Origin of the sequence: Enterocloster sp. 210928-DFI.2.20, from assembly GCF_020554465.1 — a bacterium.
Lineage (GTDB): Bacteria > Bacillota > Clostridia > Lachnospirales > Lachnospiraceae > Enterocloster > Enterocloster bolteae.
Genome location: NZ_JAJCHK010000028.1, coordinates 1 through 57,671, shown reverse-complemented (window position 1 = coordinate 57,671; position 57,671 = coordinate 1). Strand labels below are relative to the sequence as shown.

Genomic DNA, 57,671 nt, shown 5'->3' with positions numbered 1-57,671 from the left:
CGCGGCCATGATGACGGAGACAGAGCTGGAAATAGAATTCCTTGGAGGCTGCTATAACACCCAGAACAATCATGTGCTGGCCGGTGTGGTGGCAGAAGCCATGAACGAGATTCCGCAGGAACCATGGACACAGGAGGAACTGGACTTTGCGGCAGCCCTGGATGAACAGACTGCGGACGCTGCCAGGGCAACCACGAAAAAATACAGCCTGTCTGCGGATACACATTTGTACACCGGACCGGGCCAGGTGACCTGCTTTAACAGCTACGGCTCCACCGATGTGGGGGATGTGATGCATCTGGTTCCAACCGCCTATTTCTTTACGGCCTGCACCAACATGGGGGCGCCTGCCCACAGCTGGCAGTTTGCATCCTGCGCGGGAAGCTCCATCGGTGAAAAGGGAATGATTTACGCAGCTAAGGTAATGGCGTTATACGGCCTTAAGCTCATTGAAAAGCCGGAACTGATTGCACAGGCTAAAGAGGAATTTGACAGACAGATGGAGGGCCGCAGCTACAAGTGCCCGATACCGGATGGAATGACGATGCCCTGGTAAGGAGGATTGACATGGTGGATTTTTTAAAGGAAGCAGAAGGAATTGAGCAGGAAGTGATTGGGTGGAGACGTCATGTCCACCAATATCCGGAGCTTCTCATGGACCTGCCGGAAACAGCTGCATTTGTGGAGCGGGAACTTAAAAATATGGGGTATGAGCCGGAGTACATATGCCAGTCTGGAATCGTTGCTGTGCTGGACAGCCAAAAGCCGGGTAAGACGCTGCTTCTCAGAGCGGATATGGATGCCCTGCCCATCGGGGAAGAAAGCGGTCTTGAATATGCCAGCAAACATCCCGGAATCAGCCATGCCTGCGGCCATGATACCCATATAGCCATGCTTCTGGGAGCGGCAAAGCTCCTGATGAAGCACAAGGACCTTCTGAGGGGCAAAGTCAAGTTTATGTTTCAGCCCGGGGAGGAGGGCGGAGGAGGCGCACGCACCATGGTGGAAGCAGGGGTGCTGCGTTCGCCGGATGTGGATGCATGCATGGCCTTCCACCAGGTGGTGGCAAGGGATCATGTGCCTACGGGAATTATCGGATATACCCGCGGACCCATGATGGCCTCCGCCGATATGTTCCGGATTACGGTCCGGGGCAAAAGCGCCCATGGGGCCAGTCCTGAATCCGGGGTCAACCCGGTGCAGATTCTGTGCCAGATATACAATGGCCTTCAGTCCATCGAATGCTCGGAAAAGCCCAGGGGAAGCGCGCTGGCCCTGACCATTGGACAGATTAGCGCGGGCAGGGCAGGGAATGTGATACCGGAGCAGGGATTTATGTGCGGAAGCATCCGGGCTTATGAGGAGAATGTGAGAAGCCTGGCCAAGAGGCGCCTGAAGGAGATTTCAGAACAGACAGCAGCCATGTACGGGGGCCGGGCAGAGGTGGAATTTCCAAGTGAACTGCCGGCTACGGTCAATGACCTCCAGGTGGGCGATGAGATGTTCGGCTATGTAAAGGAGCTGGTTGGAGAGGAAGGAACCATGATGCTTCCCCAGATAATGGGAGGGGAAGATTTTGCGGAGGTTCTGAAGGAGGCGCCCGGCGTTCTGTTCAGGGTCAGCCTGGGGGACAAGCAGGAGGGGTATCCCTATATCAGCCACAACTCCAAGGTCATATTCAATGAAAGCGGCATGAAGCATGCAGTGGCTGCGTTTGCCCACTGTGCGGTCAGATGGCTGAATGCCCATTAAAAGTGAACGGGACGGAAATAAGGGTTAAGACGGATTGACAAAAAAGTGAGACGGACGGGGTGTTCCCCGGGACGTCTCACTTTTTGCTGTTTTGTGTTCTCTCTGTTATCAGCGTTATCAGATACGGCTTCCTGCTGTATTCTGCTGTTTTCCTGTATGTAGTCCATTATGGAATATGTCCCGTTGCTCCTGAACCATTTCCGGCGGTTCAAAACCATATCCTGCCGTTCATGAAATAAGTTCGGGATGAAACTGGTAAATCTTTTCCGGCCTTCCCCTTGTAAAGGACGGCTGCCGTTCCAGCTCCAGGAAAATACCGGTGGCGGAAAGCCTGCCAAGGAGGCGGTTGGCGCTACGGGGGGTAATGTGCAGGGCTGCTGCCAGGGCCTGGGAAGTGATGCAGTCCCGGTCCATGGCGGACAGCGCTGTGAGAAGGCGGTCCGCATAGGATACGGAGATGCCGGCTTTTTGGGACAGCTGACGGCTCCGGGAGGTAAGCGGTGCGGAGGCGTCAGGGTCTTTGGAAAGCTGGGGAGCCATGACAGAGGCGCCGTCGGAAAACTGCTGGTTTAAGGCCGTGATGGCGTTCTGGTTCTGTACAATGGTTTTCAGATGTATCTCCTGTAGCAGCAGGGTGACGGATTCCTGCAGTATCTCATATTTGGGGTAGACGAAATAGGTGTTTACCCCGGCGTCCAGCAAATCCTGTATAATATTGCTGAAGCGGGTCACGGAGTATTGGATTTTCTTCTCATTCCAAAGGCGTATGTGTTTGAGTTTGATTTTCTTTTCCATCTCGCACAGCTGCTCCAGGGAATAGGTGGAGGTGTTCTGGTACACCTTGTATATGAGCTGGTTAAACTGGCCCCGCTCCAGGTACTGGTGCAGGGGAACTGTTTCCGGCAGCCATTCCAGCAGGTCGAAATACCCCCTCTCCAGATAAAAGTCCTGTTCTTTAAACTGCACCTGGAAAAATGTCTCGTAGTAGCAGAGGGCGTTGCTGCCGAAGGAAACAATGGGCTTGGTGAGTACCGGCACCCTGCGGCAGATGGCGGCCCTGGGGACAGGTCCGCTGACCAGGAAACCGTCGTAGGATTTCTCCAATTCCAGATATAATTCCCCTGCATGGGCAAAATCATTGTAGATATAATAAGATAATTCACAGTCAAGGGAAAGGGAATTAAAATAGGACTCCACATAGTCCTTCAAAAAACGGGTTAGTATTACTGCTATCTTCATCGCGGATATCTCCTGTCAATATACTGTCTCCAAAGGGGCAGGGTATTAATTTTCACTCCATTTCCAGAGTATGTCCCGGTTCACGGTCTCGTAGAACATCCTTCGTATCCGGGCAGGGTCCTTAGTCTGTCCAAGTATCCACATGATTTTGGTGACCACGGCCTCCAGGGTCATGTCATAGGCTTCCAGCAGGCCGAATTCCTGTTTGATGCTCCGGCCCACCTCATAGACGGACATGTCGCTGCCCTCATTGGTGACCTGGGTGGTCATGATGACAGTCTTTCCAAGGCCTGTCCACCGGGCGATGGCGCCGTGGTAATCCCCGTCCTGGTAGGAAGGCAGGCCGCCTACCCCAAAGGATTCTATGATGACGGCGTCGTAATGCTCCGCCATGTAATCAAGCAGAGAAGCGTCCATGGAGGGAATCAGCTTCATGAGCCCCACATCCCCGTCCATTTGACGGTAAAAGCAGACCGGCTCTTTGTCCCTGTCCTTGTCGTCCAGGTAAAATATAATCTGACCGTCCTGGATGATGGCAACATACGGAAAGTTGATGCTGGAAAAGGCGTGATAGCTTTTTGTCCACTCCTTCTTTCCTCTGGTGCCCGCAATGACCTTGCCGTCAAAGACAATGTTTACGCCGTGGGCGCCGGGACAGGAGGCAAAGAGAAGGCTGTCGGCCAGGTTGGTTCTGGCGTCCGTATTCTCCATGTCGATGGGCTTCTGGGCCCCGGTGATGATGATGGGCTTTGGCGAATGCTGAATCAGGTAGGACAGGGCCGCGGCCGTATAAGCCATGGTGTCCGTGCCGTGGGTGATGACAAAGCCGTCGTATTGGCTGTAGTTTTCCTCAATCGCCTTTTCTACTGCCAGCCAGTGGCAGGGCTGTATGTTGGTGCTGTCTATGTTCATCAGCTGGATGGAGTGGATTTCACAGTAGCTTTGGCTGTCAGGCACATAGGACAGGATTTCATCCGATGTAATGACGGGCTTAAGCCCCTTATCCGTGCGCTTGCAGGCAATGGTGCCGCCTGTTCCCAGTAAGAGTATGCGTTTCATATTGTGCCCCCTTAATCATGTGTGTTTAAGTTACTGTTAAGTATAACCTGTTTGCAAAAACATATAATAACAGCAGCAGCGTCTTTACTGCCCCATAACCTTTCGTACTGCTTACAATTATATTAAGAATATGATAAATTTACAATCCCTTGATTGATTTTAAATCTGACTATGATACAATAAGAATAAGTAACCAATTTTCTCCATATTCTGTGCAGATGAAAGGAGATTTACATGTCCCTTATTTGGCTTATCGCGTTTGTGGTTTTTCTGGTAGTGGAAGGAGTTACCACATCTCTGACCAGCATCTGGTTTGCAGGGGGTTCCCTGGCCGCGCTGGTGGTGCAGGTGTGCGGAGGCGGTCTGTATCCCCAGCTGGCAGTGTTTGTGGCAGTGTCCTTCATGTTGTTTCTTATGGTCCGTCCCTTTGCTTACAAGTACCTGTACGGCAAGCGGACAAAAACCAATGTTGACAGTCTTACAGGCCGCAAGGCTGTGGTCAAGGACCGTATTGATAATGTGGCAGGTACAGGGACCGCCATTCTGGCCGGTGAGACCTGGCTTGCCAGGGCGGCAGAGGAGGGGGATACCTTTGAAGCAGGTGATGTGGTGGTTATATCCGCTGTCAGCGGGGCAAAGCTGCTGGTAGCTGCGGCGAAGCAGGAACATGAAGTTGAAAAAGCATAAAGAAACATAAGGAGGATTCATATGTTTGGAGCAATCGGAGGATTTATCACGTTCATCATCATTGCAGTCATTATTTTATTTGTTCTGTCCACCTGTATCAGAGTTGTGCCTCAGGCTCAGGCTCTGGTGGTGGAGAGGCTGGGTGCCTACCTGGGCACATACAGCGTGGGCATTCATTTCCTGGTTCCCTTCATCGACCGTGTGGCCAAGAAGGTAAACCTGAAGGAGCAGGTGGAGGACTTTCCGCCCCAGCCGGTTATCACCAAGGATAACGTAACCATGCAGATTGATACGGTGGTATTTTTCTACATTACGGATCCGAAGCTGTATGCCTATGGCGTGGAGCGCCCGTTACTTGCCATTGAGAACCTGACAGCCACCACCCTGCGTAATATCATCGGTGACCTGGAGCTGGACGAAACGCTGACCTCCAGGGAGACCATCAATGCCAAGATGCAGGAGTCCCTGGATATTGCCACGGACCCATGGGGCATCAAAGTGACCAGGGTAGAGCTTAAGAACATCATTCCTCCGGCAGCCATCCAGGAGGCCATGGAAAAACAGATGAAGGCAGAGCGCGAGCGCCGTGAATCCATCCTGAGGGCAGAGGGCGAGAAGAAGTCCATGGTTCTGGTGGCGGAAGGCCACAAAGAGTCAGCTGTGCTGAATGCGGAGGGTGAGAAAGAAGCAGCTATTCTTGCCGCCGAGGCAGAGAAGGAGAAGAAGATTAGAGAGGCGGAAGGCCAGGCAGAGGCCATCCGTTCCGTACAGAAGGCTACGGCGGACGGTATCCGCTTTATCAAGGAGGCCGGGGCTGACAATGCAGTTCTCCAGCTTAAGAGTCTGGAAGCATTCCAGGCAGCTGCCAACGGAAAGGCCAATAAGATTATCATTCCTTCGGATATCCAGGGAATTGCAGGCCTGGTAAAGTCCATAGCAGAGGTAGCCTCAAAAGATGAGGCTGCGGAATAAAAGGCCGCAGAATAAAATCCAGTGGACAAAAGCCGGTCCATGATATAAGATAGGAATTGAAGGTAGTACCCATCAGCTGACCTAACTGGTGGGTGCTGTTTTATTCTTTATGATTTTTTACGAAAATGTACAGACATGAGGTGCAGGTATGGAGGGAAAGGTTGTAAAGGGAAACCGTATTACGGAAGGAAGCATTTTCGGACAGCTGCTGCTGTTTTTCTTTCCCATATTGTTCGGGACATTTTTCCAGCAGCTTTATAATACGGCGGATGCCATGGTGGTGGGCCGCTTTGTGGGAAAGCAGGCCCTGGCCGCAGTAGGAGGAAGCACCAGCACCCTGATTAACCTGCTGGTGGGTTTCTTTGTGGGATTGTCCAGCGGTGCCACGGTGGTCATATCTCAGTTTTACGGTGCCAGGAAGGCGGATAAGGTCCACTGGGCCGTACATACATCCATTGCTTTTTCCGTTATTGGGGGCATTATCTTTATGATTGTGGGACTGGTGGGATCGCCCTGGGCCCTGGAGGCCATGAAGACGCCGGAGGATGTCATGGGCCATGCTGTTGTGTATATCCGGATCTATTTCCTGGGAATCATAGTCAACCTGGTCTACAACATGGGCGCCGGAATCCTGCGTGCCGTCGGAGATTCCAGGCGGCCCCTGTATTTCCTCATTGCCAGCTGTTTTACCAACATCATTCTGGATGTGCTGCTGGTGGCAGTGCTGGGGATGGGAGTGGCGGGCGCTGCCCTGGCTACCATCACCTCCCAGCTTTTAAGCGCAGTCCTGGTGGTCCTGGCCCTTATGAAAACCGATGATATGTATAAGCTGGAATGGAAGAAGGTGCGCATTGACCAGAGGATGCTCCAGAGGATTGTGCGTATCGGTATCCCCGCGGGAATGCAGTCCGTCATGTATAATATATCCAATGTCATCATCCAGGCCGGCGTCAATACCCTGGGAACCGACAATGTGACTGCATGGGCCACCTACGGCAAGGTGGACGGCCTGTACTGGATGATGATCAATGCCCTTGGCATATCTGCCACTACCTTTGTGGGGCAGAATTTTGGGGCCGGCCGCCTGGACCGCGTGCGCAAGGGAGCCGGTGCCTGCATGGTGATCGGTGTGGTGCTGACAGCGTCCGTGGGAGTGGTCCTTTATAACGGCGGCCATCTGCTGGTGGAGCTGTTTACCACGGACCAGCAGGTCCAGGCCATCAGTATGGATTTGCTGCATTTCATGGTTCCTACCTTTATTACCTATATTGCCATTGAGATACTATCCGGTACCCTGAGAGGGGTGGGGGACGCATGGATGCCCCTTATCATTACGGGCATCGGCGTGTGCGCGGTCCGGGTGCTGTGGATTATGTTTGTTCTGCCTCATTACCACACCATCATCGGCGCTGCCTTCTGCTATCCTTTGACCTGGAGCCTGACCACGGTTGCCTTTGTGATTTATTATTACTTTTTCAGCAGTCTCAGACGCTGGAAGCTTAAGCCGCTTAAAAAACGCTTCGGCGTGTATAAGCCATTCTGAGATGGGAAGACTTTCTGTATAAAATGACAGGAGGTGCCCATATGACCACTAAGGAAGTTATGTTTGATTCGGTGGAGGATGTAAAGCGGTTTGTCCAGCAGAGCGAGAAGCAGCCGGAAGATATCGACGTGTGCTGCGGCAGCTGCATGGTGGACGGAAAGTCCATACTGGGAATTCTCAGCCTGGGGATTCATAAAAAATTGAATGTTGTGATTCATGACTGAGAGGTGAAAAGGACGTTCCGGATTTAAGGGCGTCCTTTTTCAATGGGCTTGCCTGCCGGCTTGTACTGCATTGCTGCTGTATTGCCGATTTGAAAGGAAGGTTTTACAATGAACCGTTCCTGTGATACAATAGACACTAAATATATTTTTACAGACTGGACGTTTAGGATTAACAGACCGTAAAGGACGGAGGCTAAATGCATGATTCAGGATATTGCGCCGCATACATATGACCCTGTATTCAGGAGGAAGAAGCCGGAAGACAGGGATTACCTGCTCCACTACGAATATAATAAGGTAATGCTTATCAAAAGCGGAAGGGGGAGTGTGATTCCCACCTTCGGGGAACTGGGGGCGGAAGGAGATTTTTCGGCACAGGCCGAGTACCTGTTTTCCATTGATGACAGGGCCTATTACTGTGTGACGGATATGAAAGTGCCGGAATTCGGAGGATTCTATATGGAGCCTCTGACTGTGTTCCGGAATTTTGAACCTCTGCACCAGGCATTTGCGGGGATAACGGGCAGCCAGCTCTACCGGTGGATGCAGAGCAGACGGTTCTGCGGCGGCTGCGGAGCGAAGACAGAACCCAGCCTGAAGGAGCGCGCCCTGGTCTGTCCTTCCTGCGGACAGACGGAGTACCCTAAAATCAGTCCGGCTGTCATCGTGGCCATTACCAATGGGGACAAGCTGCTCATGTCCCGCTATGCCAGAGGCGCTTACCGAAACTATGCGCTGATTGCCGGATTTGTGGAAATCGGAGAGACCTTTGAGGACTGCGTGCGCAGGGAGGTCATGGAGGAAGTGGGCCTCAGGGTGAAGAATATCCGCTACTATAAAAGCCAGCCCTGGGCATTTTCCGATACGGAGATGGTGGGATTTACGGCAGAGCTGGACGGGGATGACACCATATGTCTGGAGGAAGAGGAGCTGTGCGAGGCCGGCTGGTTTACACGGGATGAAATCGTGGAATACGGACCTTATATCAGCGTGGGACATGAGATGATGAAGGCGTTTAAGGATGGAAAGATATAGCAGACAGCTGCATATAAAAGGAGAAGTGACTATGAACCGTAAGGATTATATTTTATTTGACCTGGATGGAACTCTGACAGACCCTAAGGAGGGAATCACCAAATCGGTGCAGCATGCACTGGAGCATTTCGGCGTACAGACAGATGATCTGGATAGCCTGACACCTTTCATCGGGCCGCCTCTGAGGGACAGCTTCAAGAGGTATTACGGCTTTTCCGATGAGCAGGCATGGGAGGGGGTGCAGGCATACCGGGAGTATTTCAGCGTTCGGGGCTGGGTCCAGAACAAGGAGTATCCCGGCATAAAGGAAATGCTGGAAGCACTGAAGGAAGCAGGAAGAGTGCTGTTAGTGGCAACCTCCAAACCGGAGGAGTTTGCCAAGAAGATACTGGATCACTTTGACATGGCAGAGTATTTTGATTTCATCGGCGGTGCCGATATGGGGGAAACCCGGGTGCGCAAGGCGGATGTAATCCGGTATGTGCTGGAACAGTGCGGCCTGGAGTCGGACGATGAGACAATCGGACGCTGTGTAATGGTGGGAGACAGGGAGCACGATGTCCTGGGGGCCAGGGAGTGCGGCATGGAATGCGTGGGCGTACTCTACGGATATGGGGACCGCCAGGAGATGGATGCGTGCAGGCCTGCCTGGATTGCAGAGACGGTGAAGGATTTAAGGGATTTGCTTCTGTCACTATAACTTGAGCTCATAATAACCATTCCTATTATGCAATTGACAAATAGAACAATGGTTGCTATGATTGAAATTACTATTAAGAAGGCAGCTGCTTTGGCGCTTGCCATCAAATGAGAGGGTGGGATTAGATGGACGACAGAATCGTGTTATCGCTGCTTGTGGACAATACTGCAGGTGTGCTGGCCCGTGTAGCAGGGCTGTTCAGCCGCCGCGGATACAATATTGAGAGTCTGACTGTAGGTGTCACCGCTGACCCGCGGTACTCCAGGATGACCGTGGTTTCCCTGGGAGACCAGACCGTCCTGGAACAGATAAAGAACCAGCTCAATAAACTGGAGGATGTAAGGGATATCAAGGAGCTGCAGCCGGACCGTTCCGTATACAGGGAACTGATGATGGTGAAGGTGCGTGCCAATGCCAGCGACCGCCAGTCTGTCAGCGCCATATCCAGTATCTTCCGCGCCACCATCGTGGATGTGGGAAAGGATTCACTGACCGTTATGCTGACAGGAGACCAGTCCAAGCTGGATGCGCTTATTAACCTGTTGGAGGATTATGAAATCCTGGAGCTGGCCAGAACCGGCCTTACTGGCCTGGAGCGGGGCGCAGAGGATATCAGGATGCTTCCGTAAAACAGAGGCTTAAGGGGGCGGCCAAAGGCGGACAGAGAGTCGTCGGTTTTGTTGCCTTAAACATATATTATTTAAGATTTAAGTTCAAAGGAATTGAAGGAGGAAAAAAGCAATGCCAAAGATTTATTATCAGGAAGATTGTAATTTGTCATTACTGGAGGGCAAGACCATTGCTGTGATCGGTTACGGCAGCCAGGGACATGCACATGCTTTAAACTTAAAGGAGTCAGGATGCAATGTAATCGTAGGATTGTATGAGGGCAGCCGTTCCTGGAAGAAAGCACAGGAGCAGGGATTCGAGGTATATACAGCAGCTGAGGCATCCAAGAAAGCAGATGTCATCATGATTCTGATCAACGATGAGAAGCAGGCAGCCATGTATAAGGAGTCCATCGCGCCAAACCTGCGCCCTGGAATGATGCTGATGTTTGCCCATGGCTTCGCCATCCACTTCGGACAGATTGTTCCGCCTAAGGATGTGGACGTTACCATGATCGCTCCCAAGGCACCGGGACATACCGTGAGAAGCGAATATCAGAGGGGCAGAGGAACCCCATGTCTGGTTGCTGTTTACCAGGATGCCACAGGCAAGGCCATGGATATGGCGCTGGCTTATGGACAGGGAATCGGCGGCGCAAGGGCAGGTATCCTGGAGACTACCTTCAGAGTAGAGACCGAGACCGACCTGTTTGGTGAGCAGGCAGTGCTCTGCGGCGGCGTGTGCGCCCTGATGAAGGCCGGATTTGAGACCCTGGTGGAAGCAGGCTATGCTCCTGAGAATGCATACTTTGAGTGTGTGCATGAGATGAAGCTGATTGTGGATCTGATTTACGAGAGCGGTTTTGCAGGCATGCGTTATTCCATTTCCAATACAGCTGAGTACGGCGATTATATCACCGGACCAAAGATTGTAACCGACGAGACAAAGAAGGCCATGAAGAAGATTCTGTCCGATATCCAGGACGGCTCCTTTGCAAAAGAGTGGCTTCTTGAGAACCAGGTTGGCTGCCCGCATTTCAATGCCATGAGGAAGAACGAGGCAGAGCAGCCCCTTGAGAAGGTGGGAGCTGAGCTGAGAAAGCTTTACAGCTGGAATGATACGGACAAACTGATCAACAACTAATCAATAACTAATGCTACATAGACTGTGTCCGCGGATCTTGGCGGATACAGGTAAGAATAAAGAACAGGCGGATGCCCCCGGAAAAATCCGGGGAATCCGCCTGTTTTATATATGCAGAATAATGGGCAGGATACGTACGGGAATATGTACGTCCTGAATATCAGTACAAAAACTCCAGAAATGTTTTTAGGGCCATGGCCTGGTTGGCCGGGTGATAGGCGAAGCCGATGGTCCTGCGGTGGATGGGGATATCCAGAGGAATCTCCACCAGCATGCCGCTGTCCAGCTCCTTCTGCACCAACTCCTTGATGACGCAGGCAATACCCAGGCCAATCTTGGCAAACTCAATCAGCAGGTCCATGGTGGTCACTTCCAGAATCTGATGGGGAAAGATGTTGTTTTCCGCCATGTATTCGTCCACATGGTGGCGGGTCATGTTGCTGGTGTCAAGAAGCATGATATTTCCGGTCTCAAACAGGCTGGTGTCCTGCCCTTCCCTCAGGTACAGGTTCTCCAGATAATTGGGGGTGGTGACAAAGGTGTCCTGGATATCCATGACCGGAATAAAGGCCAGGTCACGGCGCACCGAAGGCTCGGCAACCAGGCCCAGGTCGATTTTCTGCTGTTCCAGCCGGGCCAGGGTCTGTGCCGTGGCCTGGCTCTCTATGGTGACCTTCATGTGGGGATACTGGTCAATGAAGGTCTTAAGATAGGGAAGCAGAATATATTTGCACAGTGTGTTGCTCACACCGATCCGCAAGTGGCCGATGTCGAATTCCTGAATCCGCTTCAGTTCCTGCTCGCCCCGGTCCAGGGCGTCAAATGCCTCCCTGGTATGTTCAAATAATATTTCACCTTCAGAGGTGAGCTGCACTCCGCGGGAGCTTCGGGTAAACAGGGACAGGCCAAGGCTGTCCTCCAGCTTGCTGATGGCCTTGCTGATGGCTGGCTGGCTGATGTAAAGTTCCTTTGCTGCCTTGGAAATGTTGCCGGCTTTGGCCACTTCATAAAATATCTTGTATTGGGACAGGTTCTGTTCCATGGAATCCCCTCCTGCTATATAACATTTTTTCATATATTCCATTCATATTATGTATTTTTATTATAACAATACATATGCTAAAATGTAAAGCATGGATGAAATAATTTCAAAGAATTAATAGAGAAGGATATTGAAGGAGGAAATAAGTTATGGGAATGACCATGAGCCAGAAAATCCTGGCTGCCCACGCAGGACTTGAGGAAGTGAAGGCGGGACAGCTTATAGAGGCGGATTTGGATTTAGTGCTGGGAAACGACATCACTTCTCCGGTTGCCATTAACGAGATGAAGAAGATGGACAGAAAGACCGTATTTGATAAGGATAAGATTGCCCTGGTTATGGACCATTTTATCCCGAACAAGGATATAAAGTCGGCTGAGAACTGCAAGTGCTGCAGGGAGTTTGCCTGCCGCCATGAGATAACCAATTATTTCGATGTGGGAGACATGGGAATTGAGCATGCTCTTCTTCCTGAAAAGGGACTGGTGGTGGCCGGAGACGCGGTCATTGGCGCGGATTCCCACACATGTACATACGGAGCCCTGGGAGCGTTTTCCACAGGCGTGGGGAGCACGGATATGGCAGCCGGCATGGTGACCGGCAAGGCCTGGTTCAAGGTGCCCTCCGCCATTAAATTCCAGCTGGTGGGCAAGCCCGCGAAGTGGGTCAGCGGCAAGGATGTAATCTTACATATTATAGGTATGATTGGTGTGGACGGAGCCCTGTATAAATCCATGGAGTTTGTGGGAGAGGGAATCAGGAATCTTTCCATGGACGACCGCTTTACCATCTGCAACATGGCAATCGAGGCCGGCGGAAAGAACGGAATCTTCCCTGTGGATGAGCTGGCCGTGGAGTATATGAAGGAGCATTCCAAACGTGAATTTACCGTGTACGAGGCGGATGAGGACGCGGAGTATGATGAGACATATGTGATTGATTTGTCCGAATTAAAGCCCACGGTATCCTTCCCCCATCTTCCCTCCAATACCAGGACCATTGACCAGGTAGGAGAGGTAAAGGTGGACCAGGCGGTTATCGGTTCCTGTACCAACGGCCGTATTGAGGATATGAGAATCGCGGCGGAGGTATTAAAGGGCAGAAAGATTGCAAAGGGTGTGCGCTGCATCGTGATTCCGGCCACCCAGTCCATCTACCTTCAGGCCATGAAGGAAGGGCTTCTGGAGATTTTCATTGAGGCCGGAGCCGTGGTGAGCACACCTACCTGCGGTCCGTGTCTGGGCGGCTACATGGGTATCCTTGCGGCCGGGGAGAGATGTATCTCCACAACAAACCGTAACTTTGTGGGACGTATGGGACACGTGGATTCAGAGGTATATCTGGCCAGCCCGGCCGTGGCTGCCGCAAGTGCCGTGGCGGGTAAAATCATCTGCCCCTGCCAGCTGGATTAACGGAACAAAGGCAATATCATTGTGAAAGGAAAAGGAGACTGAACATGAAAGCATGCGGACACGTTTTTAAATACGGCGACAATGTGGATACGGATGTCATCATCCCGGCCAGATATTTAAACGCCACCCAGGGCGACGAGCTGGCTAAACATTGTATGGAGGATATTGACAAGGAATTTGTAAATCAGGTCCAGAAGGGGGACATCATTGTGGCCAACAAGAATTTTGGCTGCGGTTCTTCCAGGGAACATGCGCCTCTGGCCATCAAGTGCGCGGGAGTGAGCTGCGTTATCGCGGAGACATTTGCCCGTATCTTCTACCGGAATTCCATTAACATCGGCCTTCCCATCATTGAGTGTGGGTCGGCGGCCAGATCCATAGAGGCAGGGGATGAGGTGGAGGTCGATTTTGACAGCGGAATCATCACCAACAAGACAAAGGGAGAGACGTATAAGGGCCAGTCCTTCCCGCCCTTCATGCAGAAAATCATATCGGCAGGCGGCCTGGTGAATTACATTAACGGACAATAGAAAAAAAGAAAGCAGCCCATGTGCGGCAGGGAGGATATGCTCCCTTCAGAATAAAAATTCTGACGCGCCGGGCTGCTTTTTTGCTGCTTTTTGAGCATGATTTGCTGCTCTTTGAGCATGAATTTTTCATGGCGGTTTGGTTATGGGGCTGGTCATGAGGGACCGCGGCCGGGACATGAGGGATCGCGGCGAGGGACCGCGGCCGCTACGTTGCCAGACGCAGAAAAGCGTCCATCTCCCTGGTGACCCATTTATCCTTGTGGTAAACAATCTGACGCCAGGTTCTCATGTAAAAATCCCTGACATCCAGGACGGCCAGCTCCCCGTTGATAATATCCTGGTGTATGGTGAATTCCGGAAGAAAGGAAACCCCCAGGTTCTTTCTCAGCAGGCTGATGATGAATTCCGTGTTGCCAATCTCCAGAAAGGGGTGTATCTCCTTGCCCTGGGCCGCCAGATACTGGTCCAGGATAAAACGGTAGCTGGCGTTTCGCTCGGTGAGGATAAAGGGCTGGTCTATGACCAGGTCCAGGTCCAGGCTGTCCCTGCCCACAAAGGGATGGCCGGAGGCGGTGACGAACACGATGTCCTCCGGCTCTTCCAGGACTTTTATCCATTTGCTGTCATACATACGCTTATCCAGGAAATACACTATATCAATGGCATTGCTGTTCATCATCTCCAGCAGCGTCTCGGGGGAGTCGGTGATGAGCCTTACGTTGACCTTGGGGTAGAGCCGGTGGTATTCCCTTAAAAGCTCCGGGAATATGGTGGCGCAAATGGATTCAATGGTCCCCAGGCACAGGCTTCCGGTTAGCTCCGATACATGGGTGACCGCATCCCTGGCATGTTCCAGCTCCTTCATGACGGAGACAGCGTGTTCATAGAACAGGGCTCCCTGGTGGGTCAGGGTGGTCTGTTTGCCGATGCGGTCGAAGAGATGGACGTTCAGCTCCTGCTCCAGCTGCTTGATTTGGATGGTGACGGCTGCCTGGGAATAACCCAGCTGCTTGGCTGCCTTGGAAAAGCTCTTTAACTGCGCCACCTGGATAAAGGCGGCAATCTCCCGTAGCTCCATATTATGTGCTTCCTTTGCTCATTTTGTATAAAAATTTTTAAACGATATCATAAAAACATTAAATTTTACAACCATATGGTTTTATGGTACATTAATACTAATCAGAAATCAATACAAAATGTATAGTAATTTTCCGGATAATCAATTAAAATGAGAAAGGAATCACAATCATCATGGAGAAAACAAATGTTAAGTACGGAGCTTATGTTCAAATTCTGAAGGAGGAGCTGCTTCCGGCCATGGGATGTACGGAGCCCATTGCCCTTGCCTATGCGGCGGCCACGGCCAGGAAAGTGCTGGGAGAGCTGCCGGACCGTGTTGTGGTGGGAGCCAGCGGAAGCATCATCAAGAATGTGAAGTCAGTCATCGTGCCTAACACGAATCATCTGAAGGGGATTCCGGCAGCAGCAGCAGCAGGAATCGTTGCGGGAGATTCGGACAAAGAACTGGAGGTGATTGCAGAAGTTACGCCAGATGAAACCAGACAGATGAAGGAATTCCTGGATAACACGGAAATCAGGGTGGAGCATGTGGATAACGGCATTACCTTTGATATCATCGTAACTCTGTATAAGGGGGATTCCTACGCCAAGGTCCGCATCGCCAATTATCATACCAATATCGTGCTGATCGAAAAGAATGGGGAGATTCTTAAGCAGGTAGAGGTGGCCGGCGAGGAGGAGGAAGGTCTGACCGACAGAAGCCTGCTCAACATGGAGGATATCTGGGATTTTATCAATACAGTGGACATTGAGGATATCCGGGAAGTGCTGGACCGTCAGATTAAGTACAACTGGGCCATTGCCCAGGAGGGATTAAAAGGGGATTACGGCGCCAATATCGGCTCTGTTCTTCTGGAAATGTCTGGAAATGACGTCCGCACCAGGGCCAAGGCCATGGCAGCAGCAGGTTCTGACGCCAGGATGAATGGCTGTGAACTGCCGGTCATCATCAATTCGGGAAGCGGCAACCAGGGTATCACTGCCTCTGTTCCCGTGCTGGTATATGCGGAGGAATTTAAGGTGGATGAGGATAAGAAGTACAGGGCCCTGGCTCTGTCCAACCTGACAGCCATCCATCAGAAAACGCCCATCGGCAGGCTTTCCGCTTACTGCGGAGCTGTCAGCGCCGGGGCAGGCGCCGGAGCCGGGATTGCTTACCTGTGCGGCGGCGGTTTTAAAGAAGTCGTACATACGGTTGTAAACGCCCTTGCCATTGTGTCGGGCATTGTCTGCGACGGGGCAAAGGCTTCCTGTGCAGCCAAGATTGCCTCGGCAGTGGACGCGGGAATTCTGGGCTACAACATGTATATACGCGGTCAGCAGTTTTACGGGGGAGACGGCATCGTCACCAAGGGTGTCGAGGCCACACTTAAGAACGTTGGTCGCCTTGGAAAAGAAGGGATGAAGGAGACCAATGAGGAAATCATAAAAATCATGATTGGAGAATAAGTATGAAAAAAATAACAGGCAGTTTACCGTTTCGGTTGCTTCTGGGCGTTATCCTGGGCATCATAGTCGGCCAGCTGGCCGGAAGCGGCCTTATGCATGTTGTTGTGACAATCAAATACATCCTGAATCAGGTCATTGTTTTCTGTGTGCCTCTTATCATTATCGGATTCATTGCCCCCTCCATCACAAGGCTGGGCAACAATGCATCCAAAATGCTGGGAGTTGCAATTATCATTGCCTATGTTTCATCGATCGGAGCAGCCCTTTTTTCTATGACGGCAGGTTTCCTTATGATTCCCCACCTGTCCATTGCCACTGAGGTGGAAGGCTTAAAGGATTTGCCGGCAATCGTGTTCCAGTTAGATATACCTCAAATTATGCCTGTGATGAGCGCCCTGGTTTTCTCGCTGCTTCTGGGCCTGGCCGCCACATGGACCAGGGCCGCGGTGGTTACTCAGGTGCTGGAGGAGTTCCAGCAGATTGTGCTGTCCATTGTTACCAAGGTGGTAATTCCCATCCTTCCTGTGTTTATCGCATTTACATTCTGCGCCCTTTCCTATGAGGGGACTATTACAAAACAGCTTCCTGTGTTCCTTCAGGTAGTCATCATTGTCATGATTGGCCATTACATCTGGCTGGCCCTGCTGTATGCCATCGGCGGCGTCTATTCAGGCAAGAATCCGTTTGATGTCGTAAAGAATTACGGACCTGCCTATATTACCGCGGTAGGCACCATGTCGTCCGCGGCCACACTGGCTGTTGCCCTGCGCTGCGCCAAGAAATCACAGCCGCCACTGAGGGATGATATGGTGGATTTCGGCATTCCGCTGTTTGCCAACATCCATCTGTGCGGTTCTGTTCTGACAGAGGTATTCTTTGTAATGACCATTTCCAAGATTCTCTACGGAACCATACCGTCCCTGGGTACCATGATTTTGTTCTGCGCACTTTTAGGCGTGTTTGCCATCGGAGCGCCCGGTGTTCCCGGAGGCACGGTTATGGCTTCCCTGGGTCTGATTACAGGCGTACTGGGATTTGACGAAACAGGGACAGCGCTGATGCTTACCATCTTTGCTCTTCAGGACAGCTTCGGAACCGCCTGCAACGTGACCGGTGACGGTGCCCTGACCATGATTCTTACAGGCTTTGCCGAGAAACATGGAATCAAGAGGCAGAAGATTGAAAGCGGGCTGTGATAGGTCTGTATATTTATAAGCCTTACTAATATGAATATAGCAATTTATAATAAAGACAAAATTGCTCTTGAACCTATAGTAACTATAGGATATATAATAGGTTCAAGAGCCAAGCGGAAAGGACCGGCTGGCAAAGCCGGTCCTTTTTGCAGCATGATATTTCCGAAAGAGAGGTAAGGAATGGACAAAAAGATTCTTATTAAGAATGCCAGGGCAATCGTGTCCTGCGACGGGGAAGACCGGGTTTACAGGGACGCGGACATGCTCATTGAGGGTCCAAGGATACTGGCAATCGGCAGGGACCTGATGAACCAAAGAGACCCGGTGTCAGGAAGAGAATGGAAGCAGGAGGAGGTCCAGGTAATACAGGCAGAGGGAAAGTTCGTGTATCCCGGCCTGATTAACACCCACCATCATTTTTTCCAGACCTTTGTGCGCAATCTCATAACCATTGACTATCCCAACATGATGGTGATGGACTGGATTGACAAGATTTACCGCATATTCCAGAATATTGATTCCGATGTGATTTACTACTCCACCCTTACATCCTTTGCGGATTTGATTAAACACGGCTGTACCTGCGCCTTTGACCACCAATACTGCTACACCAGGAAGACCGGCAAGTCGCCGGTGGACCGCCAGATGGAGGCAGCAGAGCTTTTGGGCATCCGGTACCATGCCGGAAGGGGGACCAACACCCTTCCAAGAAGTGAGGGAAGCTCCATTCCCGACAATATGCTGGAGACAACGGATGAGTTCTTAAAGGATTGCGACCGGCTGATCGGATTGTATCACGATCCCAGGCCTTTTTCCATGAAGCAGATCGTAATGGCGCCCTGCCAGCCCATTAACTGCCGCAGGGACACCTTTGCCGAGACCGTGGCCATGGCCAGGGAAAAGGGAGTCAGGATGCACACTCATCTGGGCGAGGGAGAGAACGAAGGCATGATCGCCCGCTGGGGCAAGCGCACCATGGATTGGTGTGAGGAGATGGACTTTATCGGTGAGGATGTATGGTATGCCCATGACTGGGAAGTGACAAAGGAAGAATATAAGGTCCTGGCAGCCACAGGAACAGGGGTTTCCCACTGTCCGGCACCGGCTGTGCTGGGCGGCTTCCCGATTCTCAATATAAAGGAAATGCAGGAAGCGGGCATTCTGGTGAGCCTGGGGTGCGACGGTTCCGCCACCAATGACAGCTCCAATCTGCTGGATGCCCTGCGCATGGCTTATCTGATGCAGGCATACCACACCAAGGAGAGAGGGGGATGCACCTCCGCCTATGATATGCTAAAGGTGGCCACGGTAAACGGGGCAAAGACCCTTGGAAGAACTGACCTGGGAACCCTGGAAGCGGGAAAAGCAGCGGACCTGTTTATGATTGACACCGAGACACTGGAGCTGGCCGGGGCCCTTCATGACCCGAAGAACCTGCTGGCAAGAGTGGGACTTACCGGACCGGTGTGGATGACCATGATTAACGGAAACATTGTTTACAAAGACGGCATTCTGAAAGGTGTGGATGAGAGAAAGCTGGCCATGGATGGAGAGGCTGTATGCACAAGGGTCATCCGGGAACCTCACAGTGCCTACAGGGATTTTATTTAGCGGGGAATTTGGCGGAAAAAGGAAAGGAGGCTGGCAGGTGAAGGAATATTTTTCTATCGGGGAATTGGCGGAGCTGTTCGGGCTTAATATACAGACACTGTACTACTATGACAGCGTCGGCATCTTTTCTCCCAGGGAGCGCAATGAGAAAAACGGGCGCAGAAAGTATGAGTTTGACCAGATATACGAGCTGGCCACGGTGTCCTATATGCGCCGTCTGGGCTATTCCCTGGAGGAAATTAAGGAATCCAGAACCAGCTTAAACTCCAACAGGGCTGTGGATATCATGAAGCAGCGCTCCCAGGAGCTTCGCAGGCAGTGGCAGGAGCTGCTCAACATAGATGAGGCCATCCAGAGGAAAATCCGGTTCATGGAACAGGAGATGGATGGAATCTGCCTGGATGAGATTGCGGTGAAGCATTTTGAGGACCGGAAGTTTATTTCCATTGGCGACGAGGAGCTGCTGTACAGGGAGAATTCCTTTTACTTTTATCCCACCATAGCCTTTTATGAGGGGGACCGGAAATACTTTGGCGCCTACCTGTATCCGGATGATGAGGAGCTGCCAAAGACCATACCCCAGTCCAGAATCCAGATTATCCCGGAAGGCGATTTTCTCTGCGGATACCATCTGGGAGGATACGGGGGCGTGCCGGATACCATCCGGCGCCTGCGAGAGGCCAGGCCGGACCTTGAGCTGGGGGCTCAGGCCATCAATTTTAATATTCTGGATCAATTCGTGGAGAGTGATAACGAAAACTTTATCACCGCCATGCAGATCCGGGTGTTATAGATACATATAACTGATGATGCAGTACATATGAGGAAACATGAAAAATCTAAGGAAAAAGGAAGGGTAAGAATCATGAAAAACAGAATGCGTTTAGCGGCAGCAGCCCTGGCATTATCCATGGCAGGCTTTGGCCTGACCGGATGCAGCGGACAGGCAAAGGAGACAGAGGCAAAGACAGAGGCGGCAGATAAGCAGGCAGGGTCCGCCCAGACCGGAGATACCCAGGAAAAAGGGGACCAGGCCGATGACGGCCAGGCAAAAGAGGGACAGACAGCGGACGGCAAGACATACAAGGTGGCCCTGTGCCTGTCCGGCGCAGCCAATGATATGGGCTGGTGCCAGTCAGCCTATGACGGGCTTAAGCTTCTGGAGGCGGATTACGGCTGTGAGGTGACCTATACGGAGAATCTGACACCGGATGATATTGAGGCAGCCTTTGCGGATTACGCGGCCAGCGGATATGACGTGGTCATCGGCCATGGATATGAGTTCGGGGATCCGGCGGTGGACGTTGCGGAGCAATATCCGGATACAAAGTTCATTGTGACCGAAGGCGAGGTTTCTGCCGACAATGTGGCCTCCTATGTGTCTAAGTGCGAGGAAGGCGGATACATCATGGGAATGCTGGCAGCCGGCATGTCTGAGAGCGGAAAGGTAGGCTTTATCGGACCGATTCAGGGCGCATCCCTTGTTAAAATCATGAACGGATTTGAGGACGGGGCAAAGGAAGTAAACCCTGACATCCAGGTACAGACCGCGTGGACCGGTTCTTTTACCGATACGGCCCTTGGCAAGGAGGCAGCCCAGGCCATGATTGATAACGGCGCGGATGTAATCGGACACTGTGCCAACGAGTCCGGAACAGGAGCCATCAACGCGGCAAAGGAAGCAAAGGTCTACGCCACAGGCGATTCCTATGACCAGAACGACCTGGCGCCAGACACCATCCTTTCCTCCTCTGTTTACCATATTCCCCATGTGATTGAGGTGGCCTTTAAGACGGTTGCGGACGGAACCTTTGAGGGCGGCATCTACCAGCTGGGAATGGCAGACGGGGCAGTGAGCGTTGCTCCTTACCACAATCTGGATTCCGCTGTTCCTGATGAGCTGAAGCAGAAAATTTCCGATAAGATTGCGGCAATTGAATCTGGAGAGTTTGAAGTACCATGTGATACCAAGCCCAGAGCATAAGATATTTCCTGAAAAGGGCCTGCATCAAACCAAGCGCAGCTGAGCGTGTCCGGGGGTGCGGGCCCTGTTTGGAAAGAAAGGATGGAACAGATGCCATTACTTGAGATGAAGCATATAACCAAATCCTTTGCAGGCGTGTATGCCAACGAGGATGTGGACCTGTCTGTGGAGCAGGGGGAGATACATGCGCTGTTAGGGGAAAATGGAGCTGGCAAGACCACGCTCATGAACATTTTGTTTGGCATTTACCAGGCGGATAAAGGGGAAATCTGTTTTAAAGGCGAACATGTGGAATTTAAGTCGCCGGGGGAGGCGATTGCCAGGGGAATCGGCATGGTGCACCAGCATTTTTCACTGGTGAAGAAAATGACGGTGCTGGACAATGTGATGCTGGGTCTGAAAGGGCAGGGAATCGTGGCGGACCGGAAGTCGGCAAGGGAAAAACTGACAGGCCTTGCCGCGACCTACGGCCTTTTAGTGAACCCGGAAGCGCCTGTCCACACCCTTTCCGTGGGAGAGCAGCAGAGGGTGGAGATTCTAAAGGCCCTGTACCGGGATGTAAGCCTGTTGATTCTGGACGAGCCTACCGGCGTGCTCACCCCCCAGGAAACGGAGAATTTCTTCGGGGTTTTGAAACGGCTGCGGGATGAGGGGTATGGAATCATTATCATCACCCACCGTCTGGGGGAAATCATGGATATCAGCGACCGGGTGACGGTGCTTCGGGATGGCCGAAAGGTCAGCAGTCTGGTGACAGAGGAGACAACGCCGGAGGAACTGTCCGCCTGCATGATTGGGCGGGAGCTTAAGGCGGGGAGGGAGATAAGGGAATCCGCTGCCGGGGACACCGCCTTAAGCCTTAAGGATGTGTGCCTCCACAAAAAGCACAGTACCAAGATGTCCCTGGACCACGTAAGCCTTACAATCCGCAGGGGAGAAATCCTGGGAATCGCAGGTGTGGAAGGCAACGGACAGAAGGAACTGGCCGAGGTAATAACAGGAATCCGCAGGATAAACAGCGGACAGATGGAATACCAGGGAAAGGATATACGCAGGGACAGCGTGAAAGAGCGGTTTCGGGCCGGCATCTCCTATATTTCCGACGACCGCCACGGCGACAGCCTTGTCATGGACATGACAGTGGAAGACAATCTGATTTTAAGGGATTTTGACCGGCAGCCATTTTCGCGGAACATGGTGCTGGACTACAGACAGGCTGAGAAGAGAGCCAGGGAGGCCCTGGATGAATACAGCATCAAGACCTCGGGCAAAAGCGGCATCAAAACACCAGTAAAGCTGATGAGCGGCGGAAACCAGCAGAAGGTTATTCTTTCCAGGGAGATATCTGAGGAAGCCGGCCTGATTGTGGCCAGCCAGCCCACAAGGGGACTGGATATCGGAGCCACCCGGTTTGTCCATGAAACCCTTCTCAGGCAGAGGGATGCAGGCAGATGCGTCCTGCTGATATCAGCCGACCTGGATGAAATCCTGGGAGTAAGCGACCGGGTTGCGGTTATGTATGAAGGCCGTATCATAGGGATTCTGAACCGGGATGAGGCGGATGTACATAAAATTGGCCTGCTGATGGGCGGTATTGCTAAGGAGGCGGCAGATGAATAGGAAATCAAAGATAGTTGAGATAGCGGGTATCGGACTCATTGCAGCGGCTGTGTGGACGGTTCTTATCATGCTGTCGGACGCAAGCCCGGCAGAGGCCTATGCCATGTTCTTTAAAGGCATATTTGGAAACCTGAACGGGTTTATGGAAGTGTTTGTAAAGGCAACTCCCCTGATTTTTACGGGCCTGGGATGCGCGGTGGCGTTCAGGACCGGTTTTTTCAACATAGGAGCCGAGGGGCAGTTTTACATAGGAGCCCTTGCCTCTGCATGGGCGGCCCTTACCTGGACCGGGGTTCCCGGGGGACTCCGCATCCTGTGCGCCATTTTAATGGGATTTGTCTTTGGCGGTCTCTGGGCGCTCATAGCCGCCATGTTTAAGGCAAAGTTGGGGATATCGGAAATCATTGTAACCATTATGCTGAATTATATTGCCATCAATTTCCTGGGTATTGCAGTCAGGACCTTTCTCATGGACCCGGCGGGAAGCATACCCCAGTCGCCCAAGCTGGACCCTTCCGTCACTCTTTACCGGTTCTTAAAGCCCACCAGGCTTCACGCGGGCTTTATCATTGCCGTGCTCATGGTGTTCCTTGTCTGGTTTATATTGGAAAAGACAACGGTGGGATATGAAATCAAGGTGGTGGGATTCAACAAGCGGGCTGCTGCCTGTAATGGAATCTCGGTTGTCAGGAACATCATCATTTCCGCATTTTTAAGCGGCGGTCTGGCGGGAATCGCAGGAGCCGTGGAGGTTATGGGTGTGCAGAGAAAGCTTCTGGAGGGAATATCCGGGGAGTGCGGATACACAGCGGTGCTTATCGCCCTTCTGGCGTCCAATCATCCGGTGGGCGTGCTCTTTGCCGCCATCGGGTTTGCCGCCCTGGAGGTGGGGGCCAATTCCATGCAGAGACAGATGGGAGTGCCGTCGGCCATTGTCAATATCCTGGTGGGTCTTATTGTGCTGCTGATTCTGGGCAGGGAGCTGTTTAACAGGAAGAGAAAGGGGGAAAAACCATGTTAGAGCAAATCATGACCGTTGGTTTCGTGACAGCCTTTCTGACGGCTTCCGTAAGAATGGCGGTGCCCCTGATTTACGCCGGACTGGGGGAAACCATATCTGAAAAGGCGGGAATCCTTAATATAGGCATGGAGGGCGTCATGCTGGGCGGGGCTTTCTTCTCCTTTGCGGGAACCTTTTACTCCGGCAGCCTGGCCGTGGGCCTTTTGTGCGGCATGGCGGGCGGGGCCATGGTCAGCGCCATTCACGGGCTGCTGTCCATCAGGCTGGCCCAGGATCAGTCTGTCAGCGGAATCGCCATCAATATATTTATGGCCGGAGTCACCAGTTTTCTCTATAAACTGATGTCAAGCGGCCAGTCTTATCAGCAGATAGAACCCTTTGCAAAGCTTAAGATTCCCTTTCTGGGGGACATACCCCTCATAGGAAACGCCCTGTTCAACCAGGATGTGCTGACATACGGGGTCTACGTGCTGGTAATCCTGGTCACCCTGTTTTACAGCAGAACATCAAAGGGAATGGCCTTTGCCGCCATCGGGGAAAATCCCAGGGCCGCGGATTCGGCCGGTATCCCTGTACACCGGTACCAGTGGGCGGCCGTGCTGTTAAACGGTATGCTGGGAGGACTGGGAGGAGCATATCTGGTTCTGGTGCAGGTGGGCAATTTTTCTGAAAATATGACATCAGGCAGAGGGTACATAGCCCTGGCTGCAGTCATACTGGGCCGGTATGTTCCCTTTGGAATGATGGGTGCTGCCTTCATATTCGGCGCTGCCAACGCCCTTCAGATCCGTCTCCAGGCCATCGGTGTGCCCCTGCCCACACAGGCTCTGGCCATGCTGCCCTACATCATAACCCTGGTTGCCCTTTTGGGCGCTATCGGCAAAAACAGCGCGCCGGAGGCATTGGGCAAGCCGTATATCAGGGGAGCCAGGTAGTCTCCTGAAGGTTCAGGCGGATATTCTTCCCGGAATAATGATTGACAGTCCCCCGGGCCTGTAGTAAGATAAGAAAAACGGATGTGCGCCATGGTACACGGTACCGGTATCTGCGCTGACAGGCTTGTCTTGCGGCAAGTGCCTTACAGCAAAGAGACGGCAGCAATGGCAGCATCCCATAGCAGGATATGTGATTGACTGACCCGAAGCAGGGCTGAAGGGGAAGGCGGGGACACAGATGTGACAGTATGTTCAGGATACGCCTTTTTGGCGTATCCTTTTTTTATTATCGGAGGTATCGTATGGAGACAAGAATCGCGGTGATCGGCATAATCGTGGAAAATAAGGATTCTGTGGAAAGCGTCAACGAGCTGCTCCACCAATACAGTCAGTACATCATTGGGAGGATGGGGCTTCCCTACGCAAAGAAAAAGGTGAACATCATAAGTGTTGTGGTGGATGCGCCCCAGGACATCATAAGCGCCCTGTCCGGCAAACTGGGCAGGCTTCAGGGCATTAACTCCAAGGCCCTGTACTCCAATATCGGTAGTTGATAAAACTATATAAATCATCTGACGGGGAAGTGTTGCCGGAGGCCGAAGCGGCCGCGGACCCTGACCCGGCAAGAAAAGGAGAGGAAGAACATGAACTACGACCCAAAATCATCCCATGCGGAGGAATTCATCCATCACGGGGAAATTGAGGAGACCCTTGCCTACGGGGAGGCAAACCGCACCAACAGGGAGCTGATCGACGAGATTCTGGCAAAGGCCAGAGAGCGCAGGGGCCTGACCCACAGGGAGGCCATGGTGCTTCTGGACTGCGGACTGGAGGACAAGAACCAGGAAATTTATGAGCTGGCGGAGCAGATTAAAAAGGATTTCTACGGAAACCGCATCGTGCTGTTTGCGCCTCTGTACCTGTCCAATTACTGCATCAACGGGTGTGTGTACTGTCCCTACCACGCCAAGAACAAGCATATCCCAAGGAAGAAGCTGACACAGGATGAAATCCGCAGGGAGGTTATGGCGCTGCAGGATATGGGACATAAGCGCCTGGCCCTGGAAACAGGGGAGGACCCGGTGCACAATCCCATTGAATACATGCTGGAGTCCATTGACACCATTTACAGTATAAAGCATAAAAACGGAGCCATACGCCGCGTCAACGTGAACATAGCGGCCACCACAGTGGAGAATTACAGGAAGCTTAAGGACGCGGGAATCGGTACCTATATTCTGTTCCAGGAGACATATCACAAGGAAAGCTATGAGAAGCTTCATCCCACAGGGCCGAAGCATGATTACTGTTACCACACAGAGGCAATGGACCGCGCACAGCTGGGCGGTATTGATGATGTGGGCTGCGGCGTGCTGTTTGGCCTGGAGCTTTACCGGTATGAATTTGCGGGACTTCTGATGCACGCGGAGCACCTGGAGGCGGTGTTCGGGGTGGGACCCCATACCATCAGCGTGCCCAGGATACGCAGGGCGGATGACATTGATCCGGATTCCTTTGACAATGGAATTGACGACGACACCTTTGCCAAGCTGGTGGCCTGTATCCGCATCGCAGTTCCCTACACAGGCATGATTGTATCCACCAGAGAAAGCCAGAAAACCAGGGAACGGGTGCTGCACCTGGGTATTTCCCAAATCAGCGGCGGTTCCAAGACAAGCGTGGGCGGCTATTTTGAACCTGAGCCGGAGGAGGAATGTTCAGCCCAGTTCGATGTGAGCGACAACCGCACCCTGGACCAGGTGGTGAACTGGCTCATGGGAATGGGGTATATTCCCAGCTTCTGCACGGCCTGCTACAGGGAAGGACGCACAGGCGACCGTTTTATGTCCCTGTGCAAGAGCGGACAGATTCAAAACTGCTGCCATCCCAATGCCCTTATGACGCTGAAGGAATATCTGATGGATTACAGCTCCGAGGAGACAAGGCGCATCGGTGAGGCGCTCATAGAGAAGGAAATTGGAAGCATACCCAAGGAGAAGGTGCAGCAGATTGTCAGAGATAACCTGGCAAAGATTGAACAGGGTATCAGGGATTTCAGGTTTTAAGCAGGGGATCCGTCCGGCAACTGACCGGCGGTGAACCGGTAATAAACCGGAAGTGAACAGGCAATAAACCGGAAGTGAACAGGCAATGAACCGGAAGTGAACAGGCAATGAACCGGAAGTGAACAGGCAATGAACCGGAAGTAAACAGGTAATGAACCGGTATTGAATTGGTAATGAATCGGAAATGAACCAGCAATAAACCAGCAAGGAACCAGGGAAAGAGGAGCGGATAACCATGGGAATGAACAATACGCCGGCATCGGACCGGATACATATTGGATTTTTTGGGAGGAGAAATGCCGGCAAATCCAGTGTACTGAACGCGGTTACAGGCCAGGACCTGGCTGTGGTGTCGGATGTGAAGGGGACTACCACGGACCCTGTATATAAGGCCATGGAGCTGCTGCCTCTGGGTCCTGTGATGATGATTGATACGCCGGGCATTGACGACGAAGGCCAGCTGGGAAGCCTGAGGGTGAGAAAGAGCTATCAGGTACTCAACAAGACGGATGTGGCTGTGCTGGTGATGGATGCCTGTCACGGGCCGGCTCCGGAGGATTACACCCTCCTGAAGAAGATAGGAGAAAAGCAGATTCCCTGCGTGGCAGTCTGCAACAAGGCGGATGTGGTCGGAGCTGCCGGTGGGAGACCGGAGGGGATTCCCGAATCGGTCCCTGTCCTGTCTGTCAGCGCCCATACCGGTCAGGGTATTACGGCGCTTAAGGAGTGTCTGGCAAATCTGGGCAAGACCCAGGAAACCAGCCGGAAAATCGTGGGAGACCTGCTTTCACCGTCTGACCTGGCTGTTCTGGTGGTGCCCATTGACAAGGCGGCTCCCAAGGGACGCCTGATTCTGCCCCAGCAGCAGACCATACGTGACATCCTGGAAGCGGATGCAGTGTCCGTGGTGGTCAGGGAAAACGGACTGAGGGACACGCTGGCCTCTCTGGGTAAGAAGCCAAGAATGGTCATTACCGACAGCCAGGTATTTGCAAAGGTCAGTGCGGATACGCCGGAGGATATTCTCCTGACCTCCTTTTCCATTCTCTTTGCCCGTTATAAAGGGAGCCTGGAGCCCATGGTGCGGGGCGTCAGGGCTCTGGACCGCATCGGAAAGGGGGACAGAATCCTGATTTGTGAGGGCTGCACCCATCACCGGCAGTGCGAGGATATCGGGACCGTAAAGCTGCCCGGATGGATACGGGAATATACTGGAACAGAACCGGAGTTTGTGTTTACCTCAGGCACAGAGTTTCCGGATGACCTGGCAGGCTTCCGTCTGATTGTGCACTGCGGCGGATGCATGCTGAATGAGCGTGAGATGAAATACAGGATGAAATGCGCCCACGACCAAGGGATACCCATAACCAACTACGGTATAACCATTGCGTATGTACAGGGAATATTGAGGCGGAGCGTGGAACCCTTTCCTGAGATAGCGGCACTGCTTTGCGGCAGCCGGGAAGGGTGAGGGAAAAGGGCAAAGGCGCCTGAACAGGAGGCCGGTTCATAACCAGAGGCTGGGAAATAAGGGTAAATGATGCTAAGCATGAAGTGATATAGGAATTAACTGATATAAGGCAGGGCCTGTGAATCATATTTTATATGATACAGGACCCTGCCTTTCTATGCTTTTTACAGCTCATTTATCCTTTAGAATACCTAAATGCCTGTTACATAGAAATAAAAATATTTTTTATTTTAAAAATTATATTGAAAAATATTTCTAACGTGATATACTTATAACTAAGGGGAATTAATATAGAGAACACATATAATATGGAAGGAGAAGAAATTATGAGGATTCAGGGTAAGAGAGTCTGGATAGCAGGACAGTTCATGGCAGCCCAGATGGAGATTGAGGATGGAGTCATCAGCCGTATCCATGAGTATGGTGCGGGACCGGCTGACGAAGATTACGGGGATAAGAGAATCGTGCCGGGCTTCATTGACATCCATACACACGGAGCATATGATTTTGACACAAACGACGGCCAGCCGGAAGGGCTCCGCAACTGGATGAAGCGGATTCCTGAGGAGGGCGTCACAGCCATTCTGCCCACCACTGTGACCCAGATGCCGGATGTGCTCACCAGGGCCGTGGCCAATGTGGCAGCCGTGGTAAAGGAAGGCTACGAAGGGGCTGAAATCCTGGGCATCCATTTTGAGGGACCGTTCCTGGACATGGAGTACAAGGGGGCGCAGCCGCCGGAAGCCATTGCGTCTGCATCTGTGGAGCAGTTTAAGAAATATCAGGAGGCGGCAGAAGGCCTTATCAAATATATCACTCTGGCGCCGGAGCGGGATCCGGACCATGCGCTTACCAGATACTGTTCCACCCACGGAGTGGTGGTCAGCATGGGGCATTCGGCAGCCACTTACGAGCAGGCTCTTCTGGGCATTGCCAACGGCGCTTTATCCATGACCCATGTATATAACGGCATGACGCCTTACCATCACCGCAAACCGGGGCTGGTAGGCACGGCCTTCAGGGTAAGGGATATCTACGGGGAAATAATCTGTGACGGATGCCATTCCCACCTGGCGGCCCTGAACAACTTCTTTACAGCCAAGGGACGTGATTATTCCATCATGATCAGCGATTCCCTCAGGGCTAAGCACTGCCCTCCGGGAGGACAGTACCAGCTGGGCGGCCATGACATTGAGATAGGCGAGGACGGACTGGCCCGTCTCAAGGGAACAGAAACCATTGCGGGCAGCACCCTCAACATGAACAGGGGACTGAAGATTCTGGTGGAGCAGGCTCTGGTGCCCTTTGACGCTGCCCTTAATTCTTGCACCATCAACCCGGCCAGATGTCTGGGCGTGGATCACAGAAAGGGAAGGATTGCAGCCGGATGCGACGGGGATTTGGTGGTTCTGGATGATGATTACAGCGTGCTCCAGACTTGGTGCAGAGGACGCGCAATGCTTTGATGAAAGCATCCGGACTGTCCTGTTTAAAGGAATTTTTGTTACAGTCCGGCATTCAATGACGTTTCACTAATTTTTTTACATCTATGGTTAGATTCCTTTATGAGGGGTCTGACCATTTTTTAATAATACTTCACATTCCTCTCCGATTCTGGCATTTTTTGGTGTAACAAGTGTTATGATTTGCATTATATTGTCGATATAATAACAAAGAACATCTGCAATGTGTGATTTTTATGCATATATAACCAAAACAGGAGATGTCGGAAACATAAGGAGGGTTAAATATTATGAAAATTGGAATCCGGATTAAAATGTTTTTAGGTATCATGGTACCTGCATTGATGGTATTTCTGCTGTCGGGAGTGCTGATCAGCGTGTCTGTGGGGAAATATGCCAAGGTGCAGGCCAGAGAAAAGCTGACATCTGATTCTGAGTCCGCTGCCCATGAAGTGGATACTTTCTTTACCGGACATTTAAAAGCGGTTGAGCAGTCCGCCCAGGAAGCTCTGGTTATAGATTTCATGCATGAACTGAGAGGCAGCCAACGGGCCAGCGCAGCTCCCCGCTATGATGAGGTGATGGCGGCCATGGCGGTGCGTCAGGCCCTGGATTCATCTACCATACTGGGGGTCTGGCTGGCTGATACCGATTCCAGCCAGCTTTTTCAGCCGGACGGCTTTATCAGTGATCCGGGTTGGGACGTTACGTCAAGGCCATGGTTTGAGTGCACAAAAACAAAGAAGCCTGTTATGACGGAGCCGTACATTGATGTTAATACGGGACTCCCTATTGTGACGGCGGCGGCACCTGTGATTGACCGTCAGAGCGGAGAAGTATATGGGGCTTCCGGCACGGATATTAACCTGGATACCCTTCAGCAGCGGATCAATGAGGTGAAGTTAGGGCAGACAGGATTTCTTGTGCTCATGAGCGGATCAGGAAATATTCTCTGCTACCCGGACACAGAACAGGTGGGGAAATCCATTTCAGAAATCAATATCTCAGATGAAGTAAAGCAGGCTGTACAGAACGGATTGACCGGGGATTATATATATGAAATAGACGGAACCCGGTATTACGGGAATCTTACCAGAATAGACAGCGCGGGGTGGTATGTACTCTCCGCCATGCCGGAGACGGAAGCGCTTCAGGGCTTTTATACGGTCATGCGCATGTCGGCGGTCACATTTGCAGGCAGTATGGTCCTTATGGCGGCGGCTGTTCTGCTGATCTCCAACGGCATTACACGTCCTATGAAAAAACTTGCTGATGCTGCACACCGGATTGCGGATGGGGAACTGAATGTGGAGACGGGCGTGCGCTCAAAGGATGAAATCGGGCAGGTTGCCTCCGCCATGGAGCGCACCGTGTCAAAGCTTAAGGACTATATTGAATATATCAATGAGACCACCAGGGTCCTGGATGAAATCGCTGACGGCAATCTTCAGTTTGAACTGGAACTACAGTACGAAGGAGATTTTGCGAAAATCAGGGATGCTCTGATGCGGATCCGGACTACGCTGAATGATACTCTGGGAAGTATCCTTCGCACAGCGGAACAGGTGACGGCCAGTTCGGGCCAGGTAGCGGACAGTACCAGCAGCCTTGCGGATGGAAATGCCAGGCAGGCCAGCTCCGTGGAAGAGCTTGCCGCCACCATCAATGAAATATTTACTCATGTAGATTCCAATGCCAGGCGCACCGAAGAGGTCAGCGGGCGCTCTGCGGAAATGGACCACCGGGTTGCGCTCAGCAACACACAGATGCAGGAGCTGGTGAAAGCAGTAAGGGATATCAGCAATAAGTCGGGCGAGATAGGGAAGATCATCAAAACCATCGAAGACATAGCATTCCAGACGAATATACTGGCTTTAAACGCGGCAGTGGAGGCGGCGCGGGCCGGTGAGGCAGGGAAAGGTTTTGCCGTTGTGGCGGATGAGGTGCGGAATCTGGCAAATAAAAGCGGCGAGGCGGCTAAGAATACCACATCTCTGATCGAAGAGTCTCTCCGGTCCATTGATAACGGACAGAAGATCGCCAATGAGACGGCACAGTCACTGGGGCAGGTGGTTACCAGCGCACAACAGATCGCGGAGGCGGTGGAGGACATATCAAAGGCTTCCACGGAACAGGCCAAATCCCTGGATCAGGTGCGCATCGGGATCGAACAGATATCAGGAGTGGTTCAGACAAATGCCGCTATGGTGGAGGAGAACGCTGCAACAGGAGGCGAACTTTCAGAGGAAGCTAAGAAACTTTTTGATTTGATTTCCAGATTCAGGACGGACAGGAAGATGTAACGGGACTTTGAACTGTTACGAAATTTTCGATAAAATCCTTGAAAATGCTTGCATTTACAGCGGCATGATGGTATAGTGTATACGATAACTAATGTAAATTACTGATAAAAGAGTGGACACCAGTCCACTCTTTCGTTTTGGAAAGACAGGAAAGGTGGTGGAACGATGGGAAAAAAGGAGAGCTATGAGAGCCGGGTGGAGAAACACCTCCTTCCACTGATGGAAGAGCATGGTTTTGAACTGGTAGACGTGGAATATGTAAAAGAAGCAGGTACCTGGTACCTGAGAGCTTATATAGATAAAGAAGGCGGGATTGCCGTGGATGACTGTGAGGTCATCAGCAGGGCCTTAAGCGACTGGCTGGACAAAGAGGATTTTATTGACGACAGCTATATTCTGGAAGTCAGTTCCCCGGGACTGGGCCGTCCTCTTAAGAAGGAAAAGGACTTCGTAAGAAGCATGGGCAAGGATGTGGATGTAAGGCTTTACCGTCAGCTTAACAAGCAAAAGGAATTTACGGGCGCCCTCAGTGCATATGATGAAAATACTGTGACGCTGACCATGGAAGACGGAAGCCAGATGGTATTTGAAAAAGCGGACATTGCCCTGATACGGCTTGCGCTGGATTTTTAGTTAGATCATTCACATGCTGAGACATGGATAGGAGGATAAACATGAACAAGGAACTGTTAGAGGCAATGGAGGTATTGGAGAAAGAGAAGAACATCTCCAAAGATACGCTCATTGAAGCGATTGAAAACTCTTTACTCACTGCCTGTAAGAACCATTTCGGAAAAGCCGATAATGTAAAGGTCACAGTGAACCCAAATACCTGTGACTTTGCAGTATATGCAGAAAAAGCGGTTGTGGAAAACGTGGAGGACGATTGTCTGGAGATGAGTCTGGCGGATGCCAAGATGCTGAATCCCAAGTATGAGATTGGGGATACGGTACAGATTCCGCTGGATTCCAAGAAATTCGGACGTATTGCCACACAGAACGCAAAGAACGTGATTCTGCAGAAAATACGCGAGGAAGAACGCAAGGCACTGTACAACGAGTATTATATGAAGGAAAAGGATGTCATGACCGGCGTGGTACAGCGCTATCTGGGAAGGAACGTGAGCATTAACCTGGGCAGGGTGGACGCCATCCTCAATGAAAGCGAGCAGGTAAAGGGTGAGACATTCCGTCCCACGGAGCGGGTCAAGGTATATGTCATCGAGGTAAAGGATACGCCAAAGGGCCCAAGAGTCTCTGTGTCCAGGACACACCCGGACCTGGTGAAACGTCTCTTTGAATCCGAGGTGGCCGAGGTCCGCGACGGCACAGTGGAAATCAAGGCCATTGCCAGGGAAGCAGGCTCCAGGACAAAGATTGCGGTGAAATCCAATGACGCCAATGTGGACCCGGTAGGCGCATGCGTGGGTCTCAACGGTTCCAGGGTTAATTCCATTGTAAGTGAATTAAAGGGTGAAAAAATTGACATCATTAACTGGGACGACAATCCTGCGTACCTGATTGAAAACGCTTTGAGCCCTGCAAAGGTTATCTGCGTTGTGGCGGATGAGGAAGAGCGGGAAGCACAGGTTATTGTGCCGGATTACCAGCTGTCCCTTGCCATTGGCAAGGAGGGCCAGAACGCGAGACTGGCCGCAAGGCTTACGGGCTTTAAGATTGATATTAAGAGTGAAACCCAGGCCAGGGAAATGGGGCTCTTCGAGCAGATGGGACTCCAGTACGGCGACACGTCCTCTGAGAATTATGAGGAAGAGCAGGAGGAACCGGAAAGCTACCAGGAATATGAAGAAAACTATCAGGAAGACGGAAGCGAACAGTAAAAGGGATACTCTGAGAAGGTTAGGAGTGATGTAAGTGAGCATGAAAAAAGTTCCGCTCAGGCAGTGCATCGGCTGCCAGGAGATGAAGAGCAAGAAAGAAATGATAAGAGTCATAAAAACCGCCGAGGATGAGATTATGTTGGATGCCACAGGCCGCAAGAACGGCAGGGGCGCTTACCTGTGTCCATCAATGGAATGCCTGAAGAAGGCAGTGAAGGGAAAGGGACTGGAACGTTCCTTCAAGATGGCCATTCCCAAAGAGGTGTATGAAACTCTGGAAAAGGAGATGGAAGAACTTGGCAGATAACAAAAGGCTGTTAAGCCTGGTGGGCCTTGCAACAAGGGCCAGGAAGGTGGTCAGCGGCGAATTTTCGACGGAGAAATCAGTAAAGAGCGGAAAGTCCCATTTGGTAATCGTATCGGAAGAGGCTTCTGACAACACGAAGAAAAAGTTTACCAACATGTGTACTTACTATAAAGTCCCAATCTATCTGTTTGGAACAAAGGACGAACTGGGGCATGCCATGGGGCAGGAGTTCAGGGCGTCACTGTCAGTGGAGGATGCAGGTTTCGCAAAGTCAATGGTAGAACGAATGAATATAAACGGAGGTAGCTTGAATGAGAGTAAGTGAACTGGCAAATGAACTGGGCAAGACCAGTAAGGAGATATTGGAAATTATTAAGACGAAAGATAAAGCAGCTGTATTATATGCAGCATCGAATGTGACAAAGGATCAGGAGAATATTGTGCGCTCTTTTGCAAATCCTAAGAGGGATGCAAAACCTGCCGCACCGGAGCACAGGTCGGAGGCTCCTAAAACAGAGGCCCCCAGAGCAGAAGCTCCAAGAACAGAGGCACCAAGGACAGAAGCGCCTAAAACAGAGGCTCCTAAGGCAGAGGCTGTCAGGAGCCAGGACGGCGCGTCCAAGGGAGAGCCGGCTAAGAAGAAGCTGACAGCCGTGTTCCGCCCGCAGAACGCCCAGCAGCAGATTAAGCGTCCGGTTCCTCCGAAACCCCAGACAGCAAACCAGGGCCATACGGCACCCGCTCCCGCGGCAGCGCCGCAGCCGGCGCAGGCAGCAGCACCAGCAGCATCAGCAGTACCGGCAGAGGCTGCCAAACCTCAGGTGCAGGCCCAGTCCGCGGATACGGTTTCAGAGAAAGCCGCAGCACCCCAGCCGTCTGCAGCACCCCAGGCAGGTGCTCATACAGGAACCCAGGGAACTGCCCAGGACAGCCGCGATACAGCCAGGAGCCAGGGAGGCTACCAGGGCAGCCGCGACAACAACCGCGGTCAGGGAGGTTACCAGGGCAACCGCGATAACAACCGCGGTCAGGGAGGCTATCAGGGCAGCCAGGGAGGCTACCAGGGAAACCGTGACAACAACAGAGGTCAGGGAGGCTACCAGGGCAACCGCGACAATAACAGGAGCCAGGGAGGTTACCAGGGAAACCGCGATAATAACCGCGGCCAGGGCGGCTATCAGGGAGGCCAGGGAGGCTACCAGGGCAACCGTGACAACAACAGACCCCAGGGAGGCGGCTACCAGGGAAACAGACCCCAGGGCGGCTATCAGGGGCAGGGAGGTTACCAGGGTAACCGCGACAACAGACCTCAGGGAGGCGGCTATCAGGGCAACAGGCCCCAGGGCGGCTATCAGGGAGGCCAGGGAGGCTACCAGGGCAACCGCGACAACAACAGGCCCCAGGGAGGCGGCTACCAGGGCAACAGGCCTCAGGGCGGCTACGGCGCAAGACCCCAGGGCGGCTATCAGGGCCGTCCGGGAGATGACAAGGATGCAAGGGATAACAGAGGCAGGAATGACAGCCGCCGCCCGGCAGGAGCCAGAGACGGAAAATCTTCCTTTGACACCCCAATCCAGACAAAGCCAACCAGCAACCGCCAGAACAAGAATTCTCATAAGAATGACAGGTTTGATAAGCGCGACAGGTTGGAGGACGGCAAGAAGAAAGTGCCGAAGACAGGAAAGGGAGCATTTATCATGCCCCAGCCTAAGAAGGAGGAGTCCAAGGCGGATGAGGTGAAAACCATTACTCTTCCCGATGTACTCACCATCAAGGAGCTGGCAGAGAAGATGAAGCTTCAGCCGTCTGTCATTGTAAAGAAGCTGTTTTTAAAGGGCCAGGTAGTAACCCTGAACCAGGAAATCGACTATGAGCAGGCGGAAGAGATAGCCATGGAATTCGATGTCCTGTGTGAAAGGGAAGTAAAGGTTGATGTCATAGCGGAGCTTTTGAAGGAAGATGAAGAGAGCACCGAGGACATGGTTCCCAGATCACCGGTTGTATGTGTTATGGGCCATGTTGACCACGGTAAAACCTCCCTTCTGGACGCTATCCGTGAGACCAACGTGACTGCAAGAGAGGCAGGCGGCATCACCCAGCATATTGGTGCGTCTGTCATTGAGATAAACGACCGCAAGATTACGTTCCTGGATACGCCGGGACATGAGGCATTCACGGCCATGCGTATGAGAGGAGCACAGTCCACGGACATTGCCATCCTGGTAGTGGCTGCGGACGACGGCGTAATGCCTCAGACAGTTGAGGCCATCAACCACGCAAAGGCAGCCAATGTGGAAATCATTGTGGCCATCAATAAGATTGATAAGCCAAGCGCCAACGTGGATAAGGTAAAGCAGGAGCTGGCTGAGTATGAGCTGATTCCCGAGGATTGGGGCGGCAGCACCATCTTTGTACCTGTTTCCGCCCATACAAAAGAGGGTATCAAGGATCTGCTGGAGATGGTTCTTCTGACCGCAGACGTCCTTGAACTGAAGGCTAACCCCAACCGTAAGGGCAGGGGCCTTGTGATCGAGGCAGAGCTGGATAAGGGCAAGGGACCTGTTGCCACGGTTCTGGTACAGAAAGGTACCTTAAGAGTGGGAGAGACCATTGCGGCCGGCGCATGCTTCGGCAAGATTCGTGCCATGATGGACGACAGGGGCCGCCGCGTGAAGGAGGCAGGACCATCCACGCCAGTGGAAATCCTGGGCCTCAACGATGTGCCGAATGCCGGTGAGGTATTTGTGGCTACTGAAAATGAGAAGGAAGCAAGAAACTTTGCTGAGACATTTATTTCAGAAGGAAAGAGCAAACTGATAGAGGATACAAAGGCAAAACTGTCTCTGGATGACCTGTTCAGCCAGATTCAGGCCGGTAATGTAAAGGAACTGCCGATTATCGTAAAGGCTGACGTGCAGGGCTCCGTGGAGGCTGTAAAGCAGAGTCTTACCAAGCTCTCCAACGAGGAGGTTATGGTGAAGGTGATTCACGGCGGCGTAGGCGCCATCAACGAATCCGATGTTTCCCTGGCATCCGCGTCCAACGCAATCATCATCGGCTTCAACATCCGTCCGGATGCAACAGCCAAGTCCATTGCGGAGCGCGAGAAGGTGGATATCCGTCTGTACAAGGTTATCTATCAGGCCATCGAGGATGTGGAAGCAGCCATGAAGGGCATGCTGGATCCTGTATTCGAGGAAAAGGTTATCGGCCATGCAGTGATCCGCCAGACCTTTAAGGCATCCGGCATAGGCACCATTGCAGGTTCCTATGTATTGGACGGCAAGTTCCAGAGAAACTGCAGCTGCCGTGTCAAGAGAGAGGGAGAGCAGATTTTTGAAGGACCTCTGGCTTCTCTTAAGCGTTTCAAGGACGATGTAAAGGAAGTGGCGGCAGGATACGAGTGCGGTCTTGTATTTGAGAAGTTTAATGATCTTCAGGAAGATGATGAGATCGAGGCTTACATCATGGTGGAAGTACCGAGATAGGCATCATGGCTAAGAGAGGAGTTACATGCGTAAGAACAGCATAAAGAATACCAGAATCAACATGGAGGTCCAGCGGGAGCTCAGTGAGATCATCCGCGGGGGAATCAAGGATCCAAGGATTCATCCCATGACCAGTGTGGTTTCCGTGGAGGTTACACCAGACCTTAAGTTCTGCAAGGCGTATATCAGCGTTCTTGGGGACGAGGAGGCGGGAAAGTCAACCATCCAGGGGTTAAAGAGCGCAGAAGGGTACGTGCGCAGGGAGCTTGCCAGAAGGGTAAACCTGCGCAACACGCCGGAGCTGAAGTTCATATTGGACCAGTCCATTGAATATGGTGTCAACATGTCCAGACTCATTGATGAAGTGACAAAAGACCTTCATCAGGAAGAAACACAGGATGAGGAAGGAGCAAAGGAGGAGTTTTAATGACGATTCTTGAACAGATGTTAGAGGACACCAAGTCCGTCGCTATCCTGGGCCATATACGCCCGGACGGCGACTGCCTGGGCTCCACACTGGGACTTTATAACTATCTCCGGCTTAATTATCCAGATATACGGGCAGCCGTGTATCTGGAGGAGTCATCCCCTAAATTCAGTTATCTGAAGGGATATGATACAATCCGCCACCAGGTTGACGGTGAATGCTATGAGCTCTGCGTCTGCCTGGACAGCGGCGATATCCAGCGTCTGGGTGATTTTAAACATTACCTGGACCAGGCTGACAAAAGCCTGTGCCTGGACCATCACGTGACCAATACCCGTTACGGCGGCACCAACGTGGTTCCGGATGAGGCCAGTTCCACCTGCGAGGTCCTTTTTGACCAGCTGGACGAAGGAAAACTTGACCGCTATACGGCGGAATGCTTGTATACCGGCATCATCCACGACACAGGCGTGTTCAAATTTTCCTGTACCTCAGCCCACACCATGGAGATAGCGGGTAAGCTGATGGGAAAGGGAATTGACTTCGGAGCCATCATAGACAACAGCTTTTACAGAAAAACATACATCCAGAACCAGATTCTGGGCAGAGCTCTTTTGGAGAGCATCACCTTTTTTGACGGACGGTGCATCTTCAGCGCCATCCGCCAGAGCGAGATGGAGTTTTACGGGGTTGACGGCAAGGATATGGACGGCATCATTGACCAGCTGCGCCTTACGGAAGGCGTGGAAGTTGCCATTTTCCTCTATGAGACAGGACCTCAGGAATTTAAGGTCAGCATGCGCTCCCAGTATCTGGTGGACGTAAGCAGGATTGCCGCGTTCTTCGGCGGCGGTGGCCATGTAAGGGCTGCCGGATGCTCTATGAGCGGCAGCATACACGACGTAATCAACAATCTGTCCGTACACATTGCCAGGCAGCTGGATGCTGCGTCAGGCAGCCAGGAGTAAGGAACATACCATGTATCACGGAATCATAAATGTATACAAAGAGCCGGGCTATACTTCCCACGATGTGGTAGCCCGGCTTCGAGGAATTTTAAAGCAGAAAAAAATAGGCCATACAGGAACCCTGGACCCCGCAGCTGAAGGAGTCCTTCCTGTTTGTCTGGGGGCAGGCACCAGGCTGTGCGATATGCTGACGGACCGGTCCAAAACGTACCAGGCTGTCATGCTGCTGGGCTGTGAGACAGATACCCAGGACACCACGGGAACCATTCTGGCGGAAGACAGGGAAGGGGCGCTGTCCCTTGCTGAGGAACAGGTAAATGAAGCTGTTATGGGATTTAAGGGCGATTATGCCCAGATACCTCCCATGTACTCCGCGCTTAAGGTGGACGGAAAGAAGCTGTATGAGCTGGCAAGGGCGGGAAAGGAAGTGGAACGCCGGCCAAGGGCGGTGCAGATTCTGGACATAAAGGTAAGCAGGATAGAACTGCCCAGGGTCTGGATGGAGGTCACCTGTTCCAAAGGCACCTACATACGTACCCTGTGCCATGATATAGGAAGGCTTTTGGGATGCGGGGGCTGTATGGAGCATCTCACACGTACCAGGGTGGACCGTTTCAGCATTGAGGACAGCCTTACACTGGACCAGCTGGAACAGCTCCGTGACCAGGCAGCTGTGGAGAGCTGCATCCTCCCGGTGGAGGAAGCCCTGCAGTCCTATCCGCCTCTTGGATGTCTGCCGGAAGCAGATTCCCTTTTACACAACGGAAATCCCTGCTTTGCAAGACATCTGGACTGGAGTCAGTCAGACCAGTGGAAGGCCGGGGCTGAGGACGGACAGATGTTCCGTATGTATGACAGTAATCATAGATTCACAGGGGTATACCAGTACCAGAAGGACAGGCACTGGTGGAAGCCCTGGAAGATGTTCCTTATGTAGCTGCCCGCGCAGCGCTGCCGGAACATCTGGAACAGAGGAAAAAACGAGGAAGTGACAGGATGAGGTATATTGCAGACACCACAGAATTTCAGATAGAGGAGCCCACCATCGTGACTTTGGGTAAGTTTGACGGCAGGCACAGAGGCCACCAGAAGTTACTGAGAACCATGATGGAGCTGAAGAAAGCAACTGGGTATCCCACAGCCATTTTCACCTTTGGCACGGCTCCGGGAACAGCAGTCACGGGAAAGCCCCAGACCGTCATCACCACCAACCTGGAGCGCCGGGCCAACATGGAGAAGGTGGGGATTGATTATCTGGTGGAATACCCCTTTACCGAGGAAACACGCCATATGGAGCCGGAAGCCTTTGTAAAGGACATTCTGGCAGGCCGCATGCATGCCAGGGAAATCGTGGTAGGCCCGGACTGCAGCTTTGGCTACAAGGGAGCGGGCAGCGCAGAGCTGCTCTCTGCCATGGCCCGTGACCTGGGTTACCATCTCCATGTCATAGAAAAGGAAAAGGACCACAGGCGTGACATCAGCAGCACCTATATCCGTGAGGAGCTGGAAAAAGGCAATGTGGAAAAGGCCAACCAGCTGCTGGGCCAGCCCTATGCCATCCACGGGGAAGTAGTGCACGGCAACCACATCGGAGGCAGCCTGTTGGGCTTCCCCACAGCCAATATCCTTCCGCCTCCCATCAAGCGCCTGCCCAGATACGGCGTTTACGTATCACGGGTGCTGGTGGACGGCGTCTACTATAAAGGCGTCACCAATATCGGCAAAAAGCCCACGGTAGGAGGAGAATACCCCGCAGGCGTGGAGACCTATATCTTTGGCCTGGAAGGCGACATCTACGGTAAAAATATAGAAGTCCAGCTCCTGGCCTTCGACCGCCCGGAACAAAAATTCACCTCCTTTGAGGAACTGAAGGAGCGGATTGAGAAGGATAAAGAGTTTGCCAATGCATATTATGAAAACCATCCGGAGATGATTGCACAGGGGTGAGACGGGAGACACCCTCATGCCAAATTTACTCCCGCCAAATTTATTTTTTCGCACTTTACAACCCCACCCATTTATGCTATACTAAGTCGGTATGAAATAACGCCGATGCCCGGTTACCTGGTGACTCCAGCCGGCAGCCTGGTTTTTGGTGAGATGAATAATATTAAGGAGGAAACACCATGATTTCAAAGGAAAAGAAAGCACAGATTATCGCAGAGTATGGCCGTAAGCCAGGGGACACAGGTTCACCTGAGGTTCAGATTGCCATTCTGACAGAGAGAATCACAGAACTGACCGAACATCTGAAGCAGAATCCAAAGGATCATCACTCCAGAAGAGGTCTTCTGATGATGGTTGGACAGAGAAGAGGTCTTCTTGATTACTTAAAGAAGACAGACCTGGAAGGATATCGTGCATTAATCGAGAAGCTTGGTATCAGAAAGTAATTCTGAAGATTAGGGTGGAGGGAACTCCACCCTATATTTGCTTATCATGGAGAGGAAGAAGCGGTGTGGGCGGCAGAGGTATCACTCCGAGACCGCTGATGTACCTGCAGGATTGGGGATTCTGCAGGCAGATCAGTAGTTTCGGCGTCTTCTGCCCCGGGGGATGCCAATGAAATCGGACATGCCCCAACCATGCCGGTAACATTTATTATTTTTTTATTGTAAAGGAGATACCAGTATGTTTAAAAGTTTTAGTATGGATTTGGCAGGACGCAAGCTGACTGTTGAGGTTGGCCGTGTGGCTGCCCAGGCAAGCGGTGCTGCATTCATGCACTATGGCGATACGGTGGTGCTTTCCACGGCAACCGCGTCATCCAAGCCAAGGGAAGGCATTGATTTCTTCCCGCTCAGTGTGGAATATGAGGAAAAATTATATTCAGTAGGAAAGATACCAGGCGGTTTTAATAAGAGGGAAGGCAAGGCTTCTGAGAACGCTGTCCTGACCTGCCGCGTTATCGACCGCCCCATGCGGCCACTGTTTCCTAAAGATTACCGCAACGACGTGACCCTTGACAACATCGTAATGTGTGTGGACCCTAACTGCAGCCCTGAGCTGACAGCCATGCTGGGTTCTGCCATTGCAACCAGCATTTCCGATATTCCGTTTGCAGGTCCCTGTGCCACCACGCAGGTGGGTCTGATTGACGGTGAGTTTATTATCAACCCCACTGCTGACCAGAAGCAGGTATCTGACATGGCACTGACCGTTGCTTCCACCAGGGAAAAGGTTATCATGATTGAGGCCGGAGCCAATGAGGTGCCGGAGCAGATTATGATTGACGCCATCTTTAGGGCTCATGAAGTAAACCAGGAAATTATCAAGTTCATCGACACCATCGTGGCTGAGTGCGGTAAGGAAAAGCACACTTACGAGAGCTGCGCAGTGCCGGAAGAGCTGTTTGCCGCCATCAGGGAAATCGTGACTCCTCAGGAAATGGAAGAGGCTGTGTTTACCGATGACAAGCAGACCCGCGAGAAGAATATAGCAGAGATCACAGCAAAGCTGGAAGAGGCATTTGCCGGCAACGAGGAATGGCTTGCCGTCCTGGGCGAGGCTGTTTACCAGTACCAGAAGAAGACGGTCCGCAAGATGATCTTAAAGGATCACAAGCGTCCTGACGGCCGCGCCATCACAGAAATCCGCCACCTGGCCGCAGAGGTTGACCTGCTTCCGAGAGTTCATGGTTCAGGTATGTTTACCCGCGGACAGACACAGATACTCAACGCCTGCACCCTGGCTCCTCTGTCCGAGGCTCAGAAATTAGACGGCCTGGATGAGAATGAGACCAGCAAGCGTTATATGCATCACTATAACTTCCCATCCTTCTCTGTAGGCGAGACAAAGCCAAGCAGAGGACCCGGCCGCCGCGAGATAGGCCATGGCGCCCTGGCGGAGAGGGCATTGATTCCGGTTCTGCCAAGCGCGGAGGAATTCCCATATGCAATCCGTACCGTATCTGAGACCATGGAATCCAACGGTTCCACCTCTCAGGCAAGCATCTGCGCGTCCACCCTTTCACTGATGGCTGCCGGTGTGCCTATTAAGGAAATGGTAGCTGGTATTTCCTGCGGTCTTGTGACCGGGGATACGGATGACGATTATCTGGTGCTTACAGACATCCAGGGCCTGGAAGATTTCTTTGGCGATATGGATTTTAAGGTGGGCGGAACCAAGAATGGTATTACTGCCATCCAGATGGATATTAAGATTCATGGACTGACACGGCCTATTATCGAGGAAGCTATTGCCAGGACCAGAGAAGCCAGAATGTATATTCTGGACAATGTAATGAGGCCTGTCATCTCAGAGCCAAGGAAGCATTTAAGCCCATATGCCCCGAAGATTAAGCAGATTACCATCGATCCGCAGAAGATTGGCGATGTGGTAGGAAAGCAGGGCAAGGTTATCAACAAGATTATTGAGGAGACCGGTGTTAAGATTGACATTACGGACGACGGTGCTGTAAATGTATGCGGCACGGACGAGGCTATGATTGATAAGGCCATCCAGATTATTACCGGAATCGTTACAGATATTGAGGCGGGCATGATATTTAACGGCAAAGTGGTGCGTATCATGAACTTCGGCGCATTTGTAGAGCTGGCCCCCAATAAGGATGGTATGATTCATATTTCCAAGCTGTCTGATAAGCGCGTTGGCAAGGTGGAGGATGTTGTGAATATCGGCGATGAGGTTACTGTAAAGGTAACTGAGGTCGATAAGATGGGCAGAATCAACCTGACCATGAGACCAAGCGACTTGGCAGAGAATAAGACTGCTGCCAGGACAGAGGAAAAATAAATTGCCCGGTAGAGGGCAGAATTAAAGAGGAGATAAGTTTATGAGAAACATGAAGAGAAATTTTGCGGTATTGGCCGCAACCGTTATGGCTGTGTGCAGCATTGCACTGACAGGATGCCAGCAGAAGCTGGAACCGGCAGACCAGGTAGTGGGAGCACTGTATGAGCTGTCTGTTAAGGAAAATGCGACTCCTATGAAGGATTTGCTGGGATTTGCTTCTGAGGAAGATGTAAAGACCGCCCTGATGGATGATTCCGCTGAGACAGACCTGGTTTCCATGTTCAAGTCAGAATTTGAGGCTGCAGGCATTGAGTTCTCTGACGAAGAGGTAGAGGAAATGTCCAATGCCCTTCAGGGACTGATTGACAAGCTGGATTACAGCACCGAGATCACAGACCAGAGCAAGGACGAGACCACCGTACTTCTGAAGGTTAAGAGCTATTCCATGACCGATATGCAGAATATCATGGTAGACGTTATGACCGATATGCAGAACAACATCGACGAAGACACAGCAGCAGCTATCATGGCCGGTGATGAGGATGCCCTTCAGAAGCTGATGCAGGATGCTGTAAAGCAGTATATGACAAAGATTGGCGAGATGGAGCCATCAGAAGAGATGACTGAGCTGACCATCAAGTGCCAGAGAGTCAAGGTGGATGTAAGCGGCAAGGAAAAGATTGCCTGGATGCCTCAGGACTTAAGCAAGTTCTCTGATGAGGTAAACAACGCAACATTCAAATAGGTAAGAAGAAAGGGACAGTGCCTGTGAAAACAGGCATTGTCTTTTTTCAACCTTCGGTATATAATGGTTTTTGAGTTATCAGATTGAGAAGAATATAGGAGACTTTAACATGAGCAGAGTAAGGACAAGGTATGCACCCAGCCCCACAGGCAGGATGCATGTGGGAAATTTAAGGACGGCATTGTATGCCTATCTCATAGCAAAGCATGAGGGAGGGGATTTCCTTCTCCGTATTGAAGATACAGACCAGGAACGTTTCGTGGAAGGGGCAGTGGAGATCATATACCAGACCCTGAAGGACACGGGCCTGATTCATGACGAAGGACCTGACAAGGACGGCGGATGCGGCCCCTATGTCCAGAGTGAGCGCCAGGCATCCGGCATTTACCTGGAATACGCAAAAAAGCTGGTGGAAAAAGGAGAGGCTTATTACTGCTTCTGTACACCGGAGCGTCTGGCTTCCCTTAAGACAACTGTAAATGGAGAGGAAATCATGACATATGACAAGCACTGTCTCCGTTTATCCAAAGAAGAGGTGGAAGCCAACCTGGCAGCAGGTATGCCCTATGTCATCCGCCAGAACAATCCCGCCACGGGAACCACCACGTTCCAGGACGAGATTTACGGGGATATCACGGTGGACAACTCCGAGCTGGATGATATGGTCCTCATCAAGTCAGACGGATACCCCACCTATAATTTCGCAAATGTGGTGGACGACCACCTGATGGGAATTACCCATGTGGTAAGGGGAAATGAATATCTGTCCTCATCACCCAAGTACAACAGGCTTTATGCCGCCTTCGGGTGGGATGTGCCGGTCTATGTACACTGTCCGCTGATTACAGATGAGAGCCATCATAAGCTGAGCAAGAGAAGCGGACATTCCTCCTTTGAGGACCTTTTGGAGCAGGGCTTTATCTCCCAGGCCGTGGTGAACTACGTGGCTCTTTTGGGCTGGTCACCGGAGGACAATCGGGAAATATTCTCCCTGGAGGAGATGGTAAAGGAATTTGATTACCACCGCATGAGCAAATCCCCTGCTGTGTTTGATATGACAAAGCTTAAGTGGATGAACGGCGAATATATGAAGGCAATGGATTTTGATACCTTCTACGGGATGGCTGAGCCATATCTGAAGGCAGCTGTCAGCAGGGATTTGGATCTCAGGAAGATAGCTGCCATGGTCAAGACAAGGATTGAAGTGTTCCCCGACATTGCGGACCATGTGGATTTCTTTGAGGCCCTTCCGGAATACGATACGGCCATGTACACCCATAAGAAGATGAAAACCAACGCGGAGACTTCACTTAAGGTTTTAACGGATGTGCTGCCTCTTTTGGAAGCACAGAATGATTTTACCAACGATGCCCTTTACGGTGTCCTTTCAAAATATGTGGAGGACACTGGGGTTAAGACCGGCTTTGTGATGTGGCCCATCCGCACCGCTGTTTCAGGTAAGCAGATGACGCCGGCCGGAGCCACGGAAATCATGGAAGTTCTGGGCAAAGAAGAGTCCCTGGCCAGAATCCGCAAAGGGATACAGATGCTTGAGGCATAGGAATCTAGTAAATGGCATTTAACGACGCACAAAAAACGGCAATCCGGCACAGGGAAGGTCCTATGCTGGTTTTGGCAGGACCCGGTTCCGGCAAGACGACAGTCATCACCAACCGGGTCCGTTATCTTACGGAAAAAGCAGGCGTGGATCCCTCCCATATTCTGGTAATCACATTTACCAGGGCAGCGGCCAGGGAAATGAAGGAGCGCTATGAACAGATTGCACAGGCAGGATGCAGCCGGGTTTCCTTCGGGACCTTTCATTCTGTCTTTTTTCTGATTCTCAAACTGGCTTACCGGTATAAGGCCGCAGACATTGTAAGGGAAGAACAGCGCATTCAGTACATGAAGGAAATGCTGGTAAAATGCGATTTGGAAGTTGAGGATGAAGGGGAGTTCATATCCTCTGTGCTCAGTGAAATCAGCATGGTGAAGGGCGAACTCATGGACATGGACCATTATTATGCAAAAAACTGTTCTGAGGATATGTTCAGACAGCTGTACCGGGGCTATGAAGCACGGCTGAGACAGAACCGGCTGCTGGATTTTGACGACATGCTGGTGATGTGCTATGAGCTGTTTAAGGAAAGAAAAGATATACTGTCTGCATGGCAGGACAAATACAGGTACATATTAATTGATGAGTTCCAGGATATAAACCGGATTCAGTATGAGATTGTGAAAATGCTGGCTCTTCCCGGAAACAACCTGTTCATCGTCGGGGATGACGACCAGTCCATTTACCGGTTCCGCGGGGCAAAGCCGGAGCTGATGCTGGGCTTTGAGCGGGATTATCCCGATGCAAAAAAGATTCTCCTGGACACCAATTACCGGTGCAGCCGCCAGATTGTGGAGGCTGCGGGGCGGGTTATCTCACACAACAGGACCCGTTTTCCAAAGGAGATCAAGGCGGCAAGAGGGAACGGACATCCGGTCATCATAAAGGCATGGCAGGAACCTATGGACGAAACTCTGGGAATCGTCACGGAAATACGTGACTATGCCTCCATGGGTATCTCCTACAATGACATGGCGGTGCTCTACCGGACCAACGTGGGGCCGCGGCTGCTGATTTCCAAGCTCATGGAATACAACATACCTTTTTACATGAGGGATGCGGTGCCAAATCTGTATGAGCACTGGATAGCCGGAAATGTAATCTCCTATATCCGGGCCGCATTAGGAGATCTGAGCCGTTCCAATGTGCTTCAAATCATCAACCGTCCCAAGCGCTACGTCAGCCGGGATGCCCTGGAGGGCCAGCAGGTCAGCTGGGAGTCGGTGAAATCCTTTTACCAGGATAAGAACTGGATGATGGACCGGATTGAGCAGCTGGAATATGATTTGGCGATGTTAAGGAACATGGCTCCGGCTGCAGCTGTCAATTATATCCGGAAGGCAGTGGAGTACGATGAGTATATCCGGGAATATGCCCAGTCCAGAAGGATGAAGCCGGAGGAACTCTTTGAGGTACTGGACCAGCTTCAGGAGAGCGCAGCCGGCTTTAAGACGTATGAACACTGGTTTATCCATATGGAGGAATACAAGGAACAGCTTAAGAAACAGGCGGCAGACAGGGATGCGCAGCGTCAGGGCGTCAGCCTTATGACCATGCACAGCGCCAAGGGACTGGAATTCCGGGTGGTCTATATCCTGGATGCCAATGAAGGCGTCACGCCCCATCACAAGGCGGTTCTGGATCCGGATGTGGAGGAAGAACGCAGAATGTTCTATGTGGCTATGACAAGGGCAAAGGAGAGGCTCCATATTTACCATGTGAAGGAGCGGTACCGCAAGAAACAGGCAATATCAAGGTTTGCAGAGGAGGCAGAGGGATGATTGAAACGGGGCTGGTCCAGATCTATTGCGGAGATGGAAAGGGAAAGACCACGGCAGCTATAGGTGCGGCTGTGCGGGCTGCCGGACGGGGATACCGGGTACTGGTGGCCAGGCTGCTTAAGACGGATGATTCGGGGGAGGTCAATGGCCTGGTCCATATACCCGGCATTACAGTGCTGCCCTGCGACCAGAACTTCGGTTTTTCCTGGAACATGACCCAGTCCCAGCGGAAGGCAGCTGCACTGTATTATGACCACTGTCTACTGACGGCCTGGAACATGGCCCTGGGGGCGGGCGGGGAGGAACCATATGACATGCTGGTGCTGGATGAAGCCATTGGAGCCTGCAATCTGGGGTTTGTGGACGAGTCCGGGCTGATAAAGGCCCTTAAAGAAAAACCGGCTTCCCTGGAGGTCATCCTCACAGGGCGCTGTCCCTCAGAGGCCCTGCAGGAGCAGGCGGACTATATCACAGAGATGGTTATGAGGCGCCATCCCTACGAGAGGGGAATCGGAGCAAGGGAAGGAATCGAATATTAGAGAATATGTTCTTGCATTTTCAGGGTGAGTCTGATAGAGTGTAAGAGAAAAGAAACAAGCCTAAATTTAAGGAAATAAGAGAGGAATCAGGATATGGCAGATGAGAAAGAGCTGAATGAAGAAGAGCAGGAGATGACAGTGACCCTTACTCTGGATGATGATACAGAAGTGGAGTGCGTGGTGCTGACCGTTTTTAACGCGGGAGAGCACGAATACATTGCCCTTCTGCCTATGGAGGGCGCTGACTCAGAGGAAGGCGAGGTATATCTGTACCGCTATAGCGAGACTGAGGACGGAACCCCTAACCTGGACAATATCGAGGATGACGATGAGTACGAAATCGTGGCTGAAGCATTTGACGAACTTCTGGATGCCCAGGAATACGACGAGCTGGTTGGTGAGGACGAGGAAGAATAATCTGGATAATTAAGATACAGGTGAACGGCTCCGGGAGAAATCCCGGAGCTTTTCCTTTATTCTCCGGTGAAACGTTTCGACGGTGCTGTTTCTGCGAGAATTCTCCCGCCGTCTGAACAGCTGCCCCTTAGTTGTGAAACTTGTGTGAAATGATGGAAATATTCCTTGATTTTTGTTAAAATAATTTCTATAAAAGAATGAAAAAAGGCCAGATTATATGTAAGGAGGCAGTATCATGGATACACTTAAGATATTAGTAGTGGACGACGAAGCCAGAATGAGAAAGCTGGTAAAGGATTTTCTCACCAATAAAGGGTTTGCAGTCATAGAGGCAGGCGACGGCGAGGAGGCAGTGGACGTATTCTTTGCGCAAAAGGACATTGCACTGGTTCTTCTGGATGTAATGATGCCGAAAATGGACGGCTGGGAAGTTCTGAGGACCATCCGCAAATATTCCCAGGTACCGGTTATCATGCTGACAGCCAGAAGCGAGGAGCGTGACGAGCTCCAGGGCTTTTCCCTGGGAGTGGACGAGTATATATCAAAGCCCTTCAGCCCCAAGATTCTGGTGGCACGGGTGGAGGCCATTCTTAGGAGGACCAATGTGGCCTCTACGGACAGCGTGAATGTGGGAGGAATCTGCATTGATAAGGCGGCCCATCAGGTCACCATTGACGGACAGGAGATTGATCTGAGCTTTAAGGAGTTTGAGCTTCTCACCTACTTTGTGGAAAATCAGGGAATCGCCCTTTCCAGGGAAAAGATTCTGAATAATGTGTGGAATTATGACTACTTTGGAGATGCCCGTACCATAGACACCCATGTAAAGAAGCTGCGCAGCAAAATGGGGGAAAAAGGAGAATATATCAAGACCATATGGGGCATGGGCTATAAATTTGAGGTGAGCGAAGGATGAAGCATTCCATAAGAGTAAAATTCACCATGATATTCATTGGTCTGATGGCAGCAGTGCTGGTCAGCATGTGGGCGGTGAACAGCTTTTTTCTGGAGAGCTTCTATACCAAACAAAAGCTGCAGCTTTTGGAAAATGCCTATGAAAACCTGAATGCCATTGCTGTGGACAAGGAGTTCCTGGGCGAGAATATCACGGAAGATTTGCAGAGCCTGTACTCAAACGACGGGGAGCAGACAGAAGCCAGCCGTCTCTTGCGGCTCATGAACGACAAATATAATACGACCATCGTGATTCAGGACAGCATTACCGGAGAGCTGATTCCGCTGGCAAAGGACGGAAAATTCCTGGCAGATGCTCTCCACCGCTATATATTAGGAATCATCGACCCCAGGACGGAGACCCTGATATCCCAGGACGACCATCAGGTGCAGAAGATATATGACAGACGGTCACAGGGATATTACCTCCAGAGCTGGGGTTTTTTTGACGATAACAGAACCATGTTTATCATGTCCATGCCCCTGGCCAGCATTCACGACAGCGTAAGCATATCCAATGAGTTCCTGGCTTATGTGGGACTTGCTGCCCTTGTGCTGGGAAGCGCCCTCATGTACTATGCAACCAAAAAGGTGGTGTCGCCCATACGTTCCCTTGCAGCGCTGTCCGCCCGAATGTCGGAGCTGGATTTTGAGGCGCGCTACACAGGGGATTCGGAGGATGAGATTGGAGTTCTGGGCCACAGCATGAATACATTGTCGGAACGGCTTAAGGATACCATTGGTGAGCTTAAGACAGCCAATAACGAGCTGCAAAAGGACATTGAGGAAAAGATAAAAATTGATGAAACCCGCAAGGAGTTTATTGCCAATGTGTCCCATGAGCTTAAGACCCCCATTGCCCTGATACAGGGATATGCAGAGGGGCTGACTGAGGGCATGGCGGAGGATGAGGACAGCCGGAATTACTACTGTGAGGTCATCATGGACGAAGCCGGAAAGATGAATAAGATGGTGAAGCAGCTCCTGACCCTGACCGCCCTGGAATTCGGCAACGACATGCCTGTGATGGAACGGTTTGATATCACAGCCCTGATCCGCGGCATCCTGGCATCAGCCGGCATTCTGCTGCAGCAAAAGGAGGCCCGGGTTGTATTTGAACAGAAGGAGCCTGTATGGGTGTGGGCGGATGAGTTTAAGATAGAGGAGGTCATCACCAACTACCTGAACAATGCCATGAATCACCTGGACGGGGAGCGGCAAATTACTATCAGCATATTCAGGGAAGGGGACCAGGTACGCATCACGGTATTTAACACAGGGCAGCATATACCCGAGGAGGATCTGGATAATCTTTGGACCAAGTTCTACAAAGTGGATAAGGCAAGGACCAGGGAATACGGAGGCAGCGGCATCGGACTTTCCATTGTCAAGGCAATCATGGATTCACACAACAAATCCTGCGGTGTTGAAAATGTGGACGGGGGGGTGGAGTTCTGGTTTACAGTGGACAGCGGGGTATAAAAATGGCTTAAAATACAGTATTTTACAGTTCTTTTTGACAATTTGGAAATGTGCATAAATTTGGACCGCCGCCAAAATGGATTTTATAACTATTGACAAAATATGAGCATATGCTACAATTAAAAAGTAACTGTTGTCCCCTTGTAAAAAAAATTTTGGAGGTAAGTATGAGAAAAAAGTTAATAGGCGTTATGCTTGCAGCAGCCATGGTGACAGGGCTTGCTGGCTGTGGCAGTTCTTCTGGCACAGGTACGAGCGCAGCGGCAGCTGATACCCAGGCTACCGAGGCTCAGAAGGAAGAGGCAAAGGATGATGCCAAAAAAGAGGATGAAAAAGAGGATTCTGAGGCATCTGACACAGAGGGAGCCAGCGATTTCCACATTGGTATCGTAACCGGTTCCGTATCCCAGTCCGAGGATGACAGGCGTGGCGCTGAGGCGTTCCAGGCTATGTACGGCGAGGACATGGTTAAGCTGGCTATTTATCCGGACAACTTCACGGAGGAGTTAGAGACCACCATCCAGACCATTGTCAACCTTTCTGATGATCCTAAGATGAAAGCAATCATCATGAACCAGTCTGTTCCAGGCACAACCGAGGCTTTCCGTAAGATCAAAGAGACCCGCCCTGACATTCTCTGTATTGCCGGCGAGGGACATGAGGATCTTCCTGAGATTGGCAGCGCAGCTGACCTGGTCTGCAACAACGACTTCGTTGCCCGTGGCTACCTGATCATCCGTACCGCTCATGAACTGGGCTGTGATACGTTTGTACATATTTCCTTCCCGCGTCACATGGCTTATGAGACTATGAGCCGCCGTGTGGCTGTTATGAAGGAAGCCTGCAAGGAATTCGGCATGGAATTCGTACTTGAGACAGCTCCGGATCCAACCTCTGACGTAGGTGTTGCCGGTGCTCAGGCGTACATACTTGAGAAGGTTCCGGAGTGGGTTGAGAAGTACGGCGAGAACGCCGCTTACTTCTGTACAAATGACGCCCATACAGAGCCGCTGTTAAAGCAGCTTATGGAATACGGCGGCTACTTCATCGAAGCAGATCTTCCTTCACCGCTGATGGGTTATCCAGGCGCTCTTGGTATCGATCTGACTGCTGAAGCTGGTGATTTTGATAAGATTCTTGCAAAGGTTGAGTCCACTATCGTTGAAAAAGGCGGAGCTGACCACTTCGGTACATGGGCATATTCCTATGGATATACCACATCTGCCGGCCTTGCACAGCATGCACTGAACGTCCTCAATGGCGAGAGTGAGCTTGATGACATTGATGATATTGCAAAGGCATACCAGGTATTCTCTCCTAAGGCTGAGTGGAATGGTTCCAATTACACCAATGTGGAAACCGGCGTTAAGTTAGACAATGTGTTCCTGGTATATCAGGATACCTATATCATGGGCGATCCAGGACATTTCATGGGTTCTACTAAGATTGAGGTTCCAGAGAAATACTTCACCATCAAGTAAGACACTTACTAATAAAAATAAGTACGGAGAACAGTGGGGAGGGGTTTCTCTCCCCCCTGTTGTGTTAGGTGGGCATAATATGATGAATAACAACACTCCCTTATTGGAGATGCGCAATATCAAGAAGGATTTTTTTGGCAATCAGGTCTTGACTGATATTAACTTTACACTGAATGCCGGCGAGGTACTGGGTCTTGTCGGTGAAAATGGTGCCGGTAAAAGTACATTGATGAAACTCCTTTTTGGAATGGATGTGATTAGGGAAACCGGCGGATATGGCGGAGACGTCCTGATTAATGGCGAGAAGGTCAGCTTCTCAACACCCTTTGATGCATTGGAGGCCGGAATCGGCATGGTGCATCAGGAATTTTCATTAATACCGGGATTCACGGCAACAGATAATATACTGCTCAACCGTGAACCAAAGAAAAAGAATATAATCTCGGAAATTTTCGGTGACAGATTAGATACCCTTGATTATAAGGAGATGGCCGAACGTTCTGAGCAGGCTATTGATAAGATGGGCGTTAAGATTGACGCCAAAATGGTTATCAGCGATATGCCCGTGGGTCATAAGCAGTTTACTGAGATCGCGAGAGAGCTCAGCAAGGATAATCTGAAACTGCTGATACTGGATGAGCCGACGGCTGTTCTGACGGAAAAAGAGGCAGAGGCACTGCTGGATTCCATCCGCGGCATGGCTGCCAAAGGCATTGCCGTGATTTTCATTACACACCGGCTTCATGAGATTCTGACAGTCTGTGACAAGGTGGTTATCATGCGGGACGGCTACGTTGTAAAGGACGTGCCTGCAAAGGAAACGGATGTTGCGGATATTACAAAGTGGATGGTGGGAAGAAATATCCAGACCACGGCCAGGGCGGATATCCGGATTAATCCGGATGCAAAGAATATCATGTCTATCCGCAATCTCTGGGTGGATATGTCAGGTGAGACAGTGCGCAATGTAGATCTTGATATCAAGGAAGGCGAGATTCTTGGTATAGGCGGACTGGCCGGTCAGGGAAAGCTGGGCATTCCAAACGGAATCATGGGGCTGTGCGAGGCGGGCGGCAAAGTGGAATTTGACGGCAAGCCCATTCCTCTTAACAACCCAAGAAAATGTCTGGACGCCTCTCTGGCCTTTGTTTCTGAGGACAGAAGGGACGTGGGACTCCTTCTCGATGAAACCCTTGAGTGGAATATTGCATTTTCAGCCATGCAGATTCATGATAAATTCCTCAAGAAATACCTTGGAGGAATGATTACCTGGAGAGATGAAAAGGCAATCCACGAAGTGACCCAGAAATACATAGACGAGCTAAAGATAAAATGCACCAGCTCCAAGCAAAAGGCAAAGGAGCTTTCCGGTGGAAACCAGCAGAAAGTGTGTCTGGCAAAGGCCTTTGCACTTGAACCTAAATTCCTGTTTGTATCCGAGCCTACGAGAGGTATTGATGTGGGCGCGAAATCATTGGTACTGGATGCTCTTAAGCAGTTCAACAAGGAGCATGGAGTTACCGTTGTCATGATTTCCTCTGAGCTGGAGGAACTGAGGACCACGTGTGACCGTATTGCCATTGTTTCGGGCGGTAAGATTGCTGGAATCCTGCCGGCGACCGAATCTTCAGAAGAATTCGGTATGCTCATGGTCAGCCAGGTTAAATAAGGGGGGAGACAGCATGGGAAAAATACAAGATAGTACAATAAATCCTGGGAAGAAGACGAAAATCAGGGAATTGATTGACAACTTCGGTCTGCCGAGGCTGATCATTGCCGGATTTCTTTTGGCGCTTTTCATTCTGGCGCCAATCGTCGGAGCGGATCTTCCCACACAGATAACCAACACGATTAACCGTTTCAGCTGGAATGCCGTCCTGGTACTGGCAATGGTGCCCATGGTGCATTCGGGCTGCGGGCTTAATTTCGGCCTTCCGTTAGGCATTATCTCCGGTCTTCTGGGTGCGACCATGTCCATTCAGTTTGGCTTTACCGGACCTGTCAGCTTTTTCATGGCTATTCTGATAGCTACTCCGTTTGCGCTGATCTTTGGCGGCGGCTACGGCTGGCTGCTCAACAAGATTAAAGGCGGCGAGATGATGATTGCCACTTATGTGGGCTTTTCATCCGTATCCTTTATGTGTATGATGTGGCTTTTACTGCCATACAGCAGTCCCACCATGGTTTGGGGATTGTCAGGCAAAGGCCTTCGTACAACAATCTCACTGGAGGGTTTTTACGATAAGGCATTGGCCAATTTCCTGCAGATTAATATTGGTAAGATTTCCATACCTACAGGCAGCCTCCTGTTCTTTGCCTTTCTTGCCTTCCTTATGTGGGCGTTCCTTCACACCAAGACCGGTACTGCCATGACAGCAGTGGGCTCCAATCCCAATTTTGCCAGGGCATCCGGCATCAATATTGATAAGACGAGAATGCTTTCCGTTATCATGTCTACCTGGCTTGCCGCGGTGGGCATCCTGATGTATGAGCAGGGCTTCGGCTTTATCCAGCTTTACATGGCGCCCTTCTATATGGCGCTTCCGGCAGTGTCTGCAATCCTGATTGGAGGCGCTTCAGTCAATAAGGCATCCATTACCAATGTAATCATAGGTACGTTCCTGTTCCAGGGCATTGTTACCATGACCCCAACGGTAATGAATTCCATGATTCATATGGATATGAGCGAGGTTATCCGTATCGTTGTTTCCAACGGTATGATTCTTTATGCTCTGACCAGAAAGACGGAGGGATCAAAATGAGTAAAAAACAGAAAAATAACGGCAGTAATAGCATTCTCGAACTAGTTCGGAATAACTCTGTGCCGCTGATGTTTATCATTATCTGCGCCGTCTGCATTCCGATATCCGGTTTTTCTCCGGGGTATCTGCTCAATGAGATTGTCACCAGATTGGGCAGGAATGCCTTCCTGATCCTGAGCCTGCTGATTCCCATTATGGCCGGCATGGGACTTAACTTCGGTATGACGCTGGGCGCTATGGCAGGTGAAATCGGCCTTATCTTTGTGGCCGACTGGCAGATATGGGGAATACCCGGCATTATCCTTGCCATGATCATTTCTATACCGATTTCCATTCTGCTGGGCCTTTTCTGCGGTAAGATGCTCAACATGGCCAAAGGCAGGGAGATGGTTACCAGCTATATCATCAGCTTCTTCATGAATGGTCTGTATCAGCTGGTGGTTCTGTATATGATGGGCTCCATTATTCCGATTATCCATTCCTCCATTAAGCTGCCAAGAGGTTATGGTGTCCGCAACACGGTCAGCCTTCTTCATATGAGGCAGTATCTGGACAATCTTCTGGCCATCCATATCGGAGGTGTCAAGATTCCGGTACTGACCCTTATTATCATTGCCCTGCTGTGTTTGTTTATCATATGGTTCCGCAAGACAAAGCTGGGCCAGGACATGCGTGCCGTTGGCCAGGATATGGATGTAGCCGGTGACGCAGGCATCAAGGTGGAGAGGACCCGTATTATCGCCATTATCATGTCAACGGTTTTCGCCGGACTTGGCATGGTTATCTACCTGCAGAACATGGGCAATATTTCCACCTACAGTTCCCATACACAGATTGGTATGTTCTGTATCGCAGCCCTGCTTGTGGGCGGAGCCTCTGTTGACAGGGCATCCATTGGCAACGTATTCCTTGGAGTCATCCTGTTCCACCTGATGTTCATTGTGGCGCCCAAAGCAGGCGCAACCATTACCGGTGATTCCATGATTGGTGAGTATTTCCGTGTATTCATCTCCTATGGTGTTATCACCGTTGCTCTTATCATGTATGAGACGAAAAAACGAAGAGCTAAGGGCAAGGCTGGTCAGATGCTGCAGCTTGCACAGAGTGAGGAGGGGGAGAATTGAGAGCGAAACGTACCATTCTATTCAGAATAGGAGCAATCCTACTCCTGCTCATCATCGCAGGTATTATGATGGTCATTGGCCGCGGACATACGGTGTATATAGATAATAAGTCCATTGATTATAATGGTCAGACCTATACCACACCTTATAAGGTAGTGGTGTATGTGGACGGTGAACAGGTAGCAAAACTCCGGGATAAGGAGAGAGGCATGGCTACCTGTATTGGCCAGACCTTTAAAATGACTCTGGAAATTACTCAGGAAAAAGGCGGAAGCGAAGAGATGGTCGATGTGACCGTTTCCCTGCCGCATCATATGGACGGCATTGCCATCAACCTGCCTGCGTATCTGGCCGGGCTTCCTGAGGAAGCATACCTGTCCGAGTTCCAGGTTGCGCCGGAGGTGGTTGAAGAGGAGAGCGAATCATCATCCGATGAAATTCCGGTTGACGGAATTCCGGCAGAAGGGATACCTTCAGATATATAACTGTTATATATCTGTAACAGGCACAGTCTGTAAGTGCTATATCGCTGCCGATAAAACCATGAAGTTGATTGATACAGCCCGTGCGAATGCATGGGCTGTATTGTGTAAAAAAGTGTGTAAAAGAGGTGTGTAAAAAAAGTTGTAAATTATTGTTGACATTTGTCGAAACATCTGGTAAGATATCTCTTGCGCTGCGGTGAGTACCAAAAACGCAAGAGAATAAGAAATAAAAAAATGAAAAAAGTTGTTGACAAACACAAGCGACTGTGATAAGATATAAAAGTTGCTGCTGAACAAGCCGACAACAAAGAACCTTGATAATTGAAGATTAGACAGTATGTAAAACCCTGA

Annotated in this window: 52 protein-coding genes (1 of these 52 running past the window's edge); 48 read left to right on the top strand and 4 right to left on the bottom strand. The window is 51.3% G+C overall.

All coding sequences use genetic code 11. The annotated features are described in order from the left end of the window. On the top strand, positions 1 to 556 hold the final stretch of the coding sequence (locus LI015_RS20910) for an amidohydrolase (protein WP_195632556.1). Its footprint begins 827 nt before the window's first position; 556 of the gene's 1,383 nt are visible here — the last part of the coding sequence; its start codon lies beyond the left edge, outside the window; it ends in the stop codon at positions 554 to 556. A gap of 11 nt (positions 557 to 567) precedes the next feature. Next, positions 568 to 1,752 carry a M20 metallopeptidase family protein gene (locus LI015_RS20905; protein WP_002569367.1) on the top strand — a complete coding sequence of 395 codons (1,185 nt, stop codon included), beginning with the start codon at positions 568 to 570 and terminating at the stop codon, positions 1,750 to 1,752. 228 nt (positions 1,753 to 1,980) lie between these two features. Here LI015_RS20905 and LI015_RS20900 read toward each other — a convergent pair whose 3' ends face one another. Together LI015_RS20900 and LI015_RS20895 are read right to left on the bottom strand one after the other, a co-directional pair. Next, complete coding sequence (locus LI015_RS20900) at positions 1,981 to 2,991, bottom strand: MarR family transcriptional regulator (protein WP_002574079.1); 1,011 nt, start codon at positions 2,989 to 2,991, stop codon at positions 1,981 to 1,983. A 45-nt stretch (positions 2,992 to 3,036) separates the two neighbouring features. Further along, entirely contained in the window at positions 3,037 to 4,050 is a 1,014-nt protein-coding gene (locus LI015_RS20895; RefSeq protein ID WP_002569365.1) for an asparaginase, read from the bottom strand. A gap of 234 nt (positions 4,051 to 4,284) precedes the next feature. Here LI015_RS20895 and LI015_RS20890 point away from each other — a divergent pair, with 234 nt between their 5' ends. From LI015_RS20890 to ilvC, 8 genes are all read left to right on the top strand, one after another. Next, positions 4,285 to 4,737 carry an NfeD family protein gene (locus LI015_RS20890; RefSeq protein WP_002569364.1) on the top strand — a complete coding sequence of 151 codons (453 nt, stop codon included), beginning with the start codon at positions 4,285 to 4,287 and terminating at the stop codon, positions 4,735 to 4,737. Positions 4,738 to 4,758: 21 nt separating this feature from the next. After that, entirely contained in the window at positions 4,759 to 5,709 is a 951-nt protein-coding gene (locus tag LI015_RS20885; protein WP_002569363.1) for an SPFH domain-containing protein, read from the top strand. Positions 5,710 to 5,857: 148 nt separating this feature from the next. Next, entirely contained in the window at positions 5,858 to 7,252 is a 1,395-nt protein-coding gene (locus LI015_RS20880) for an MATE family efflux transporter (protein WP_002569362.1), read from the top strand. 41 nt (positions 7,253 to 7,293) lie between these two features. Beyond that, a complete protein-coding gene (locus LI015_RS20875; protein ID WP_002569361.1) occupies positions 7,294 to 7,476 on the top strand; it encodes an HPr family phosphocarrier protein in 183 nt (60 codons plus the stop codon). A gap of 201 nt (positions 7,477 to 7,677) precedes the next feature. Further along, positions 7,678 to 8,511 carry an NAD(+) diphosphatase gene (gene nudC, locus LI015_RS20870; RefSeq protein ID WP_002569360.1) on the top strand — a complete coding sequence of 278 codons (834 nt, stop codon included), beginning with the start codon at positions 7,678 to 7,680 and terminating at the stop codon, positions 8,509 to 8,511. A 31-nt stretch (positions 8,512 to 8,542) separates the two neighbouring features. Then, a complete protein-coding gene (locus LI015_RS20865; RefSeq protein ID WP_117566104.1) occupies positions 8,543 to 9,211 on the top strand; it encodes an HAD family hydrolase in 669 nt (222 codons plus the stop codon). A 125-nt stretch (positions 9,212 to 9,336) separates the two neighbouring features. Then, positions 9,337 to 9,840: an acetolactate synthase small subunit gene (gene ilvN / locus LI015_RS20860; protein WP_002569358.1), complete on the top strand. Its 504-nt coding sequence runs from the start codon at positions 9,337 to 9,339 to the stop codon at positions 9,838 to 9,840. Positions 9,841 to 9,952: 112 nt separating this feature from the next. After that, complete coding sequence (gene ilvC / locus LI015_RS20855; RefSeq protein WP_002569357.1) at positions 9,953 to 10,963, top strand: ketol-acid reductoisomerase; 1,011 nt, start codon at positions 9,953 to 9,955, stop codon at positions 10,961 to 10,963. Positions 10,964 to 11,123: 160 nt separating this feature from the next. Here ilvC and LI015_RS20850 read toward each other — a convergent pair whose 3' ends face one another. Continuing rightward, the gene (locus tag LI015_RS20850; RefSeq protein WP_002569356.1) at positions 11,124 to 12,005 is read right to left on the bottom strand and encodes a LysR family transcriptional regulator; all 882 of its coding nucleotides are present in this window, start codon (positions 12,003 to 12,005) and stop codon (positions 11,124 to 11,126) included. A 149-nt stretch (positions 12,006 to 12,154) separates the two neighbouring features. On the opposite strand from LI015_RS20850, the gene leuC reads away from it, so the two are divergent. Both leuC and leuD read left to right on the top strand, forming a co-directional pair. Further along, on the top strand, positions 12,155 to 13,417 hold the full coding sequence (leuC, locus tag LI015_RS20845) for a 3-isopropylmalate dehydratase large subunit (protein ID WP_002569355.1): 1,263 nt from the start codon (positions 12,155 to 12,157) through the stop codon (positions 13,415 to 13,417). Between the two features lie 44 nt (positions 13,418 to 13,461). Then, the gene (gene leuD, locus LI015_RS20840; protein ID WP_002569354.1) at positions 13,462 to 13,947 is read left to right on the top strand and encodes a 3-isopropylmalate dehydratase small subunit; all 486 of its coding nucleotides are present in this window, start codon (positions 13,462 to 13,464) and stop codon (positions 13,945 to 13,947) included. Between the two features lie 205 nt (positions 13,948 to 14,152). On the opposite strand, the gene LI015_RS20835 is transcribed toward leuD, so the two are convergent. Beyond that, positions 14,153 to 15,025, bottom strand: coding sequence for a LysR family transcriptional regulator (locus LI015_RS20835; protein WP_002569353.1), 873 nt, complete (start codon positions 15,023 to 15,025; stop codon positions 14,153 to 14,155). A gap of 173 nt (positions 15,026 to 15,198) precedes the next feature. Between LI015_RS20835 and LI015_RS20830 the strand changes: the two genes are divergently transcribed. The 36 genes from LI015_RS20830 (at position 15,199) to LI015_RS20655 (ending at position 57,320) form a co-directional block, all read left to right on the top strand. Further along, on the top strand, positions 15,199 to 16,476 hold the full coding sequence (locus LI015_RS20830; RefSeq protein WP_002571169.1) for an L-cysteine desulfidase family protein: 1,278 nt from the start codon (positions 15,199 to 15,201) through the stop codon (positions 16,474 to 16,476). A gap of 2 nt (positions 16,477 to 16,478) precedes the next feature. Beyond that, positions 16,479 to 17,672 carry a dicarboxylate/amino acid:cation symporter gene (locus tag LI015_RS20825; RefSeq protein ID WP_002571168.1) on the top strand — a complete coding sequence of 398 codons (1,194 nt, stop codon included), beginning with the start codon at positions 16,479 to 16,481 and terminating at the stop codon, positions 17,670 to 17,672. A 180-nt stretch (positions 17,673 to 17,852) separates the two neighbouring features. Continuing rightward, entirely contained in the window at positions 17,853 to 19,283 is a 1,431-nt protein-coding gene (locus LI015_RS20820; protein WP_002569350.1) for an amidohydrolase, read from the top strand. 37 nt (positions 19,284 to 19,320) lie between these two features. Then, positions 19,321 to 20,076: a MerR family transcriptional regulator gene (locus LI015_RS20815; protein WP_002574087.1), complete on the top strand. Its 756-nt coding sequence runs from the start codon at positions 19,321 to 19,323 to the stop codon at positions 20,074 to 20,076. A 72-nt stretch (positions 20,077 to 20,148) separates the two neighbouring features. Then, positions 20,149 to 21,267 (top strand): BMP family protein, encoded by a 1,119-nt coding sequence (locus LI015_RS20810; RefSeq protein WP_002569348.1) that lies wholly within the window; start codon positions 20,149 to 20,151, stop codon positions 21,265 to 21,267. Between the two features lie 90 nt (positions 21,268 to 21,357). Continuing rightward, positions 21,358 to 22,887 carry an ABC transporter ATP-binding protein gene (locus LI015_RS20805; RefSeq protein WP_002571165.1) on the top strand — a complete coding sequence of 510 codons (1,530 nt, stop codon included), beginning with the start codon at positions 21,358 to 21,360 and terminating at the stop codon, positions 22,885 to 22,887. Continuing rightward, a complete protein-coding gene (locus LI015_RS20800; RefSeq protein ID WP_002569346.1) occupies positions 22,880 to 23,908 on the top strand; it encodes an ABC transporter permease in 1,029 nt (342 codons plus the stop codon). Before LI015_RS20805 ends, LI015_RS20800 begins: the two co-directional genes overlap by 8 nt. Then, positions 23,902 to 24,843 (top strand): ABC transporter permease, encoded by a 942-nt coding sequence (locus tag LI015_RS20795; protein ID WP_002571164.1) that lies wholly within the window; start codon positions 23,902 to 23,904, stop codon positions 24,841 to 24,843. Before LI015_RS20800 ends, LI015_RS20795 begins: the two co-directional genes overlap by 7 nt. A gap of 302 nt (positions 24,844 to 25,145) precedes the next feature. Beyond that, positions 25,146 to 25,397 carry a TM1266 family iron-only hydrogenase system putative regulator gene (locus LI015_RS20790; protein ID WP_002569344.1) on the top strand — a complete coding sequence of 84 codons (252 nt, stop codon included), beginning with the start codon at positions 25,146 to 25,148 and terminating at the stop codon, positions 25,395 to 25,397. Between the two features lie 90 nt (positions 25,398 to 25,487). Then, on the top strand, positions 25,488 to 26,909 hold the full coding sequence (gene hydG / locus LI015_RS20785; protein ID WP_002569343.1) for a [FeFe] hydrogenase H-cluster radical SAM maturase HydG: 1,422 nt from the start codon (positions 25,488 to 25,490) through the stop codon (positions 26,907 to 26,909). A 235-nt stretch (positions 26,910 to 27,144) separates the two neighbouring features. Continuing rightward, positions 27,145 to 28,380 (top strand): [FeFe] hydrogenase H-cluster maturation GTPase HydF, encoded by a 1,236-nt coding sequence (gene hydF, locus LI015_RS20780; RefSeq protein ID WP_002569342.1) that lies wholly within the window; start codon positions 27,145 to 27,147, stop codon positions 28,378 to 28,380. A gap of 326 nt (positions 28,381 to 28,706) precedes the next feature. Next, the gene (nagA, locus tag LI015_RS20775) at positions 28,707 to 29,846 is read left to right on the top strand and encodes an N-acetylglucosamine-6-phosphate deacetylase (RefSeq protein WP_002569341.1); all 1,140 of its coding nucleotides are present in this window, start codon (positions 28,707 to 28,709) and stop codon (positions 29,844 to 29,846) included. Positions 29,847 to 30,133: 287 nt separating this feature from the next. Further along, entirely contained in the window at positions 30,134 to 32,146 is a 2,013-nt protein-coding gene (locus LI015_RS20770) for a methyl-accepting chemotaxis protein (RefSeq protein ID WP_117626362.1), read from the top strand. 165 nt (positions 32,147 to 32,311) lie between these two features. Then, positions 32,312 to 32,779, top strand: coding sequence for a ribosome maturation factor RimP (rimP, locus tag LI015_RS20765; RefSeq protein WP_002571156.1), 468 nt, complete (start codon positions 32,312 to 32,314; stop codon positions 32,777 to 32,779). A 41-nt stretch (positions 32,780 to 32,820) separates the two neighbouring features. Then, positions 32,821 to 33,987, top strand: coding sequence for a transcription termination factor NusA (gene nusA, locus LI015_RS20760; protein WP_002569338.1), 1,167 nt, complete (start codon positions 32,821 to 32,823; stop codon positions 33,985 to 33,987). A 34-nt stretch (positions 33,988 to 34,021) separates the two neighbouring features. Further along, positions 34,022 to 34,294 carry an RNase P modulator RnpM gene (gene rnpM / locus LI015_RS20755; RefSeq protein WP_002569337.1) on the top strand — a complete coding sequence of 91 codons (273 nt, stop codon included), beginning with the start codon at positions 34,022 to 34,024 and terminating at the stop codon, positions 34,292 to 34,294. Continuing rightward, a complete protein-coding gene (locus tag LI015_RS20750; protein WP_002569336.1) occupies positions 34,284 to 34,619 on the top strand; it encodes a L7Ae/L30e/S12e/Gadd45 family ribosomal protein in 336 nt (111 codons plus the stop codon). The genes rnpM and LI015_RS20750 overlap by 11 nt, the downstream gene beginning before the upstream one ends. Next, positions 34,606 to 37,782 (top strand): translation initiation factor IF-2, encoded by a 3,177-nt coding sequence (gene infB / locus LI015_RS20745; protein WP_227126283.1) that lies wholly within the window; start codon positions 34,606 to 34,608, stop codon positions 37,780 to 37,782. Before LI015_RS20750 ends, infB begins: the two co-directional genes overlap by 14 nt. Before the next feature lie 25 nt (positions 37,783 to 37,807). Beyond that, positions 37,808 to 38,209 carry a 30S ribosome-binding factor RbfA gene (rbfA, locus tag LI015_RS20740; protein ID WP_002569333.1) on the top strand — a complete coding sequence of 134 codons (402 nt, stop codon included), beginning with the start codon at positions 37,808 to 37,810 and terminating at the stop codon, positions 38,207 to 38,209. Further along, positions 38,209 to 39,177 (top strand): DHH family phosphoesterase, encoded by a 969-nt coding sequence (locus tag LI015_RS20735; RefSeq protein ID WP_002569332.1) that lies wholly within the window; start codon positions 38,209 to 38,211, stop codon positions 39,175 to 39,177. The genes rbfA and LI015_RS20735 overlap by 1 nt, the downstream gene beginning before the upstream one ends. Positions 39,178 to 39,187: 10 nt before the next feature. Beyond that, on the top strand, positions 39,188 to 40,114 hold the full coding sequence (truB, locus tag LI015_RS20730; RefSeq protein ID WP_002569331.1) for a tRNA pseudouridine(55) synthase TruB: 927 nt from the start codon (positions 39,188 to 39,190) through the stop codon (positions 40,112 to 40,114). A 59-nt stretch (positions 40,115 to 40,173) separates the two neighbouring features. Further along, positions 40,174 to 41,124, top strand: coding sequence for a bifunctional riboflavin kinase/FAD synthetase (locus tag LI015_RS20725; protein WP_117626373.1), 951 nt, complete (start codon positions 40,174 to 40,176; stop codon positions 41,122 to 41,124). Between the two features lie 179 nt (positions 41,125 to 41,303). Next, positions 41,304 to 41,570 (top strand): 30S ribosomal protein S15, encoded by a 267-nt coding sequence (rpsO, locus tag LI015_RS20720; RefSeq protein WP_002569329.1) that lies wholly within the window; start codon positions 41,304 to 41,306, stop codon positions 41,568 to 41,570. A 238-nt stretch (positions 41,571 to 41,808) separates the two neighbouring features. Further along, positions 41,809 to 43,932, top strand: a complete 2,124-nt coding sequence (locus LI015_RS20715) for a polyribonucleotide nucleotidyltransferase (RefSeq protein WP_195633984.1) — start codon at positions 41,809 to 41,811, stop codon at positions 43,930 to 43,932. Between the two features lie 40 nt (positions 43,933 to 43,972). Beyond that, positions 43,973 to 44,677 (top strand): hypothetical protein, encoded by a 705-nt coding sequence (locus tag LI015_RS20710; protein WP_002569327.1) that lies wholly within the window; start codon positions 43,973 to 43,975, stop codon positions 44,675 to 44,677. 109 nt (positions 44,678 to 44,786) lie between these two features. Beyond that, positions 44,787 to 46,238, top strand: a complete 1,452-nt coding sequence (gltX, locus tag LI015_RS20705; protein WP_227126281.1) for a glutamate--tRNA ligase — start codon at positions 44,787 to 44,789, stop codon at positions 46,236 to 46,238. A gap of 11 nt (positions 46,239 to 46,249) precedes the next feature. After that, positions 46,250 to 48,076 (top strand): ATP-dependent helicase, encoded by a 1,827-nt coding sequence (locus LI015_RS20700; RefSeq protein ID WP_002569325.1) that lies wholly within the window; start codon positions 46,250 to 46,252, stop codon positions 48,074 to 48,076. Further along, the gene (locus tag LI015_RS20695) at positions 48,073 to 48,615 is read left to right on the top strand and encodes a cob(I)yrinic acid a,c-diamide adenosyltransferase (RefSeq protein ID WP_227126278.1); all 543 of its coding nucleotides are present in this window, start codon (positions 48,073 to 48,075) and stop codon (positions 48,613 to 48,615) included. The genes LI015_RS20700 and LI015_RS20695 overlap by 4 nt, the downstream gene beginning before the upstream one ends. Positions 48,616 to 48,708: 93 nt before the next feature. Beyond that, complete coding sequence (locus LI015_RS20690) at positions 48,709 to 49,032, top strand: DUF1292 domain-containing protein (protein WP_002569323.1); 324 nt, start codon at positions 48,709 to 48,711, stop codon at positions 49,030 to 49,032. 235 nt (positions 49,033 to 49,267) lie between these two features. Then, complete coding sequence (locus LI015_RS20685; RefSeq protein ID WP_002569322.1) at positions 49,268 to 49,948, top strand: response regulator transcription factor; 681 nt, start codon at positions 49,268 to 49,270, stop codon at positions 49,946 to 49,948. Beyond that, positions 49,945 to 51,468 (top strand): sensor histidine kinase, encoded by a 1,524-nt coding sequence (locus LI015_RS20680; protein WP_002569321.1) that lies wholly within the window; start codon positions 49,945 to 49,947, stop codon positions 51,466 to 51,468. The genes LI015_RS20685 and LI015_RS20680 overlap by 4 nt, the downstream gene beginning before the upstream one ends. Before the next feature lie 167 nt (positions 51,469 to 51,635). Then, positions 51,636 to 52,949 carry a DUF3798 domain-containing protein gene (locus LI015_RS20675; protein WP_002569320.1) on the top strand — a complete coding sequence of 438 codons (1,314 nt, stop codon included), beginning with the start codon at positions 51,636 to 51,638 and terminating at the stop codon, positions 52,947 to 52,949. Positions 52,950 to 53,028: 79 nt separating this feature from the next. Further along, positions 53,029 to 54,618 carry a sugar ABC transporter ATP-binding protein gene (locus LI015_RS20670; RefSeq protein WP_002569319.1) on the top strand — a complete coding sequence of 530 codons (1,590 nt, stop codon included), beginning with the start codon at positions 53,029 to 53,031 and terminating at the stop codon, positions 54,616 to 54,618. Between the two features lie 13 nt (positions 54,619 to 54,631). Beyond that, positions 54,632 to 55,711, top strand: a complete 1,080-nt coding sequence (locus tag LI015_RS20665; RefSeq protein WP_002569318.1) for an ABC transporter permease subunit — start codon at positions 54,632 to 54,634, stop codon at positions 55,709 to 55,711. Further along, entirely contained in the window at positions 55,708 to 56,835 is a 1,128-nt protein-coding gene (locus LI015_RS20660) for an ABC transporter permease (protein ID WP_002569317.1), read from the top strand. The genes LI015_RS20665 and LI015_RS20660 overlap by 4 nt, the downstream gene beginning before the upstream one ends. Continuing rightward, positions 56,832 to 57,320, top strand: coding sequence for a DUF6672 family protein (locus tag LI015_RS20655; RefSeq protein WP_002571150.1), 489 nt, complete (start codon positions 56,832 to 56,834; stop codon positions 57,318 to 57,320). The genes LI015_RS20660 and LI015_RS20655 overlap by 4 nt, the downstream gene beginning before the upstream one ends. Positions 57,321 to 57,671: the final 351 nt, after the last annotated feature.

Bases quoted from the DNA above. Each gene is read 5' to 3' on its own strand.
- LI015_RS20905 (WP_002569367.1), top strand. From the start codon at position 568: ATGGTGGATTTTTTAAAGGAAGCAGAAGGAATTGAGCAGGAAGTGATT.
- LI015_RS20900 (WP_002574079.1), bottom strand. From the start codon at position 2,991: ATGAAGATAGCAGTAATACTAACCCGTTTTTTGAAGGACTATGTGGAG.
- LI015_RS20895 (WP_002569365.1), bottom strand. From the start codon at position 4,050: ATGAAACGCATACTCTTACTGGGAACAGGCGGCACCATTGCCTGCAAG.
- LI015_RS20890 (WP_002569364.1), top strand. From the start codon at position 4,285: ATGTCCCTTATTTGGCTTATCGCGTTTGTGGTTTTTCTGGTAGTGGAA.
- LI015_RS20885 (WP_002569363.1), top strand. From the start codon at position 4,759: ATGTTTGGAGCAATCGGAGGATTTATCACGTTCATCATCATTGCAGTC.
- LI015_RS20880 (WP_002569362.1), top strand. From the start codon at position 5,858: ATGGAGGGAAAGGTTGTAAAGGGAAACCGTATTACGGAAGGAAGCATT.
- LI015_RS20875 (WP_002569361.1), top strand. From the start codon at position 7,294: ATGACCACTAAGGAAGTTATGTTTGATTCGGTGGAGGATGTAAAGCGG.
- nudC (WP_002569360.1), top strand. From the start codon at position 7,678: ATGATTCAGGATATTGCGCCGCATACATATGACCCTGTATTCAGGAGG.
- LI015_RS20865 (WP_117566104.1), top strand. From the start codon at position 8,543: ATGAACCGTAAGGATTATATTTTATTTGACCTGGATGGAACTCTGACA.
- ilvN (WP_002569358.1), top strand. From the start codon at position 9,337: ATGGACGACAGAATCGTGTTATCGCTGCTTGTGGACAATACTGCAGGT.
- ilvC (WP_002569357.1), top strand. From the start codon at position 9,953: ATGCCAAAGATTTATTATCAGGAAGATTGTAATTTGTCATTACTGGAG.
- LI015_RS20850 (WP_002569356.1), bottom strand. From the start codon at position 12,005: ATGGAACAGAACCTGTCCCAATACAAGATATTTTATGAAGTGGCCAAA.
- leuC (WP_002569355.1), top strand. From the start codon at position 12,155: ATGGGAATGACCATGAGCCAGAAAATCCTGGCTGCCCACGCAGGACTT.
- leuD (WP_002569354.1), top strand. From the start codon at position 13,462: ATGAAAGCATGCGGACACGTTTTTAAATACGGCGACAATGTGGATACG.
- LI015_RS20835 (WP_002569353.1), bottom strand. From the start codon at position 15,025: ATGGAGCTACGGGAGATTGCCGCCTTTATCCAGGTGGCGCAGTTAAAG.
- LI015_RS20830 (WP_002571169.1), top strand. From the start codon at position 15,199: ATGGAGAAAACAAATGTTAAGTACGGAGCTTATGTTCAAATTCTGAAG.
- LI015_RS20825 (WP_002571168.1), top strand. From the start codon at position 16,479: ATGAAAAAAATAACAGGCAGTTTACCGTTTCGGTTGCTTCTGGGCGTT.
- LI015_RS20820 (WP_002569350.1), top strand. From the start codon at position 17,853: ATGGACAAAAAGATTCTTATTAAGAATGCCAGGGCAATCGTGTCCTGC.
- LI015_RS20810 (WP_002569348.1), top strand. From the start codon at position 20,149: ATGAAAAACAGAATGCGTTTAGCGGCAGCAGCCCTGGCATTATCCATG.
- LI015_RS20805 (WP_002571165.1), top strand. From the start codon at position 21,358: ATGCCATTACTTGAGATGAAGCATATAACCAAATCCTTTGCAGGCGTG.
- LI015_RS20800 (WP_002569346.1), top strand. From the start codon at position 22,880: ATGAATAGGAAATCAAAGATAGTTGAGATAGCGGGTATCGGACTCATT.
- LI015_RS20795 (WP_002571164.1), top strand. From the start codon at position 23,902: ATGTTAGAGCAAATCATGACCGTTGGTTTCGTGACAGCCTTTCTGACG.
- LI015_RS20790 (WP_002569344.1), top strand. From the start codon at position 25,146: ATGGAGACAAGAATCGCGGTGATCGGCATAATCGTGGAAAATAAGGAT.
- hydG (WP_002569343.1), top strand. From the start codon at position 25,488: ATGAACTACGACCCAAAATCATCCCATGCGGAGGAATTCATCCATCAC.
- hydF (WP_002569342.1), top strand. From the start codon at position 27,145: ATGGGAATGAACAATACGCCGGCATCGGACCGGATACATATTGGATTT.
- nagA (WP_002569341.1), top strand. From the start codon at position 28,707: ATGAGGATTCAGGGTAAGAGAGTCTGGATAGCAGGACAGTTCATGGCA.
- LI015_RS20770 (WP_117626362.1), top strand. From the start codon at position 30,134: ATGAAAATTGGAATCCGGATTAAAATGTTTTTAGGTATCATGGTACCT.
- rimP (WP_002571156.1), top strand. From the start codon at position 32,312: ATGGGAAAAAAGGAGAGCTATGAGAGCCGGGTGGAGAAACACCTCCTT.
- nusA (WP_002569338.1), top strand. From the start codon at position 32,821: ATGAACAAGGAACTGTTAGAGGCAATGGAGGTATTGGAGAAAGAGAAG.
- infB (WP_227126283.1), top strand. From the start codon at position 34,606: ATGAGAGTAAGTGAACTGGCAAATGAACTGGGCAAGACCAGTAAGGAG.
- rbfA (WP_002569333.1), top strand. From the start codon at position 37,808: ATGCGTAAGAACAGCATAAAGAATACCAGAATCAACATGGAGGTCCAG.
- LI015_RS20735 (WP_002569332.1), top strand. From the start codon at position 38,209: ATGACGATTCTTGAACAGATGTTAGAGGACACCAAGTCCGTCGCTATC.
- truB (WP_002569331.1), top strand. From the start codon at position 39,188: ATGTATCACGGAATCATAAATGTATACAAAGAGCCGGGCTATACTTCC.
- LI015_RS20725 (WP_117626373.1), top strand. From the start codon at position 40,174: ATGAGGTATATTGCAGACACCACAGAATTTCAGATAGAGGAGCCCACC.
- rpsO (WP_002569329.1), top strand. From the start codon at position 41,304: ATGATTTCAAAGGAAAAGAAAGCACAGATTATCGCAGAGTATGGCCGT.
- LI015_RS20715 (WP_195633984.1), top strand. From the start codon at position 41,809: ATGTTTAAAAGTTTTAGTATGGATTTGGCAGGACGCAAGCTGACTGTT.
- LI015_RS20710 (WP_002569327.1), top strand. From the start codon at position 43,973: ATGAGAAACATGAAGAGAAATTTTGCGGTATTGGCCGCAACCGTTATG.
- gltX (WP_227126281.1), top strand. From the start codon at position 44,787: ATGAGCAGAGTAAGGACAAGGTATGCACCCAGCCCCACAGGCAGGATG.
- LI015_RS20700 (WP_002569325.1), top strand. From the start codon at position 46,250: ATGGCATTTAACGACGCACAAAAAACGGCAATCCGGCACAGGGAAGGT.
- LI015_RS20695 (WP_227126278.1), top strand. From the start codon at position 48,073: ATGATTGAAACGGGGCTGGTCCAGATCTATTGCGGAGATGGAAAGGGA.
- LI015_RS20690 (WP_002569323.1), top strand. From the start codon at position 48,709: ATGGCAGATGAGAAAGAGCTGAATGAAGAAGAGCAGGAGATGACAGTG.
- LI015_RS20685 (WP_002569322.1), top strand. From the start codon at position 49,268: ATGGATACACTTAAGATATTAGTAGTGGACGACGAAGCCAGAATGAGA.
- LI015_RS20680 (WP_002569321.1), top strand. From the start codon at position 49,945: ATGAAGCATTCCATAAGAGTAAAATTCACCATGATATTCATTGGTCTG.
- LI015_RS20675 (WP_002569320.1), top strand. From the start codon at position 51,636: ATGAGAAAAAAGTTAATAGGCGTTATGCTTGCAGCAGCCATGGTGACA.
- LI015_RS20670 (WP_002569319.1), top strand. From the start codon at position 53,029: ATGATGAATAACAACACTCCCTTATTGGAGATGCGCAATATCAAGAAG.
- LI015_RS20665 (WP_002569318.1), top strand. From the start codon at position 54,632: ATGGGAAAAATACAAGATAGTACAATAAATCCTGGGAAGAAGACGAAA.
- LI015_RS20660 (WP_002569317.1), top strand. From the start codon at position 55,708: ATGAGTAAAAAACAGAAAAATAACGGCAGTAATAGCATTCTCGAACTA.